Origin of the sequence: Sphingomonas sp. TF3 (assembly GCF_003985085.1) — a bacterium.
Lineage (GTDB): Bacteria > Pseudomonadota > Alphaproteobacteria > Sphingomonadales > Sphingomonadaceae > Sphingomonas.
Genome location: NZ_RWKS01000024.1, coordinates 1 through 49,670, shown reverse-complemented (window position 1 = coordinate 49,670; position 49,670 = coordinate 1). Strand labels below are relative to the sequence as shown.

General features: G+C 64.8%; 43 protein-coding genes. 12 read left to right on the top strand and 31 right to left on the bottom strand.

From position 1 onward, the window contains the following. The 3 genes from EJC47_RS17565 to EJC47_RS17555 all read right to left on the bottom strand — a co-directional run. The coding region (locus EJC47_RS17565; RefSeq protein WP_185867711.1) for a TonB-dependent receptor plug domain-containing protein at positions 1-2,017 on the bottom strand (2,017 nt) is incomplete at its 3' end. Positions 2,018-2,204: 187 nt separating this feature from the next. Further along, positions 2,205-3,377, bottom strand: a complete 1,173-nt coding sequence (locus EJC47_RS17560) for an acetyl-CoA C-acetyltransferase (RefSeq protein ID WP_033966471.1) — start codon at positions 3,375-3,377, stop codon at positions 2,205-2,207. 28 nt (positions 3,378-3,405) lie between these two features. Beyond that, a complete protein-coding gene (locus EJC47_RS17555) occupies positions 3,406-4,506 on the bottom strand; it encodes an alpha/beta fold hydrolase (RefSeq protein WP_126849107.1) in 1,101 nt (366 codons plus the stop codon). Here EJC47_RS17555 and phaR point away from each other — a divergent pair. Together phaR and EJC47_RS17545 are read left to right on the top strand one after the other, a co-directional pair. Next, positions 4,505-5,062: a polyhydroxyalkanoate synthesis repressor PhaR gene (phaR, locus tag EJC47_RS17550; protein WP_126849106.1), complete on the top strand. Its 558-nt coding sequence runs from the start codon at positions 4,505-4,507 to the stop codon at positions 5,060-5,062. The genes EJC47_RS17555 and phaR overlap by 2 nt on opposite strands. Before the next feature lie 8 nt (positions 5,063-5,070). Next, positions 5,071-5,250, top strand: coding sequence for a hypothetical protein (locus tag EJC47_RS17545; protein ID WP_033966473.1), 180 nt, complete (start codon positions 5,071-5,073; stop codon positions 5,248-5,250). A gap of 19 nt (positions 5,251-5,269) precedes the next feature. On the opposite strand, the gene EJC47_RS17540 is transcribed toward EJC47_RS17545, so the two are convergent. The 8 genes from EJC47_RS17540 to EJC47_RS17505 form a co-directional block, all read right to left on the bottom strand. Then, positions 5,270-6,421 carry an aspartyl protease family protein gene (locus tag EJC47_RS17540; RefSeq protein WP_185867710.1) on the bottom strand — a complete coding sequence of 384 codons (1,152 nt, stop codon included), beginning with the start codon at positions 6,419-6,421 and terminating at the stop codon, positions 5,270-5,272. Positions 6,422-6,461: 40 nt separating this feature from the next. After that, positions 6,462-7,991 carry a CpaF family protein gene (locus EJC47_RS17535; RefSeq protein ID WP_126849104.1) on the bottom strand — a complete coding sequence of 510 codons (1,530 nt, stop codon included), beginning with the start codon at positions 7,989-7,991 and terminating at the stop codon, positions 6,462-6,464. Positions 7,992-8,073: 82 nt separating this feature from the next. Continuing rightward, positions 8,074-9,597, bottom strand: coding sequence for a glycosyltransferase family 39 protein (locus tag EJC47_RS17530; RefSeq protein WP_126849103.1), 1,524 nt, complete (start codon positions 9,595-9,597; stop codon positions 8,074-8,076). 56 nt (positions 9,598-9,653) lie between these two features. Further along, entirely contained in the window at positions 9,654-9,905 is a 252-nt protein-coding gene (locus EJC47_RS17525) for an ATP synthase F1 subunit epsilon (RefSeq protein WP_010404117.1), read from the bottom strand. 132 nt (positions 9,906-10,037) lie between these two features. After that, on the bottom strand, positions 10,038-11,510 hold the full coding sequence (gene atpD, locus EJC47_RS17520) for a F0F1 ATP synthase subunit beta (RefSeq protein WP_126849102.1): 1,473 nt from the start codon (positions 11,508-11,510) through the stop codon (positions 10,038-10,040). Positions 11,511-11,529: 19 nt separating this feature from the next. Then, complete coding sequence (locus EJC47_RS17515; RefSeq protein ID WP_126849101.1) at positions 11,530-12,411, bottom strand: F0F1 ATP synthase subunit gamma; 882 nt, start codon at positions 12,409-12,411, stop codon at positions 11,530-11,532. Between the two features lie 140 nt (positions 12,412-12,551). Beyond that, positions 12,552-14,081, bottom strand: coding sequence for a F0F1 ATP synthase subunit alpha (atpA, locus tag EJC47_RS17510; RefSeq protein WP_126849100.1), 1,530 nt, complete (start codon positions 14,079-14,081; stop codon positions 12,552-12,554). A gap of 3 nt (positions 14,082-14,084) precedes the next feature. Next, positions 14,085-14,639 carry a F0F1 ATP synthase subunit delta gene (locus EJC47_RS17505; protein WP_126849099.1) on the bottom strand — a complete coding sequence of 185 codons (555 nt, stop codon included), beginning with the start codon at positions 14,637-14,639 and terminating at the stop codon, positions 14,085-14,087. Positions 14,640-14,882: 243 nt separating this feature from the next. On the opposite strand from EJC47_RS17505, the gene EJC47_RS17500 reads away from it, so the two are divergent. The 4 genes from EJC47_RS17500 (at position 14,883) to EJC47_RS17485 (ending at position 18,989) form a co-directional block, all read left to right on the top strand. Then, entirely contained in the window at positions 14,883-16,664 is a 1,782-nt protein-coding gene (locus tag EJC47_RS17500; RefSeq protein ID WP_126849098.1) for a methyl-accepting chemotaxis protein, read from the top strand. A gap of 70 nt (positions 16,665-16,734) precedes the next feature. Beyond that, on the top strand, positions 16,735-17,412 hold the full coding sequence (locus EJC47_RS17495) for a dienelactone hydrolase family protein (protein ID WP_126849097.1): 678 nt from the start codon (positions 16,735-16,737) through the stop codon (positions 17,410-17,412). A gap of 63 nt (positions 17,413-17,475) precedes the next feature. Continuing rightward, the gene (ada, locus tag EJC47_RS17490; RefSeq protein WP_126849096.1) at positions 17,476-18,513 is read left to right on the top strand and encodes a bifunctional DNA-binding transcriptional regulator/O6-methylguanine-DNA methyltransferase Ada; all 1,038 of its coding nucleotides are present in this window, start codon (positions 17,476-17,478) and stop codon (positions 18,511-18,513) included. Further along, the gene (locus EJC47_RS17485) at positions 18,510-18,989 is read left to right on the top strand and encodes a DUF1203 domain-containing protein (RefSeq protein ID WP_126849095.1); all 480 of its coding nucleotides are present in this window, start codon (positions 18,510-18,512) and stop codon (positions 18,987-18,989) included. The genes ada and EJC47_RS17485 overlap by 4 nt, the downstream gene beginning before the upstream one ends. On the opposite strand, the gene EJC47_RS17480 is transcribed toward EJC47_RS17485, so the two are convergent. The 4 genes from EJC47_RS17480 to EJC47_RS17465 form a co-directional block, all read right to left on the bottom strand. Beyond that, the gene (locus EJC47_RS17480) at positions 18,978-20,573 is read right to left on the bottom strand and encodes a S1C family serine protease (protein WP_260591643.1); all 1,596 of its coding nucleotides are present in this window, start codon (positions 20,571-20,573) and stop codon (positions 18,978-18,980) included. The genes EJC47_RS17485 and EJC47_RS17480 overlap by 12 nt on opposite strands. A 141-nt stretch (positions 20,574-20,714) precedes the next feature. Further along, on the bottom strand, positions 20,715-22,019 hold the full coding sequence (locus tag EJC47_RS17475; RefSeq protein WP_033966359.1) for an OmpP1/FadL family transporter: 1,305 nt from the start codon (positions 22,017-22,019) through the stop codon (positions 20,715-20,717). Positions 22,020-22,063: 44 nt separating this feature from the next. After that, positions 22,064-22,474: a DUF2147 domain-containing protein gene (locus EJC47_RS17470; protein ID WP_126849094.1), complete on the bottom strand. Its 411-nt coding sequence runs from the start codon at positions 22,472-22,474 to the stop codon at positions 22,064-22,066. A gap of 252 nt (positions 22,475-22,726) precedes the next feature. Beyond that, positions 22,727-24,895, bottom strand: a complete 2,169-nt coding sequence (locus tag EJC47_RS17465) for a primosomal protein N' (protein WP_126849111.1) — start codon at positions 24,893-24,895, stop codon at positions 22,727-22,729. A gap of 87 nt (positions 24,896-24,982) precedes the next feature. Between EJC47_RS17465 and EJC47_RS17460 the strand changes: the two genes are divergently transcribed. After that, entirely contained in the window at positions 24,983-25,888 is a 906-nt protein-coding gene (locus EJC47_RS17460) for a tyrosine recombinase XerC (protein WP_260591642.1), read from the top strand. On the opposite strand, the gene EJC47_RS17455 is transcribed toward EJC47_RS17460, so the two are convergent. The 4 genes from EJC47_RS17455 to rsmI all read right to left on the bottom strand — a co-directional run bounded on the left by EJC47_RS17455 (position 25,885) and on the right by rsmI (position 28,909). Beyond that, a complete protein-coding gene (locus tag EJC47_RS17455) occupies positions 25,885-26,484 on the bottom strand; it encodes a DedA family protein (protein ID WP_126849092.1) in 600 nt (199 codons plus the stop codon). The two genes, EJC47_RS17460 and EJC47_RS17455, sit on opposite strands and share 4 nt — an antisense overlap. 107 nt (positions 26,485-26,591) lie before the next feature. After that, positions 26,592-27,542, bottom strand: a complete 951-nt coding sequence (gene gshB, locus EJC47_RS17450; RefSeq protein ID WP_126849091.1) for a glutathione synthase — start codon at positions 27,540-27,542, stop codon at positions 26,592-26,594. A 78-nt stretch (positions 27,543-27,620) separates the two neighbouring features. Next, a complete protein-coding gene (locus tag EJC47_RS17445; protein ID WP_126849110.1) occupies positions 27,621-27,971 on the bottom strand; it encodes a YraN family protein in 351 nt (116 codons plus the stop codon). 104 nt (positions 27,972-28,075) lie between these two features. Continuing rightward, positions 28,076-28,909, bottom strand: a complete 834-nt coding sequence (gene rsmI / locus EJC47_RS17440) for a 16S rRNA (cytidine(1402)-2'-O)-methyltransferase (protein WP_126849090.1) — start codon at positions 28,907-28,909, stop codon at positions 28,076-28,078. Positions 28,910-28,920: 11 nt separating this feature from the next. On the opposite strand from rsmI, the gene EJC47_RS17435 reads away from it, so the two are divergent. Both EJC47_RS17435 and EJC47_RS17430 read left to right on the top strand, forming a co-directional pair. Further along, on the top strand, positions 28,921-30,129 hold the full coding sequence (locus tag EJC47_RS17435) for a penicillin-binding protein activator (protein ID WP_185867709.1): 1,209 nt from the start codon (positions 28,921-28,923) through the stop codon (positions 30,127-30,129). A 67-nt stretch (positions 30,130-30,196) separates the two neighbouring features. Further along, on the top strand, positions 30,197-32,131 hold the full coding sequence (locus EJC47_RS17430) for an AsmA family protein (protein WP_126849089.1): 1,935 nt from the start codon (positions 30,197-30,199) through the stop codon (positions 32,129-32,131). 63 nt (positions 32,132-32,194) lie between these two features. On the opposite strand, the gene EJC47_RS17425 is transcribed toward EJC47_RS17430, so the two are convergent. From EJC47_RS17425 to rplK, 3 genes are all read right to left on the bottom strand, one after another. After that, positions 32,195-32,401: a cold-shock protein gene (locus EJC47_RS17425; RefSeq protein WP_010404074.1), complete on the bottom strand. Its 207-nt coding sequence runs from the start codon at positions 32,399-32,401 to the stop codon at positions 32,195-32,197. Between the two features lie 337 nt (positions 32,402-32,738). Continuing rightward, positions 32,739-33,431, bottom strand: coding sequence for a 50S ribosomal protein L1 (gene rplA, locus EJC47_RS17420; RefSeq protein ID WP_010404067.1), 693 nt, complete (start codon positions 33,429-33,431; stop codon positions 32,739-32,741). A 4-nt stretch (positions 33,432-33,435) separates the two neighbouring features. Continuing rightward, positions 33,436-33,867, bottom strand: a complete 432-nt coding sequence (gene rplK / locus EJC47_RS17415) for a 50S ribosomal protein L11 (RefSeq protein ID WP_033966441.1) — start codon at positions 33,865-33,867, stop codon at positions 33,436-33,438. Between the two features lie 260 nt (positions 33,868-34,127). Here rplK and EJC47_RS17410 point away from each other — a divergent pair, with 260 nt between their 5' ends. After that, positions 34,128-35,909: a sensor domain-containing phosphodiesterase gene (locus EJC47_RS17410; RefSeq protein WP_126849088.1), complete on the top strand. Its 1,782-nt coding sequence runs from the start codon at positions 34,128-34,130 to the stop codon at positions 35,907-35,909. 31 nt (positions 35,910-35,940) lie between these two features. Here EJC47_RS17410 and EJC47_RS17405 read toward each other — a convergent pair whose 3' ends face one another. Both EJC47_RS17405 and EJC47_RS17400 read right to left on the bottom strand, forming a co-directional pair. Then, the gene (locus EJC47_RS17405) at positions 35,941-38,505 is read right to left on the bottom strand and encodes a TonB-dependent receptor (protein ID WP_126849087.1); all 2,565 of its coding nucleotides are present in this window, start codon (positions 38,503-38,505) and stop codon (positions 35,941-35,943) included. Positions 38,506-38,605: 100 nt separating this feature from the next. After that, positions 38,606-40,201 carry a tetratricopeptide repeat-containing sulfotransferase family protein gene (locus tag EJC47_RS17400; RefSeq protein ID WP_171010522.1) on the bottom strand — a complete coding sequence of 532 codons (1,596 nt, stop codon included), beginning with the start codon at positions 40,199-40,201 and terminating at the stop codon, positions 38,606-38,608. Positions 40,202-40,329: 128 nt separating this feature from the next. Here EJC47_RS17400 and EJC47_RS17395 point away from each other — a divergent pair, with 128 nt between their 5' ends. Beyond that, the gene (locus EJC47_RS17395; protein ID WP_126849086.1) at positions 40,330-41,604 is read left to right on the top strand and encodes an APC family permease; all 1,275 of its coding nucleotides are present in this window, start codon (positions 40,330-40,332) and stop codon (positions 41,602-41,604) included. 118 nt (positions 41,605-41,722) lie between these two features. Here EJC47_RS17395 and EJC47_RS17390 read toward each other — a convergent pair whose 3' ends face one another. Then, complete coding sequence (locus tag EJC47_RS17390; RefSeq protein ID WP_126849085.1) at positions 41,723-43,318, bottom strand: phytoene desaturase family protein; 1,596 nt, start codon at positions 43,316-43,318, stop codon at positions 41,723-41,725. Beyond that, positions 43,315-44,568, bottom strand: coding sequence for an aromatic ring-hydroxylating oxygenase subunit alpha (locus EJC47_RS17385; protein WP_126849084.1), 1,254 nt, complete (start codon positions 44,566-44,568; stop codon positions 43,315-43,317). Before EJC47_RS17385 ends, EJC47_RS17390 begins: the two co-directional genes overlap by 4 nt. Positions 44,569-44,635: 67 nt before the next feature. On the opposite strand from EJC47_RS17385, the gene EJC47_RS17380 reads away from it, so the two are divergent. Further along, on the top strand, positions 44,636-45,247 hold the full coding sequence (locus tag EJC47_RS17380; RefSeq protein ID WP_126849083.1) for a TetR family transcriptional regulator C-terminal domain-containing protein: 612 nt from the start codon (positions 44,636-44,638) through the stop codon (positions 45,245-45,247). Here EJC47_RS17380 and EJC47_RS17375 read toward each other — a convergent pair. The 5 genes from EJC47_RS17375 to EJC47_RS17355 form a co-directional block, all read right to left on the bottom strand. Continuing rightward, positions 45,214-46,590 carry a M20/M25/M40 family metallo-hydrolase gene (locus EJC47_RS17375; protein WP_126849082.1) on the bottom strand — a complete coding sequence of 459 codons (1,377 nt, stop codon included), beginning with the start codon at positions 46,588-46,590 and terminating at the stop codon, positions 45,214-45,216. The two genes, EJC47_RS17380 and EJC47_RS17375, sit on opposite strands and share 34 nt — an antisense overlap. Positions 46,591-46,801: 211 nt before the next feature. After that, positions 46,802-48,103, bottom strand: a complete 1,302-nt coding sequence (locus tag EJC47_RS17370; protein ID WP_033966827.1) for a dicarboxylate/amino acid:cation symporter — start codon at positions 48,101-48,103, stop codon at positions 46,802-46,804. A 126-nt stretch (positions 48,104-48,229) separates the two neighbouring features. Next, positions 48,230-48,766, bottom strand: coding sequence for a transcription termination/antitermination protein NusG (nusG, locus tag EJC47_RS17365; protein WP_033966826.1), 537 nt, complete (start codon positions 48,764-48,766; stop codon positions 48,230-48,232). 17 nt (positions 48,767-48,783) lie between these two features. Next, positions 48,784-48,981, bottom strand: a complete 198-nt coding sequence (secE, locus tag EJC47_RS17360; RefSeq protein WP_185867712.1) for a preprotein translocase subunit SecE — start codon at positions 48,979-48,981, stop codon at positions 48,784-48,786. A 194-nt stretch (positions 48,982-49,175) separates the two neighbouring features. Continuing rightward, on the bottom strand, positions 49,176-49,670 hold a 495-nt coding region (locus EJC47_RS17355; protein ID WP_221885182.1), incomplete at its 5' end, for a glycoside hydrolase family 25 protein.

Sequence of the window (49,670 nt, the reverse complement as noted above, 5' to 3'; positions counted from 1 at the left end):
GCGCGTTGGTATAGCCTGCGGGATCGGATGCGAACGGATCCTGCACATAAAGCGCCTTCTCCGAACGATATTCGCCACCGAGCGAGAACTGTATTGGTCCGCCTGGAAGACGGAAGAATTTGCCCGTGTTGCCGGAAATGAAGCCGCTCACGTCGAACTGCGTAATTCTCGCGTGGTCGACGGCGTTGTAGCTAAAATACTTGGATGCCGCACTATTATCTGCCGCACCGAACGGATTGTACGGAACGCACGCCGCGATGTCGCTCGCCAGGCGAGCGACGTTGGTGGTGGTATTCGGATAGGGGAGAGCAGCGGCCGAATCGAACTGCGCACGGCACTGGATTTGGCCGGTAACCGGGTTCCGACCGGCGTCATACGACAGCAGAAAACGCTGCTTGTCGACATAGCCATAGGTCGTCGTGCGTTGCGTGAACTTTCCGTAGTTTCCGGAAATTTCATAGTTCCAGTCGTCGTTGAAGGTCCCACGCAGACCGCCGACAATGCGGAAGGTCTCACGGCGGAACGCTTCATCGCGGATGCCCGAGTCAGCGAACTGACGTGCGTCGACGAACCGATAACTGCCATTTGAAATGGCGGCGATATCGGCGGCGTTCAGTTTACCGCCGGCAACACCATTGGCTGAGGTGGAAAAGGAGCGTGCGCTGTCGCAGGTTACCGTCAAACTGGTGTTGCAGCCTGCGGCGAGAATCGCATTGGCGATCGTCGTACGGTCGGCGGCGTTGAGGAACGGATTGTCCAGGCGCGTCCGTTCGCGATAGTCGAATTGCGAGTAGGTTCCCTGGCTGAAGGAGGGGCCGGCGTTGGAACCGAGCGTGTCGATGCGAACATACTTCGCCTCGACAAACGCTTCCAATGCTGGGGCGAATTCATAATGGCCCAGCAGGTTGAAATTGTAGCGCTGCTGATACGGGTACACAGACAGCAACTTGTCTTCGCGCCCGGTTTGCCCGTTTCCACCGAGGATGCCGCTATTCGGACCGCTGCTGTAGCGCGTCCCCGTTTGCGGGGTTAGCCGACCGTCGGCACCAAAGATGTACGTGCACGAATAGGGAACCCCGCCAACCGTTGAAGGCGCGCCGTTCGTCGACGCAATGCCGGTCCCGCAAAGCGGATTTGCCGACGGTTGGTTGATCGGCACTAGACCATAGCGGTTGATGGTGGTTGAGCGGATGTCTTGCAGGTAAACGCGGTCGGGGTAGCCATCGCTGCCGTTCTTCAAACCCGACGGATCGATGTCGACCACGCCGAAACCGTCAGCCGATTGATACCACGGGATGTCGGAGCCGAACACGCGTTCCTGGCGGGCATATTCTGCGTGGACGGTAATATTGCCCTTGCCCTCGGCGAAATTATGGCCCGCCAAAATCGAGGCATATTGGTTGGCACCAAAACCGGCACCGCTAATACCCGCATTGGCGCGTACTTGGACCCCGGAATAATCCTTCTTCAAAACAAAGTTTACGACGCCCGCGATCGCGTCTGAGCCATAAACGGCGGAGTTGCCGCCGGTGATCAGGTCAACGCGATCAATCAGGTCGTTGGGAATGGTATTGATGTCGACCGAACTTGCATTGTTAAGGATGTCTGATGGGACATGGCGACGCCCGTTGACGAGCACCAGCGTACGAACGGTTCCAAGACTGCGCAAATCTAAAAGGTTGAGGCCGGCAATACCAACACCCAGCCCCGGGTTTTGTTGTGCAAAAGTGCTGCGGAGCTGCGGCAGATCGTTTAGGATGTCGCCGATATTGTTGCGACCCTGTTGAAAAAACTGGTCTCCACTGATGGAGGTGATTGGAACAATCGAAGAGTTGTTCGGCCTCGCGATACGAGATCCGGTGACCACGATCTCCTTGGGTGTGGTGGAGTCTTCGTCATCGGTTGGGGCGCTTTTCTGCGCGCCCCCGTCGGTTTGGGTTTGCGCCAACGCGATCGACGGGTTTGCCGCCAATACCCCAACGAGCGCGGTGGCACCCATAAGCAACTTTACATTCATGTACTGCCCCCTGTTCGAGCGGAGTGCTCTCCAGAGGGGTATTCAAACTTTTTTGGAAATCGGTGGCAAGGCTACATGAACGTTAGATGACAATATCGTTCATTAATCGTTCATATGTTGCAATCTTGCAACATGCGGTAACATTTGAACCTTGCCAGGAAATGCTTGCGGAGGTGCGACCGCAGGCTCACCGCTCCACACACAGCGCAATCCCCATCCCGCCGCCGATACACAACGTTGCCAAGCCCTTGGTCACATCGCGCTTGGCCATCTCGTACAGCAACGTCGTCAGAACGCGCGCGCCCGAAGCACCGATCGGGTGGCCGATGGCGATCGCGCCGCCGTTCACGTTGACGCGCTCGGCATCCCATTCGAGTTCCTTGCCGACCGACAGCGCCTGTGCCGCAAACGCCTCGTTCGCCTCGATCAAGTCGAGGTCACCGATGCTCCATCCGGCTTTTTGTAGCGCGCGCCGAGTCGCGGGGACGGGGCCGATCCCCATGATCGAAGGGTCGACACCGGCCGATGCCCAGCTCGCGATGCGCGCCAGGATCGGTGATCCGCGGCGTTCGGCTTCGGCGCGGCTCATCAGCACCAGCGCAGCCGCTCCGTCGTTGAGGCCAGAGGCATTGGCGGCGGTCACCGTGCCATCCTTTTTGAAAGCGGGGCGCAGGCCGGACACGCTTTCCAACGTAACACCAGCGCGGATATATTCGTCGTCGGCGACGATCGTGTCGCCCTTGCGGCCCTTGATGGTGACGGGCGCGATCTCGTCGCGAAAGCGGCCCGAGGAGCGGGCGGCGTCGGCAAGATTTTGCGATCGCACCGCAAAGTCGTCCTGCGCGGCGCGGGTGATCTGATATTGCTCCGCCAGATTCTCGGCGGTGATGCCCATGTGATAGCTGTTGAAGGCATCGGTCAGCCCATCCTTGACCATCGTGTCGATCAAGCTGAGGTCGCCCATTTTCTGCCCGGCGCGCAGCAATTGCGCGTGCGCGCTCATCGACATCGATTCCTGCCCACCTGCTACGACGATCGTCGAATCGCCCGTAGCGATCGCCTGTGCGGCCAGCGCCACCGCGCGCAGGCCCGAGCCGCACACCTGATTGACGCCCCAGGCCGGAATTTCCTTGGGTACGCCCGCCGCCATCGACGCTTGCCGCGCCGGGTTCTGGCCCTGCGCCGCGGTCAGCACCTGGCCCAGGATGACTTCGGACACATCTGCGCCCGCTACGCCAGCCTGCGCGAGGGCTGCCTCGATCGCGATCCGTCCGAGTTCGTGCGCAGGCGTTGCGGCAAACGCTCCCAGGAAGCTGCCGACGGGGGTCCGCTTGGCGGCGGTGATGACGATGTCCTGCATGGGGTCTCTCCGGGATCTGTGTCGTGGCCTATTTAGGCGGCGGCAGCGCCTTTAGCCAGTCCGACAATGGCTCCCACAATTGCGTGCGCGCGCCGCGCCCGACGATCATGCCGACATGGCCTGCGCCGAGATCGCGCCGGTCGCGCAAGTTGGCCGCGCTTGCGGCCGGGACGATACGGTCGTTGAGCGACACGAACTCGATGGCCGGGCAGGACAGGGCGGCAGGAGCGATCGTCACCCCGCCGATCTGCCACGCACCGGTGCCAGGCGTATCCGCCGCGATGAAATTCTCGAAGATTTGCACGCCGGTTGCAAAGGGCAGGGGCGCACCGCCATTAGCCCAATCCTCCAGCGCGATAAAGCTGCGCGCGGCTTCGCTATCCGGCTCCAACGCGGCAAAGGCTTCATATTTCGCGATCGTGCGGGCTGGGTCGAGTCGCCAGAAACCCGCTTGCAGCACCTCCATCGGCACCAGGCCGAGCGTGTCGCAGGCCGGCTTGGCCGAATCCCACAAGGCGGCGATCTCTGCACGCGCGGCGGAGCCGTAACCGGTAAAATGCCATGGCGAAGCGATCAGCGCGAGCCCGGCAACCTCGGTCAGGCAGGACGCGGCCAGGGCCATCGTGCCGCCAAGGCAATAGCCGATCAGGATTGGCGGCACCGAAAATTTGGCAATCAGCGGGAGCAACACGCGAGTAATATGTGCGTCTACGTCCAAATCGCGCGCTTTGGGGCCCTGGGTTCCCCAGTCGAGCAGGAACGGCCGATGGCCCTGGCTGGCGAGCCAGCGCAACAGCGAGCTTTCGGGCCGCAAATCGAGGATATGCGGCGGGTTGATGAGCGACGGGATGACGATGACCGCCCGCCCGGTCGCGCCCTTGGCCCCATAGTCCCGTAGCCGCGCCTGTCCTTTTCGAAAACGGGCAGGCATGGCTTTGCGCGGTTTCGCGCGCGCCGCATCCTGATAGGCGCGCAGGCCCGCCAGCGCCGCTGCGCTTCGTTCCGGCGAACCCGCTGTCTGATCACGCAAAATGTCGAGGAACAAAGGTAATGGGCGCGGGCCGTGTTGCGATGCGGCAATAAATGATGATAGGACTTGCGCAACCACAGGCGGGGAGCCTTTCTTCATGAAGAAGACCATTCCGGGCGATGGCCCGGTGATCATTAAAAAATACGCGAACCGCCGCCTCTATAATACCGAGACATCCTCTTACATCACGCTCGAGCACCTCGCTGCGATGACCCGTGACGGGCGGGATTTCAAGGTGGTGGATGCAAAGTCCGAAGAGGACATCACGCACAACATCCTGACCCAGATCATCATGGAAGAGGAACAGCGCGGGCAGACGATGCTGCCGGTGCCATTCCTGCGCCAGTTGATCGCGATGTACGGCGATTCGATGCAGGCGATGGTGCCGGGCTATCTCGAAGCGTCGATGGACAGCTTCCGCCGCAACCAGCAGCAGTTCAAATCGGCGGTCGAGGGCGCGTTCGCCAATTCGCCTTTCGCCGAATTGGCCAAGCAGAATATGGCGATGTTCGAGGCGGCGACTGCGGCGTTCAAGCCAGGGGTGGCGGCTGGTCTGGCACCGGCCGCAAGCGCCGCGAGCAAGGACGACGAGATTGCTGCTCTGAAGGCAGAACTCGGTCGGCTGCACGAAAAGATCGAAAAGCTCGGCGACTGAGCGACGCAGTGCTTTGGTGGGTGGCGGCGGCGGGCGCGATGGTCGTCGCGGCGCTCGCCGGGTTGGGCGACTGGCGACACCGGACGCGGCGCGACCTCGACAAGGTTGGATGGATCAACTGGCCAAGCCTGCAAATGGCAGCGGTCATTGCGGCGGTCGTGTGTGCGATCATGGCGGCGCATCGATGACGAACGCGCGCAGGCTCGCTCAATAGAAGGCGCGTAACGTCAGCGTACGCGTCATGCCATTGCAAGTTGCCAGCTTCACGCTGCGCCCGGCGGCATCGACCGGCCAATGCAAGCTCGCTTCGGCGCTGACGGGAAGCCCGTCGACAGCGCAAATCTGTTCGCCCGCTTGCCAACCGTCCGCCTCGGCCGGGCCGCCCCGCATGACGTGTAGCACCGTCAGCCGATCGTCGTCGCGGCGCAGAATAAGGCCGCTGGTCGAACGCAGCGGCGGCGTGTCCGCCGATGAGTCGGGGAGCAACACCATCCGCCCGGCATGGGGATCGAGCAGGACGCGATAGTGGCGCAGGAAGCCCGACCCGATCCGCCCGTTCATGCCGATCGTGGCGGTGTAGCCGCCCGAAGGCTCGATCCGCATTTCGACGGTGCGGGCGGGCGCTGTCCCGCTGCGCACTCCGGGCACGATCGCAAGATCGACAATCGCTGCCCCGCCCACGCCGTAGCTGATGGTCGAACTGGTCGGACGGTGTTTCTCGGCCAGTGCGGACCATGCTGGCTGGGTAACGGTGATGGCGCTGCCGTCTCCGGTGTCGACCGCCATGCGTGACAGGTGGTGGTTGCCGACGAGAATATCGGTCACATAGGTCGACCATTCCCCGCCAATCCGGAGCGGCGCGATGCTCCCGGCGAAGGGGAGGTTGCCCGAGGGGAGCAAGCGAAAACGCTGCGCCGCATAATCGATGTCGAGCGCGTAGCCCCCGATGATGTCGCTGCCGACCAACAGGTCTATCGCCGCTTGTCCCGTCGTTGCGGGCGGCAGAGGGGCGGTCATCAAGCGGGGACTGTGCACGGTACGTTCCGCCACAGTGACGCTCGATGGATCGACCCAGCCAGTGGCGACCGTGCCGCCAATTGCGAGGGCAGCATGTCCGCCGCGCACCCGCATCCGGGCCGCATCAACGAATCGGCGCGATAGCAGCGAGGTGCTCACCCCCGTATCGAGAATCGCCGTCACGGGGTGGCCATCGACCACGGCCTGAAAGCAAATCTGCTCGGCCGGGGTCAGCGTGAAGGCAACCCAGGGGGCGTCGGCCTCAAGGGCAGGGGTCGCGGTTGCACGCGGGATGGGCGGCGCATCGGAGGCGGCGGCGCAAAGCAAAAAAAACAGAAACACGAGGCAACGCATCGGTCGCCACTGATACCCGATTTAGCGGTCAGAGGCACGCCTCAAGATACGCCTGGTCGAAGCCGAAGGTGCGGGCCTTTTCCAGCGTATAGGGGCGCAGGCCCATCGAGCGATATTCGCCGATGATCTTGCCGTCCGCAGACTCGTCCAAATATTCGAACTTGAACAGTTCCTGCGTGACGATCACCGGGCCCTCCATGCCGATCACCTCGGTCACGTTGGTGACGCGGCGCGAACCGTCGCGCAGGCGTTTCACCTGGATGATCATCTCGACCGAATCGGCGATCTGGCGGCTGATCGCTTCCTTCGGCACCTTGATGTCGGACATCATCACCATGTTCTCCATACGCGCGAGCGCCTCGCGCGGGGAGTTGGCGTGGAGCGTGCACATCGAGCCGTCGTGACCGGTGTTCATCGCGGCGAGCATGTCGAAACACTCGGACCCACGGATTTCGCCGAGGATGATGCGATCCGGGCGCATACGCAGCGCGTTCTTGACGAGATCGCGGATGCTGATTTCGCCCTGGCCTTCGAGGTTGGCGGGCCGCGTTTCGAGCGGCAACCAGTGCGGCTGCTGCAAGCGCAATTCGGCGGCATCCTCGATCGTCAGCACGCGCTCGCCCGGGTCGATCATTTTCGACAGCGCGTTGAGCATCGTCGTCTTGCCCGAACCCGTACCGCCCGAGATGACGACGTTGAAGCGGCACGCGCCCGCGATCTTCAGCGCGGTCGCCATTTTCGGGCTCATCGAGCCGAAGCCTGCCATCATGTCGAGCGTGATCGGCTTGGCCGAGAATTTACGAATCGAGATCGCGGTGCCGCGCAAGGAGAGCGGCGGCACGATCACGTTGACGCGGCTGCCATCCTTGAGGCGGGCGTCGGCGAGCGGCGTGGTCTGGTCGACGCGGCGACCGACCGAGTTGCAGATGCGCTGCGCGATCTGGAAGAGATGCTCCTCGTCGCGGAACTGGATCTGCGCGAGCTCGAGCTTGCCCTTGCGCTCGACATAGGTCTGCTCGGGGCCATTGACCATGATGTCGGTGATGTTCGGGTCGGCGAGCAATTCCTCGAGCGGGCCGAGGCCGAGCAGTTCGTCGACCAGCACCTTTTCCAGCGCGAACTGTTCGCGGCGGTTGAGCGTCAGCTTCAACTCGGCGAGTACTTCGCCGATAATCGGGCGGAATTCCTCGGCCAACTCGTCCTTGTCGAGCGTCGCCGCTGCCTCGGGATCGACGCGTTCGAGCAGGCGCGGGAGCACCTGCTCCTTGATCTTGTGGATCGAGCTTTCGAAACCCTCAACCTTGGAATTGCCGGCATCGCCCGAAGACGCTTGCCGGTCGGCGAGGCGCTGCATCGCGTCCATTTGCAGGCCAGGCATGTTGCCGCTCGGCTCGGTTTCGCCCGGAAGCGACGGCAGGGGGAGCGGCGGGAACTGATCGCTGGCGGTCTCCGCCTCGGTGGCGGGGCGGACGCCCGCGCCGTGCATCGGCCGCGCGACGCCGAAGGCTGGCCGGGTGCCCGGTCCGGCTGATCCAGGTCTGCGCCCAAATGCACTCATGCCACTCAGTTCCTTGTCGTTCGCCCGGACGCTAGCGTCCAAGCTTTTACAATTGCCTAACCACGGTCGCCGGGTTTCGGCTTTAGCGTCCGGCGTTGCGCCGCCAGATCACGAGTTGGTCGCGCCCGCCGGTATAGACCCGGTGGGGCAGGCCAGCCGTAGGATGGTAATCGCGGGCCAGCGTGGCGCTCAGGAGTCGTTCCATCGCTGGGTTGCGGTCGGTCCAGATCGAGTGCGCGATGGTGATGATCGTGCCAGGCCGCCGCGCCAGCGCGTCGCGCAGTGCCTGCGCCTGGTCGACGCCCAGCGCACTGGCCTCGCGCGTCGAACTGAGATGCGCGGTGAAGGCGAAGCGCGTCACCCGGCACGCGTTGCTGAGCTGATAATAAGCAACCGGCCCCTCGTAGATGAACAGGCAGCGCGTCGTCACATCGCTTGGCAGTGCGGCCGCGACATTGGCGGCATAGACGCGCTCTATCGCGCCGATCTTGGGCGCGACGACGACCGCGTAAAATAGCGGCCACGCCATCACGGTGGCGAAGAGCGCCTTGCCGAAGCGAGGAATCGCGAAGGCATGCGCGATCAACGGGCAGCACGCCAGCACCAGCGGAATCGCGTAATGCGGGAAATATCCGCCAATCGCGCCGAAATCGACCAGTCCGAACGCGATCCAGCCGAGGATGAAGAGCGTCTCTTGCCCCCACACCTGGAAGCGCTCGGTGCGGGCCCATAGGCCGAGGAGCGCGACCACCAGGGCGGGCAAAGTGAGGATGACGGAGGTCGCGAGATTGTCGATCGCCGCAGGGTCGGTTGGCCTGCCCTTGGCGATGACTGACAGCACATTGGCTTGCCACCAGGCATCGAAATGGCCGAGCGCGGCGTAGGACAGCATTGCCGCCAGAGTGGGCAGCGCGGCGGCGAGCACCATCGGCACGGCCAGGCGCGCAATCAGGGCCAGATTGCGGGTTTCGCGCCACACCGACCAGATTAGCCAGGCCCCGAAGAACCCGCCTTGGAAGATGGCATTGGTCTTGATCTGGATGGCGAGGCCGATCAGCGCCATCGCGGCGACGCCGTTACCGGTGCGCACACGCTCATTGGCTGTGTCGCTGGCGCGCAAGGTTAGCATCGCCGCTGCCATCACCAGCAGGTCATAAAACACCGGCGTTTGTGTGGTGTCGCCCCACAGAATGTTGAGCTGCGCGAGATAGAACATCCCGGCCATCGTCGCTGGCACCCAGCCGACGCGTCGGTGCATGAACAGCGCGATCAGGAAGGCGGTGGCGGCGGCAAAGGCCGTGGCGACCATTTGCGCGGCAAGGAATCCGTCGCCCGGCAAGAGCCGGATCGCGGCAAACAGGACAAACAGACCGAGCGGCTTACGGTCCCAAATGTCGACATAGGGGAGTTCCCCATGCCACATCCTGTCGCCAACCAGCAGATAGAGCTGCTCGTCCAGCCCCGCGATCGGATTGCCGAACAGACCGAAGCGTAGCAGCACCGCAGCGACAATGGTGGCAGCAAGCGCGATCCAGGCCGCACGCACCGACACCGCGCTTACGCTATGAGGCAGGGGACGGGAGAGTTGGCCAAGGAGCATATCCATGGCCAGCTGTGTCGCAGGGTGTAGTTAATGCCCGGTAAAGGGCGGGGCCGCTCGGCTCAGGCGGCGCGTTCGGCCAGCACGGTCAGGCCGTTTGCATTCACTTCGGCGAAACCGCCTTCGATCGCGATCAATTCGGGTTCGCCCTTTTCGGTGCGATAGACCGACAGCGCGCCGTCGCGGATCGTCGACATGACCGGGGCATGGCCCTCCAGTACGCCGAAATCGCCTTCCGATCCGGGGACGACGACCATGTACACGTCCTCCGAGCGGACGAGCTTTTCAGGCGTGACGAGTTCGAAGTGGAGCATTCTTGTGTCCTTCTCCCTCTCCCCTTCAGGGGAGAGGGTCGGGGAGAGGGGCAGTGTGGGGACTATAGGCCAGCCTGTGTGACTGCCCCTCTCCCCAACCCTCTCCCCGCAAGCGGGGAGAGGGAGTTTGGATTACGCTTCCTGCGCCATCTTTTCGGCCTTGGCGATCGCTTCGTCGATGCCGCCGACCATGTAGAATGCGCTCTCCGGCAGGTGATCGTATTCGCCATCGACGACCGCCTTGAACGACTTTACGGTGTCTTCGACCTGCACGAACTTGCCCGGAATGCCGGTGAACACTTCGGCGACGTGGAACGGCTGCGACAAGAAGCGCTGGATCTTGCGGGCGCGCGACACGATCGACTTATCTTCTTCCGACAGCTCGTCCATGCCCAGGATGGCGATGATGTCCTGCAGCGACTTGTAGCGCTGCAGCGTCTCCTGGACGCGGCGGGCGGTGTCGTAATGCTCCTGGCCGACGATCGCGGGCGTCAGCACGCGCGAGGTCGAGTCGAGCGGATCGACCGCCGGGTAAATGCCCAGCTCCGAAATCGCGCGGTTGAGGTTGGTCGTCGCGTCCAAATGCGCGAACGAGGTGGCCGGCGCCGGATCGGTAAGATCGTCTGCCGGAACGTAGATCGCCTGCACCGAGGTGATCGAGCCCTTGTTGGTCGAGGTGATGCGCTCCTGCAGCGCGCCCATGTCGGTCGACAGCGTCGGCTGATAGCCCACGGCCGAAGGAATACGCCCGAGCAGGGCCGACACTTCCGAACCTGCCTGGGTGAAGCGGAAGATGTTGTCGACGAAGAACAGCACGTCCTGGCCTTCGACGTCGCGGAAATATTCGGCGATCGTCAGGCCCGACAGCGCGACGCGGGCACGCGCGCCTGGCGGCTCGTTCATCTGGCCGAACACGAGCGCGACCTTCGAGCCCTCGGGCGTCGGGTTGCCATCGGCGTCCTTGGCGATGACGCCCGCGTCGAGGAATTCGTGATACAGATCGTTACCCTCGCGGGTGCGCTCGCCGACGCCGGCGAACACCGAGGTGCCGCCATGGCCCTTGGCGATGTTGTTGATCAGTTCCTGAATGAGCACGGTCTTGCCGACGCCGGCACCGCCGAACAGGCCGATCTTGCCGCCCTTTGCGTACGGCGCGAGCAGATCGATGACCTTGATGCCGGTGACCAGAATCGCGCTCTCGGTCGACTGATCGACGAACAGCGGGGCAGGCGCGTGGATCGGCATCGTGTCGGTGTGGCCAACTGGCCCACGCTCGTCGATCGGCTCGCCGATCACGTTGAGGATGCGCCCCAGCGTCTGCGGGCCAACCGGAACGCGGATCTGCGAGCCGGTGTCGGTGACTTCCTGGCCGCGGGTGAGGCCCTCGGTCGAGTCCATCGCGATCGTGCGGACGGTGTTCTCGCCGAGATGCTGCGCAACTTCGAGCACCAGGCGGTTGCCGTTGTTCGAGGTTTCCAGCGCGTTCAAAATCGCGGGCAGGCGGTCCTGCTCAAAGGTTACGTCGACGACGGCGCCGATGACCTGAGAGATGCGGCCGACGCTGTTGGTGGTCACCGGGGCGAGTGTGTCTGGGGCGGTTGCCATGATGCTTTCCTCGTATCGACTACTTGAGCGCTTCGGCGCCGGAGATGATTTCCACCAACTCGGTGGTGATCGCGGCCTGGCGGCTGCGGTTATACTGGATCGTCAGGCGATTGATCATGTCGCCGGCGTTGCGCGTCGCATTGTCCATCGCGGTCATGCGGCTGCCTTGCTCCGACGCTGCGTTTTCGAGCAGCGCGCGGAAAATCTGGATCGCGACGTTGCGCGGCAGCAAATCGGCGAGGATCGTTTCCTCATCGGGCTCATACTCGACCGCAGCACCGCCATCCACCACGGGAGCGGCGGTGGTGTCGATTGCGACCGGGATGATCTGGCGACCGACCGGTTCTTGCACCAAAGCCGACTGGAACTTGGCGTAGAACAGGTGCGCGATGTCGAATTCGCCCGCCTCGAACCGGGCGATGACATCGTCTGCAATCGCGCGCGCATCGGCGAAGGCGACGGTCTTGATGTGGCTCATCTCATGGTCGGCGGCGATCTGCGTGGGGAAGAAGCGCTTGATCACGCGGCCCTTCTTGCCCGCCACATAGAATTTCACGGTCTTGCCAGCAGCTTCCAGCTCTTCGGCCTTGCGGCGTGCGGCGCGGACGATGTTCGAGTTGAACGCACCGGCGAGACCACGCTCGGACGTCGCAACGATCAACAGGTGGACCTGGTCCTTGCCGGTTCCCGCCAGCAGCTTGGGGCTCGATTCGCTGACCGAAACCTTGGCGGCAAGGCTCGCCATGACCTTTTCGAGCTGCTCGGCATAGGGACGGCCAGCGACTGCGGCCTCCTGCGCACGGCGCAGTTTCGCGGCGGCGACCATCTTCATCGCCTTGGTGATCTTCTGCGTCGACTTCACCGAGCCGATGCGGATCTTGAGGGCCTTGAGGCTTGCCATTCTAGTCCTTCTTCTCCCTCTCCCCTCCGGGGAGAGGGTCGGGGAGAGGGGCCGTCCCACAAACTTCCGTCCGCGTTACGGCCCCTCTCCCGACTTCGCTTCGCTCGTCTGCCCTCTCCCCGGTGGGGAGAGGGAGGGTTTTACGCAAACGTCTTCGAAAACGCACCCAGTGCGGTCTTCAACGCTTCCGTCGTCTCCTTCGACAGGTCGCGCTTGTCGCGAATGTCCTTCAGGAGATCGGCGTGATCGCTGCGCATCGCGGCCAGCATCGCCTGTTCATAGCGGACGACGGCGTTGACCGGAACGGTATCGAGGAAGCCTTGCGTACCCGCGAAGATCGACACGGTCTGCTCTTCGAACGGCATTGGCGAGAACTGCGCCTGCTTCAACAGCTCGGTCAGGCGTGCGCCGCGGTTAAGCAGCTTCTGCGTCGACGCGTCGAGGTCCGAACCGAACTGCGCGAACGCCGCCATTTCGCGATACTGGGCGAGCTCGAGCTTGATTGAGCCCGACACCTTCTTCATCGCCTTGGTCTGTGCGGCCGAGCCGACGCGCGACACCGACAGACCGACGTTGATCGCCGGACGGATGCCCGCGAAGAACAAGTCGGTTTCGAGGAAGATCTGGCCGTCGGTGATCGAGATCACGTTGGTCGGGATATAGGCCGACACGTCGCCTGCCTGGGTTTCGATGATCGGCAGTGCCGTCAGCGAGCCCCCCCCGTTCGCGTCGTTCATCTTCGCCGCGCGCTCGAGGAGACGCGAGTGGAGATAGAAGACGTCGCCGGGATAGGCTTCGCGGCCCGGCGGGCGACGCAGCAGCAGCGACATCTGGCGGTAGGCGACGGCCTGCTTCGACAGATCGTCATAGACGATGACGGCATGCATGCCGTTGTCGCGGAAATATTCGCCCATCGCGCAGCCGGTGTACGGCGCGAGGAACTGCAGCGGCGCCGGGTCCGACGCGGTTGCGGCGACGACGATCGAATAGTCCATCGCGCCGTTCTCGGTCAGCGTGCGGACGAGCTGCGCAACGGTCGAGCGCTTCTGGCCGACAGCGACGTAGATGCAATAGAGCTTCTTGCTCTCGTCATCGCCCTGGTGCGCGGCCTTCTGGTTGATGAAGGTGTCGATCGCGACCGCCGACTTGCCGGTCTGGCGATCGCCGATGATCAGCTCGCGCTGGCCACGACCGACGGGGACGAGCGCGTCGATCGCCTTGAGGCCGGTCTGCACCGGCTCGTTGACGCCCTGGCGCGGGATGATGCCCGGTGCCTTGACTTCGACGCGGCTGCGCTGGTCGGAAACGATCGGGCCCTTGCCGTCGATCGGGTTGCCGAGACCATCGACGACGCGACCCAACAGACCCTTGCCGACGGGAACGTCGACGATCGTGCCGGTGCGCTTGACGACGTCGCCTTCTTTGATCTGGCTGTCCGAGCCGAAGATCACGACGCCGACATTGTCGGCTTCGAGGTTGAGCGCCATGCCCTGCACGCCGTTCGAGAACTCGACCATTTCGCCCGCCTGGACGTTGTCGAGCCCGAAGATGCGGGCGATGCCGTCACCGACGCTCAGCACCTGGCCGGTTTCCGAAACCTGCGCTTCGGTGCCGAAGTTGGCGATCTGGTCCTTGATGACCTTCGAGATTTCTGCGGCGCGGATATCCATGACTTAACCTTTCATCGCGTGCGCGAGAGTATTGAGACGGGTGCGGATCGACGAGTCAATCCGTTGCGAACCGATCTGGACAACCAGACCGCCGAGGAGAGTGGGGTCGACCGCGAGCTCGACCGAGACATCGGTGCCGATGCGGGTGCGCAGCTGCCGCTTCAGCGCGTCGACCTGCTCTTCGGTCAGCGGATGCGCGGAGGTCACCTCAGCGGTCGTTTCGCCACGATGGCGCGCGGCGAGATCGCGGAAGGCGCGGATGATCGCGGGCAATTGCGACAAGCGCCGGTTCTCGGCGAGAACGCCGAGGAACTTGGCGGTGGTGTCGTCCACGTCGATCATCTCGGCTGCCGCTGCGACCGCGCGCGCGGCGTCGGCGCGCGAGACGATCGGGCTGCCGATCAGTTGCGCGAACTCGCTCGATTGCGCGATGGCGGCGCGAACGCGGCCAAGGCTCGCCTCGACCGCGTCAATGGCCTTGCTGTCACGGGCAAGCTCGAAGAGCGCGGTCGCATAGCGTCCGCTTAAGCTTGCTTGAATACCGCCGGATGTCTCCACGCGATTGGGGTCCTCTTGGGCACGAATGGTGGCCCCATGCAAATAGAGGGCGTTGGGGAATGCGCCTTCAGATGGGTTGGCGGGCGGTTAGCATTGGGTAGGGCGCGATGCAAGTCGCGCGGCAGACGTCGAAAGCGCGCGTGTGGAACCCCGATCGCTAAGCCAGCGCTTTTGTTCGTATTTCACACAAGTGTAACATTGGCTTAACCATCTGTTCGCGCCTTGGCGGCCATAGCGTGATTCATGAACCGCATCGCGCTGCCCCGCTCGCTAACCGTCCTTCGGGGCCGACTAAGCCTGTTGTTTTTGCGCTGGCAAACCGGGCGCGGCAACATCCGCGTTCAGTTGCGCCGGATCGTCTGGGTGTTGCTGGGCATGCAGGCCTTGCTTGCGCTCGCCTTGATCGGGACGACGCTCGCGACCAGCCACGGGGTCCGCACGCTGATTACGGACCGTCTCTATCCGATCGGCGAGCTGCAGCGCGTCAATGCCGATTATGCCACGGCCTTGCTGACGGCGCACAAGGTGCGCAGCGGCAATCTGTCGGCTTCGGGCGCAGTGGCGACAATCGAGGCCAATCGCGCCGAGATCGCTTCGAGCTGGGACGCCTTCGTCCATCACAACCTCGACGCGCGCCGTGCCGATGAGGTGGCGCAGGTCGATTCGGCGCGGCATGACGCCGACGCGGCGCTCGACAAGCTGCTGGTCCTGCTGCGGGCCGGGCGCACCGATCAGCTCGACTTTTTCGTCAGTGGCGCGCTGTACGCGGCGATCGATCCGCTGACCGGGACGAGCGCGACGCTGATCGCCGATCTCCGTGCGGATGCTCTGCGTGAACGCAGCGCCCTCGAAACAGGGTTTGGCCAAGTCTATATTCTGGTCGCGCTGGTGACGGTGGCTGCGATCCTCGTCGCTTTCTGGGGGATGCGGATGCTCGCCCGCCAGGTCGAGCAGCCGCTTGCCCTGATTGCCGAGGCGACTCGCAGCATCACCCTTGACCGTGCCGACGTAGCTATCCCGGCGCTCGATCGCAGCGATGAGATTGGCGAAATCGCGCGCGCGCTGGCGTTCGCGCGGCAACGCTCAGCCGATGCGCGGCGTTTGAGCGAAGAGGCGCGCCGCACCGCCGACGCCTTGAGCGCGAACGAACGGCGCGAGGATGCCGCCCGCGCCCGCCGCGCGGCGCATCTGGACGCGCTGTTCCGCGTGTTTGAAGGGGAAGCGGGCGCTTCGGTCAGTCAGTTGGTGTCGGCCGGCCCTGCGCTCCGCGAGACGGCAGCGGCGATGGCGGGCGAGGCGGGAACCACCGAAGAACAAGCGATGGCGACCGCCGCGCTGACCGAACAGAGCGCCACCAACGCCCGCACCATCGCGCATTCGGCGACGGCGTTGGCCGGCGCGATCGACCGCATCAGCCGGGCCGCCAACGAATCGCGCGCAAGCGTGGCAACGGTGCGGGCGCGCACGCTCGAGGGGCGTGACCGCGCCGAATCGCTGGGCGCGTTGGTGGTGGAAATCGCCACCGTGCTCGACATGATCACGGCGGTGGCGGGGCAGACCAATCTGCTTGCGCTCAATGCGACGATCGAGGCGGCGCGGGCGGGCGAGGCGGGGCGGGGCTTTGCCGTGGTGGCCGACGAAGTGAAGGGGCTCGCGCGCCAGACCCAGTCCGCCGCCGGCCGGATCGAGGCACGCCTGGCCGCCGTCCGTACCGCCAGCGACACTGTCCTTGCCACGATCGAATCGGTGGATTCGCTCGTGGCGGATTTGGATCAATCCTCGGCCAATGTTGCGGCGGCGGTCGACCAGCAGCGCGGCATGACGCAGGCGATCGCGCTCGCGATCGCCGAGGTCGAGGATGGCACCGCCGATGCCGCCGCCAACATGCAGACGCTGCGCGACCGTGCGCAACGCTCGCGCTACACCGCCGACCATGTCACCCGCACTGCCGAGGATGTGGCGGGCGGCGTCGAACGGCTCCGCACGCAAATCAACCGCCTGATCGCGGATGTGCGCGCGGCCTGACGCGCCGCTTTCGCGTCCGTCGCAATGTTGGTAGCGATTGCGCCGCAGGGGTGTGAGGCGGAGCGATTCTATGACCGGCCAGATGCAGAAGATGATCATGTCGGACGGTGCCGAGATCGGCGTCTATCACGCCGAGCCGACCGGGCGACGCAAGGGCGGGCTCGTGCTGGTCCAGGAGATTTTCGGCGTCACCGACCATATCCGCGATCTGTGCGAGGAATATGCCGCCGACGGCTATGAAGTGCTGGCCCCCGCGCTGTTCGACCGCGAGCATCCCGGATTCGAGGCCGAATATACCGGCGAGGGGTTCGCCCGCAGCGTAGAGCTGGCGCGCGATCTGCACCCGTTCGACCTGACGCTTGCCGACGTGCAGACCTGTATCGACGCGCTGGCCGGGCGCGGGCCGGTGTTCGTGGTCGGCTATTGCTATGGTGGATCGGTCGCGTGGTTCGCGGCGACGCGCCTGCATAATGTGGCCGCCGCCTCGGCTTATTATGGCAGCTTGATTCCCGCTGCGGCCGACGAGGAACCGAAGGTCCCCGTCATCCTGCATTTCGGCCGCCACGACGACCATATCGCGATGGACGGAGTCGAAAAGGTGATCGCCAAGGCATGGCCCAAGGCGACGGTCTATGTGTACGAGGCGGGCCACGGCTTCAATTCGGATCGCCGCAAGGATTATCACGAATCCAGCGCCGATCTGGCCAAGGAACGCACGCTGGAATTGTTCGAGGCGAATGGCGGGTGATCGCACGGTTTTGATCGCAAGCCACGGGATGTGGGCGCATCGGGACCGTGCGTATATCGCCGCATGACCCAAACCCTTCCCCTTGACCCCGACGCCGCCTGGAAAGCGTTCGAAGCGCGCGACCGGCATTCCGATGGGCGCTTTGTCGGCGCGGTGAAAACAACCGGCATCTATTGCAAGCCAAGCTGTCCGGCGCGGCACCCGAAGCGCGAGAACGTCGTTTTCTACCGCACGCCCGAGGAGGCCCGCGCGGCGGGGTTCCGGGCGTGCCTGCGTTGTGTGCCCGATGCAGTCGGGCGCGACCGGATCGCGGTGGCGCGCGCGGTCGCGCTGATCGAGGGGGCCGACGAAGTGGTGCCGCTTGAGGATCTCGCCGCGCAGGTCGGCTATGCGCCGCATCATTTCCACCGCCTGTTCAAGCGCGCGACCGGGGTGACCCCGGCGGCCTATGCGCGCGGGCTGATGGCGCAGCGCGCGGCGCGCGCGCTGGCGCGTACCGCCAGCGTGACCGAGGCGATTTACGAGGCCGGCTATTCCGCGCCGAGCCGCTTTTACGACGGCGGGGCCAAGCGGCTGGGCATGACACCGAGCGCGTGGAAGCGCGGCGGGGCGGGGGTAACGATCCGCTGGACCGTGGCCGATACCAGTCTCGGCGCAATGCTGGTGGCCGCGACCGACAAGGGGTTGTGCCGCGTCTCGTTTGATGAGGGCGAGGCGGCGTTACGCGCGCGCTTCCCGCATGCCGAAATCGTGCCGGGTGGTGCCGCGCTGGCCGATCTGGCGGCGCAGGTGGTGGCAAGCGTCGAATCGCCCGATCGCGACCGCGACTTGCCGCTCGACGTGCAGGGTACGGCGTTTCAGGAAGCGATCTGGCAGGCGCTGCGCGCGATCCCGCTGGGCGAGACGCGCAGCTATGCCGAACTGGCGACGGCGGTCGGCAACCCCAAAGCGGTGCGCGCGGCGGGAACGGCGTGCGGTGCCAATCCGGTGTCGATCATCGTGCCGTGCCACCGTGCGCAACGCACCGACGGGACGCTCGGCGGCTATGCTTATGGGATTGACCGCAAGGTCGCGCTGCGGACGCGGGAGCGGGTGAAATGAGCGACTTCGTGATTGCGGGCATCGATCCCGCGCCCTTTCGGCACCTTTATGGACAGAGCGATGCGACCCTGGCCGCGCAGGGAGCGATCCGCATGGTGGTGGAAGCTGCGCCCGGTTCGCCGTGTCGTGTGACGCTGGAGGACGCGGCGGTCGGGGAGACGGTGCTGTTGCTCAATTACGAGCATCTGCCGGTCGCCACGCCCTATCGCTCGTGCCACGCGATTTTCGTCCGCGAAGGGGCCGAGACTGCGGCGGTGTTCGTCAACAGCATTCCCGAGCAGCTGGCGATTCGCCTGTTGTCGGTGCGCGCGTTCGATGCGGCCGGTATGATGCTGGACGCTGATGTGATCGACGGCAGCGGGCTCGCCGCCGCGATCGATAGGTTCTTCTCGGATCCGCGCGTCACGTATCTCCACGTCCACAATGCCAAACCCGGCTGTTTTGCCGCCCGGGTGGATCGTGTGTCAGCCGCCTGACGCCGCCGCACCCGACGCGGCGGTGCAGCGGTAGACGATCTTCTCATTGGGCTGGGCGGGTAGTGCGGTGCGAATCGCGGATTGTTGCGTTGCCAGATTGGCGCGGCCCGCCTCATCGGTGGAACAGGCCTTCACCGTCACCTGGCTGCGGATCTTGCGCACGCTGTCCATCTCGGCAGCACCCAGAAAATAGCGCGTCGTAACATAGCTGAGCGTCGCCGGGTCGAACTGCAAGATCGATACGGTCTGTTCCTCGGCGGGAACGAGGATGCGGTCCCACTTGCTGCCGTTTTCGGCATATTGGACGCGCCCGTTCATGCAGCCGGCCTTGCCCCAGTCGAGCGTAAGGTCGGTGGTAGACGAGGAGACGACGCGGCTGCGCTCGGGCACGAAACGGCACTGCAATTTGCCGAGCGGCGTGGTGGAGGACACGGTCGGGGCGAGCGACACGATCGCAGCGGGTGTCGCGGCGGGAAGCGAGACGGTGCCGGTTGGGCGCAGCACGAACACGACCACTGCGCCAACCATCACCAGACCACCGATTGCCCAGGCCCAGATCGCCTTGCGCCGCATCGCTTGCGCGTCGAGCAGGCCCCCTGCGCCAATGGCCATCGCGCCCAGTACCAGCATCAAGGTTGCGATCGCCATGACGTTCTCGCGGTGGCGGTCAGCGGCGTCGCGGGCGGCGGTCAGCGCTGCCTCGCGCGCCAGCACGGCTTTGCCCGCCGCGTCGCGCTTGGCCGTGTCGGCCTCGGCGGAGGCTTGTGCGTCGGCTTCGCGCTCGGCCTTGTCGATCTCGGCGATGCTGGTGCAGGGCATGCCAACCGCCTGGAAGGGTTGCTTGGCCTTGGTGAGGAAGGCGGCAAGTTCGCTGTCGGCGATCGCGAAGCCAAAGCTCGAATCGCCCTCTTCACCCCGCGTAATCGCCGAGTTGACGCCGATCACGCGCCCGCACGGATCCAGCAACGGCCCGCCCGAATTGCCGCGTGCGATGCCCGCTGTGTGCAGCAGCACGTCGGTCCCCGACATCTGCCGGCGTCCGGAAAACACCCCTTCGGTGCGGATCGGCGAGAGTGGATGGATGTAATCGACCGCCGAACGCGCGGTCGCGAGATCGACATTGCCGGGATAGCCGAGCGCGGTGACCATCCCGCCTTCGGACACCGGCCCGGTATACAGCGCCACGGGCGGAAGCGGCGTTCCGGAAAATTCGATCAGCGCGAGATCATGGACCGTGTCGATCGCGATCACTTTGCCCTGATAGCTCTTGCTGCCTTCCGACGGCACGATGCCGATTACGACATTGCCGGGATAGCGCGTCAGCAGCTCAACGACATGGGCGTTGGTGACGATGCGGTTGGGCGCGACCGCGAAGCCGCTGCCATGGCCGAAGCCGACCACTTCGTCATCGACGATCGCGATGGTGACGACGCGCACGACCCCGCGGGCGGTGGCGGAGATATCGTCCGCACGGGCTGGTCCCGCGAGCGAGCACAGCAGCAGCGCCGTGGGGAGGGCGGCCCAAAGGGGCCATGCCCTTTGCCAAAGCGACCGGGAAAGGTGGAACAGGATTGCGGCGACCATGTCCGCGCTCTGTGCCAGCCGAGGCCGCGATAAGACAGAGGAAAGTGACCGGATGACCGCAATCCGCGTCGTCCTTTCGGGCGAAGGCGGTCCTCCGATCCCCCCTCCGCCAGGCAATGCTGGCGGAGGGGGAGGGGTGCGTCAGAAGGTTACGCGGCCACCAAGCGACAGGACGATCGCATGGGCATTGCGCAGCAGGCCGTTGGTAAGGATCGGCGTCTGCGCGGCGGTGCCGGCATAGGCTGCGGTCACGCGGTCGATCGTGGCGTCGTCGAACTTCACGTAATTCGCACCGGCATCGATCGTCATGTGCCGGTTCAGCTGATAGCTGCCGCCCGCCGCATAGGTCCAACGGTCCGAATCGGGCACGCGGGCATCGCGCAGGCCGTCCTGCGTCGGCGTGATCGTGCGCTGAAGCCCGGCGCGCAGCGTCGCTTTGGGGCTGACGGCATAATCAAAGCCGCCCGCCACGCTGAAGCTGTCGCGATAGTTCTCGGGCAGCGCGACATTGAGCGGTGCACCGAGCCGGATCGCGTCGAACTTGCTCCAGTTATAGGCGACTGTCTGAGCATTGAGCGTCAGTGCGTTGGTGGCGCGGAAGCGGCCGGCGACGATCACCTGCCCCGGCGTGTTGAACTGCGCCTGCACGCCCGACAGCGACGTGTTGGACCCGGCGAGCGGACCGACCAACCCCGACACGTTGAGATTTCCCGTCAACGTATGCTTGATGCTCGATTTGTAGCTGATGCCGACGGTGACGACGTCGTTGTGCAACTGCACGCCTGCGGTCCAGCCGAAATCCCAGCCATGACCCTTCAGCGTCTGGCTGCCATCGGGCAGCGACGCGAGCACGTTGGGCAACGCGTTGCTGAGATAAGCATCGGTATATTCAACGTTGAGCGCGCCGCCCACGTTTAGCCAATCGGTCACCTTCACGCCGATCGAAGGCTGGATGTCGATCGTGCGCAGGCGGGTCTTGTCGGCGCTATAGCGTGCCCAGCTGTTCGCATCGTAATCGGTGGTGAAGCTGAACGGCGAGGTTACCGCGACGCCGACCGCGATGCGATCGGTGATCGGATAGGCGAACGCGCCGCTCGGCAGCACGCCGTTGCTGATCGGATCACGCGACACCCCATTGCCGCCCACCGGCACGAACGACTGGCCCGGACGGCGGATGAGCGTGCCATTGTCGATCACGTCGCCCTTGGGCAGGATCGCGGTGGCGCTGATTGCCGCGCTGGGGTCGGTGATGCCGGCGATCGCCGCCGGGTTCCACCACAAGGAGGCCGGGCCACGATCGGCCGCTTCACCCGAAAAGGCGCGACCCGCGCCAATGGCGGACTGCGCCTCCAGGTAAAAGGCATCGGCATGGGCGATGCCCTGGAAGCCGAAAGCGGAGACGAGCGCGGTCGCGCCCAGCAGCGGAGCTTTGATACGAAACGACATTGAAAATTCCTGAGTATCGTTGGGGGTAGAGAACGGGCGTGGCGTTAGCGCACGCGGGTCCAGGTTTGGGTTTTGCACAGCGGGAAGAAGACGCAGCCCCGCAGCTTCAACTGGTCCGTGCCGACAGGGGTGATCTTGCCGCTATAGGTCTTGCCGTCTTCGGCATTATAGACTTGGCCATCGCTCCACACGCCGCCTGCTTCGGGCTTGAAGCCGCTCAACATCAACAGGCCCTGGAGCGGGCGGGAACGCAGCTTTTCGTTGGCGTTCTTCGCGTCTTTCAAGGCGGGATTGCTGCGGATCATATCCGAGGTGAGGATCTTGCCGCAGATCGACTCGCCGCAGCGTGTGATCTCGACGATGGCGTTGTGGGTCTCGGTCTTCCACCGTCCAAGGGCGGTATCGGCGGCGACGGGGGCACCAGCTAACAGCGCACCAAGAATCAATAGCGACATATTTCACTCTCCAACACCCGCGACCAGGCGGAAATTATTATCCAGCGCCGTATTCTTACGGTCGTGAACTGCGTGCCCAGGGTGGCCTGGGGGTCATTCCGCCTCGGTAACATTTACGTAAACGGAAAGCTGGCAGTGCGTCGTGGCATAGATGCGCGGCGTGGCAAGTCAAGCCACGTTGCAGTCCATTGGGTTAAAATCCGTCGAATCGAGGACGATAGCGACGTTACGGGTCAGAAGGGACGCGGGGCGTCATACAAAGCTGTACGGGTCAACATCGACGACGACGCGCACCTTGCTCGGCCAGTCTAGTCCGCCGAGCCAGTCGCGGATGATGTCCTGCACGTCGAGCGCGCGCTTGGCATGGACGAGCAAGCGGAAGCGGTGTCGCCCGCGCAGCATCGCCAGCGGGGCGGGTGCGGGGCCGTAGACTTCCATCGCCTCATGATGCGGCGCGCTGCGGCCGATCAGCCGGGCGGTTTCGAGCGCGGCCTTCTGGTCTTCGCTCGACACGATGATCCCGGCGAAGCGGCCGAAGGGCGGCGCGCCTGCCTCGCGGCGATGCTCGGTCTCGGCGGCGTAAAAGGCCTCGGCATCGCCCGAGACGAGCGCCTGCATCACGCTCGCTTTGGGGCTGTGCGTCTGGATATAGACATGGCCGGGCTTGGCTCCGCGCCCGGCGCGCCCCGCGACCTGGCAGATTTGCTGGAAGGTGCGTTCGGACGCGCGCAGATCGCCGCCGTCGAGCCCAAGATCGGCATCAATCACGCCGACCAGCGTCAGATTGGGGAAGTGATAGCCCTTGGTAACCAATTGTGTACCAACGATAATGTCGATGTCATGCGCCTCCATCCGCGCGACGAATTCGGCGGCCTTGGCGGGCGACCAGATCGTGTCGGAGGTGATGACGGCGGTACGCGCGTCGGGGAAGAGCGCCTTTACTTCATCGGCGATGCGTTCGACGCCGGGGCCGACGGGGACCAGGCTGTCCTCGCTCTGGCACTCTGGGCAGACCTTGGGAACGGGCTCGACATGGCCGCAATGGTGGCAGGCGAGGCGGTGGACGAGGCGATGCTCGACCATCCAGGCGGTGCAATTGGGGCATTGGAAGCGGTGGCCGCAGGTGCGGCACAAGGTCAGCGGGGCATAGCCGCGCCGGTTGAGGAACAACAAAGATTGCTCGTGCCGCGCCAGCGTCTCGCGCATCGCCACCACCAGGCGGGGGGCGATCCAGTGGCCGCGTTCGGGCGGTTCGGCGATCAGGTCGATCGCTTCGATCGCGGGCATTTCGGCGGCACCCCAGCGGCCGGGCAATTTTACCTCGGCATAGCGGCCGAGCGCGACTTGCTGGCGGGTTTCGATCGCGGGGGTGGCGGACGCCAGGATTACCGGGATCTTCTCAAATTTTGCCCGCATTACAGCGACATCGCGGGCGTGATAATGCACGCCTTCTTCCTGCTTGAAGCTCGTTTCATGCGCTTCGTCGATCACGATCAGGCCGAGGTTGGCGTATGGGAGGAACAGCGAGGAGCGCGCGCCGACGGTGACCAGCGCTTGCCCGCTGGAGATGGCGCGCCAGGCGCGGCGGCGTTGCGATTGGCGCAATCCTGAGTGCCAAGCGACGGGCTTCACCCCGAAGCGCGCGGCGAAGCGCGTCAGGAAGGGTTCGGTCAGCGCGATTTCGGGGAGCAGCACGAGCGTCTGCCGCCCCTCGCGGATCGCGGCGGCGACCGCCTCGAAATAGACCTCGGTCTTGCCCGATCCTGTAACGCCGTCGAGCAGCGTCGGCGCGAAGGCCCGCGCGGTGACGCCCGCCACCAGCGTGGCGGCAGCGGTGCGCTGGTCTGGCGACAAAGCGGGCGCGGCGAAATCGGGATCGGGCAGTGCGAACGGGCTGTCGATATCGACCTCGACCGCCTCCAGCGCGCCGACCTTGGCGAGCCCGCGAATGACCGCGTCGGAGACATTGCCGATCGCCGCCAGTTCGCGGATCAGGCCCTGGTGGTTGCCGATCTGTTCGAGCGCCTGCTCGCGCTGCGGGGTCATGCGATCGGGCACCAGCCCGGTCGCGCGATATTCGGTGACGGTCTTCGCGCCCTCCAGCGCCGAACTGGAGGCGAGCGCCATCCGCGCCACGGCGGCGGGGGGCGCGAGATAATAATCGGCGGTCCACTCGATCAGCCGCCGCAGCGGTGCTGCCAGCGGCGCGGCGGGAAACACGCCGATCAGGTTGCGCAAGCGATTGTCGCCGACCTCGGCATCGGACGGCATCCGTTCCGGCTCCCACACCACGCCGATCAACTGGCGCGGGCCGAGCGGGGCGACGACGATCGAGCCTGGCTCGACCTGCATTCCGTGCGGCACGCGGTAATCGAGCGGGCCGAGCGCGGAATTCATGACGAGGACGCGGGCGCGGGACATGGGGAGCATATGGCGGGTTGCGGGCGTGCGGCAAAGGGGTGCCATGCGCCGCTTGGCAGAAGGCGAGGGGCTTACCTGCCCCATTCGATGCGCTACACCGCAGCGATGAGCGACCTCCCCGGCCTTTATGCCGCCCATCTCGCGCGCGACCGGCGGCGCTCGGTGCATACCGTGCGGGCCTATGAGGCGACGGCGGTGCGATTGTGCGCGTTTCTGCAGGCGCATTGGGGGGCGGCGGTGGAGCGCGACATGCTGGCCAAGGTGAGCGCGGCCGATCTGCGCGCCTTCCTTGCCGCGCGCCGGGGCGAGGGCGGCATCGGCAATGCCTCGGCAGCGCGGGAATTGTCGGCGGTGCGCGGGTTTCTGGCGTTTGCGGTGGGCGAGGGGACGACGCCGCGCCTGAAAGGGCCGCGCGTGAAAAAGGGCGTGCCGCGCCCGGTGTCGCCGGATGAGGCGGTCGCTTTGGCCGAAGACGTTGCGGATGACGCCGCCGAGCCGTGGATCGGTGCGCGCGATCTGGCGGTGCTGCTGCTGCTCTATGGCGCTGGGCTGCGCGTGGGCGAAGCATTGGGGCTGACGGGCGCGATCCTGCCGCTGGGGGCGACGCTGAGCGTGACGGGCAAGCGCGACAAGACGCGGATCGTGCCGTTGCTGCCGCAAGTGCGGGCGGCGATCGAATCCTATGTCGCACTCAGCCCCTTTGGCACCGCGCGCGATGCGCCGCTGTTTCGGGGCGCAAAGGGCGGGCCGTTATCGCCGCGTCTGGTGCGCCGCGCGGTTCAGCGCGCGCGGGTGCGGTTGGGATTGCCCGACCGCACCACGCCGCACGCGCTGCGCCACAGCTTCGCCACGCATTTGCTCGGGCGCGGCGCGGATTTGCGGGCACTTCAGGAATTGCTCGGCCATGCCAGCCTCAGTTCCACGCAAATCTATACCCAGGTCGATGCGGCGCATTTGCTGGACGTGTACCGCAACGCGCATCCGCGTGCCTAGCAGCGCGGCTGCCAGCGTAGCAGGCGCCAGACGTAGAACAGCGCGACCGCCCCGATCGTCGCCATCGTCGCGGGGCCGATGAACGCATCCAGCTCGCGGAAGTTGGTGCCGAGATAATAGCCTGCACCCGCCAGAAAGGTGTCCCAGATCGCCGCGCCGCCCGCCGTCCAGGCCAGGAAACGTGCGCGCGGCATCCGCGTCATGCCCGCGGGCAGCGACACCATTGTGCGGAAGGCGGGCATGAAGCGGAACACGAACACCACCCATTGTCCGTGACGCTGAAAAAAACGTTCGAGCTGCAGGACGTGCTCCCAATCGAGCGTGAGCCAGCGGCCATAGCGATCGACGAACGGGCGCAGCCGCTGATAGCCGAGGTGCCAGCCGATCCAGTACCAGAAATAATTGCCGACGACCGTCCCCGCGGTGCCCGCGACGATCAGCGGCACCATCTCCATCTGCCCGCGTGCGACCGCGATACCGCCCAGCCCCATGATCACTTCGGACGGGATGGGCGGGAACACGTTCTCCAGCACCATCAGCAGGAAAATGCCGAAATAGCCGCCCCACGCCGTGAGGTTGATGATGAATTCGGTCACGCATCACTCCGTCATGCCGGGCTCGTCTCGGCATCCACCGTGCCGCGCGCTTCCGGCCGATGGCAGATACCATAGTGGACCCCGGGACAAGCCCGGGGTGACGATGGCTATGCCGCAACTTTCCGCTCGATCGCATCCCAGATCAGGGCGGCGACATCGGTGCCGTCGAAGCGTTCGATCGCGACGATGCCGGTGGGGGAGGTGACGTTGATCTCGGTCAGCCATTCGCCGCCGATCACATCGATGCCGACGAACAGCAGCCCGCGCCGCTTGAGTTCCGGCCCGAGTACCGCGCAGATTTCGCGCTCTTTCTCGGTCAGTTCGGTCTTCACCGCCGATCCGCCGACCGCGAGGTTGGAGCGGATTTCGCCTTCGCCGGGCAGGCGGTTGATTGCGCCCGCGACCTCGCCATCGACCAGCACGATGCGCTTGTCGCCCTTGGCAACGGCGGGGAGGAACGCCTGGATCATGTGCGGTTCCCGCCACATGGTGTTGAACACCTCGATCAGCGCCGACAGGTTCGCGCCATCCTGCCCGACCTTGAAGATCGCCTTGCCGCCATTGCCATGCAGCGGCTTGATGACGATTTCGCCGTGCTGCGCGAGAAAGGCGCGGGCTTCGTCGAGGCTGCGCGTGACCAGCGTCGGCGGCATGAATTGGGGGAAATCGAGCACGAACACCTTTTCGGGTGCGTTGCGCACGCTTGCCGGGTCATTCACCACCAGCGTTTTGTGCGCGATGCGCTCCAGCAGATGCGTCGCGGTGATATAGCCGAGGTCGAAGGGCGGGTCCTGCCGCATCAGCACGACATCGGCTTCCTCGCCCAGATCGAGGTTGATGGGATCGCCGAAGCTGTAATGATTGCCGACGACGCGCTGCACGGTGACCGGATCGGCCTTGGTCCACACCCGGCCATCGGCATAATTCAGGTCTTCGGCATTGTAATGGAACAGCTTGTGCCCGCGCTGCTGGGCTGCGAGCATCAACGCGAAGGTCGAATCCCCGGCAATGTTGATCGCGGCGATCGGGTCCATCTGGACGGCAACGGTGAGCGACATGAGATTCTCCGTCTCGATACCCGATCGCTGGCGACGGGTTTGGATGCGAGCGACCTCTAGGGGCGTCCGCCGCCAAAGTCACCCGATCCAGGCATTCTCGATATGGCGGGGCCGCGTGCCCGGCGCGAGCAGGATGACATCGACGCGAATGTCGTCGCCCGGATCGGCATAGCTTGGCATCAGATATTCGGCCGCCGCCGCGACGCGGGCGAGGCGGCGCTCGTCGATCGCGAAATCGAGCTCGGCGGCGGTGGCGCGCAGCTTGACCTCGACAAAGGCGACGAGGGTACCTTTCTTGGCGATCAGATCGACTTCGCCTGCGGGGGTACGGACGCGGCGGGCGAGGATGCGCCAGCCTTTGAGGCGGAGCCACCAGCCGGCGAGGCGCTCGCCGCGGCGGCCGGAGGCTTCGGCGAGGCGGCGCTTTATATTCCCCTCCCGTTTACGGGAGGGGTTAGGGGAGGGGCTTTCGAAGCGCGGCACGTCACCAAACATGCCCTCCCCCAGCCCCTCCCGCAAGCGGGAGGGGAGTTTTACGCCTTCAACTCCAGCGCCCTTGCATAGAGCGCCTTGCGGTCGAGCCCGAGTTTCTTGGCGACTTCGCTCGCCGCCTGGCCGGTCGACAGCCGCGTCAGTGCTTCGGTGAGCGCTGCATCGGCATCGTCGGCGCTGGCGGCTTCGGGGGCGCCGGGCGGGGCGACGACCACGACGATCTCGCCTTTGGGCGGTGCGTCAGCATAGCGCGCGGCGAGCTGCGACAGCGTGCCGGTTACCGCTTCCTCGAAATGCTTGGTGATTTCGCGGGTTACCGCTGCCTCGCGGTCGCCGAGACCTTCGGCCAGTGCGGCGAGCAGCGCGGCGAGGCGCGGGCCGGATTCGTAGAGCACCAGGGTCGCGCGGATCGCGGCCACTTCGGCGATGGCGGCGGCGCGTGCTTGGGCCTTGGAGGGCAGGAAGCCGAGGAACAGGAAGCGGTCGGTCGGCAGCCCGGCGAGCGTCAGCGCCGCCACCGCCGCACAGGGGCCGGGAATGGTCCACACGGTATGCCCCGCCGCGCGCGCATCGCGCACCAATTTGTAGCCGGGGTCGGAGATCAATGGCGTGCCCGCGTCGGACACCAAGGCGACCGCTTCCACCCCCATGCGCGCGATCAGGCCGGGGCGGACTTCTTCGGCATTATGGTCGTGATAGGGAACCATTTGCCGCTTCACGCCGATATGGTGGAGAAGTTTGGCCGTAACGCGGCTGTCTTCGACGGCAATTATTGCGGCATGCGACAAAATGTGTGCGGCGCGCGGCGAAAGATCGCCGAGATTGCCGATCGGGGTGGCAACGATATAGAGGCCGGGCGAAAGATCAGGGTTCATCAGGAGCGGTCATGGCAGAGCGGGATACGACAGGGCAACGGCCCATCGGTTTTAAACGACTTTTGCGCATGGCGGCGATTGCGGGGGCGGTGGCGCTGGCCGGGTGCCAGACGGTCGTCCCGCGTGGCCCCGCGCCGGTAAAACGCCCCCCGGTCACCCGCCCGGTGCAGCCGCAGCAGCCTGTGGTAGAGCAGGGCATCCCGACCGATACCCAACGCCACCGCGTCGCGCTGCTGGTGCCGCTCAGCGGCCCCAATGCCGGGGTCGGCCAGAGCCTTGCCAATGCCACGCAGATGGCGCTGCTCGATTCCAAGAACGAACGCATCCGCATCACCAGCTATGACACCGCCACCGGTGCTGCGCTGGCCGCGCAAAAGGCGCTGGCGGATGGCAATCAGTTGATCCTCGGGCCGTTGCTGGCGGATGACGTGCGGGCAGTGGCACCGATTGCGCATCGCGCGGGCGTGCCGGTGGTCAGCTTCTCCAACGATGCGACCGCCGCCGGAAACGGTGCCTATCTGATGGGCTATGTGCCCGCCCAGTCGATTGGCCGGGTGGTCGATTATGCGCGCGAACAGGGCGTCACCACCTTTGGTGGACTGGTGCCCAACGGCACCTACGGGCAGCGTGCCTCCACCGCCTTCCTGCGCGCGGTCGAATCGGCTGGCGGACAAGTCGCCTCGCTGCAAACCTATGACCGCGTCCCCGGATCGATCACCAGCGCGATCGTCCGCATGAGCAAGAGCGCGCCCTATCAGGCGATCCTGATCGCCGATGGCGGCAATGCGGCCTCGGCGGCGGTGCCGGTGTTGCGCAAGAACGGCATGGGCGGCGCGCGTGTGCTTGGCACCGAATTGTGGAATTCGGAAAGTTCGATCGCCAGCAAGCCGGCGCTGGAAGGCGCGTGGTTCGCCAGCGTATCGGACGGTCTCTATCGCCAATATGCCGCGCGCTATCGGGCGCGCTTCGGCGCGGCACCGTTCCGCTTGTCGAGCCTTGGCTATGATTCGGTACTGTTGACGATCCGCATCATGCGCGATTGGCCGATGGGCGCGGCCTTCCCGGAGGATCGTTTGAAGGATCGCGGCGGTTTTGCCGGGATCGACGGCGCGTTCCGCTTCGGGCGCGACAATGTCGCCGAACGCGCGCTGGAAGTGCAGGAAATTCGCGGCGGTACCACGGTGACGATCTCGCCTGCACCGAGCGGTTTCGAGCGGTAGTGATCGCTAAGGCGCGGGGAATCGCGGCGCGGGTGCAACAATCGCGGGGCGCTCGGGTTGTAGAGCGGTGATTGCTTCCGAAACCGCCGCTCCCGCCCCGCGCGCTCCGCGCTGGCACAAGGTCCTGCTCGCGACCGTACTCGCCATCGTTGGCGTGGTGGCGCTGTTGCTGCTGGCGCTCGGCGCGTTTCCGGTGGGAATGATGCGCGGGCTGGTCGAGAACCGGTTGTCGGCGGCGCTGGGCAGCCCGGTGCGCGTTGGATCGGTGACGCGCGACAGCGTCTTTTCCTATGCGCCGGTCATCTCGGTTCGGGACGTCAGCGTGGCGCAGCCCGATTGGGTGGGGCCGGGGGATTTCGTCCGCCTGTCCTCGGCCAGCGTGCGTGTGCCGGTCTTTGCCTTGCTGTTCGGGCATTTCCAGCCCGACCGCGTGACGGTCGATGGCGGGCGTATCGCGCTGGTGCGCGATGCCACCGGGCGCGCCAATTGGAAGCGCGAGGGCAAGCCAAGCGACGGGCAGGGCAGCCGCCCGACGCTGTCCGATCTCACCATCACCAACACGCAATTGGTGCTCCGCGACGCCAAGCGTGGCTTGGTCGTAGCGGGGCCGCTTTCGGTCGATGCCAAGAACGGCCTGCGCCTGTCCGCGACCGGCACGTTTCTCGAAACGCCCGTGCGGCTCGATGCGACCGGCGGGCGCATCACTGGGATCGACCCTGCCGCGCCCTATCCGTTCAGCGCCACGCTCGCCTCGCCCGCGCTGCACATGACCGCCAAGGGGCAAATGGCGGGGGTGCTCGACACCCGCCACTTCAGCGCGGCGATCACCGCCCAGGCCCCGACGCTGAAAAATCTCGATCGGGTGATCGAGGCGGGGCTGTTCGGCACGCAGCCGATCAACCTGACCGGGGCGATCCGCCATGACGGGCGGGATTGGTATGTCGATCGCATCGGCGGCAGCGTCGGGCGGTCGCGCTTCACCGGGCTGGCGACGGTGCACAAGGTCGATGGCCGCACCAAGATCGATGCCAGGCTGCGTGCGTCGCAGTTCGATTTCGATGATTTGGCGGATGCGCGCGGTCATGCCGCTTCGGCCGCGCGATCGGCGGCGATCGGCCCGCGGGTGATACCACCAACGCGGATCAACCTTAGCAAGCTGGGCAAGACCGACGGTACGATTGCATTCCGCGTAGACCGTATTCTGGCGGGCAAGGGCACGGTGTTTCGCACGCTGTCGGGTACGCTGACGCTCGACCATCGTCTGTTGACGGTCAGCGACGTCGTGGCGACCCTCGCCTCCGGGCGCATGGTCGGCACGCTGAAAGTCGATCACCGGAGTGGGCGGCCCAAGCTGTCGATCGATCTTCGACTGGCGGGGCTGACGCTCGATTCGCTGATTGGAGAGCCGGATATGGTATCTGGACGCGTGCGGGGGCGCATCGTGTTGGCCGGGCAGGGCGACACGGTGCGCGAGGCGCTGTCGCGCGCCAACGGCAAGGCAGCAATGGTCGCGACCGATGGCGAGGTGCGCCGCATGGTCGCGGATGTGCTCGGCCAGAATTTGAGCGGGGCGGTGGTCCACGCAATCGGTTCGCCCAGCCGGATGGTGCCGCTGCGCTGCCTCGTCGCGGATTTCCGTGCGACCGATGGCGTGCTCGTGCCGCGTCCGCTGGGCATCGATACCGGCAGTTCGGTGGGGCGAGGGGCGGGCCGGATCGTGATGGATGGCGAACGGATCGCCCTCACGCTGGCGGGCACGAGCAAGAGCCGCGCGCTGTTGAAGATCGCCGATCCGATCCAGATTGGCGGCACGCTGAGCAAGCCGACGGTGACCGTGGCGGGCCTGGGCACCGCAGACAAACCGAGTAACAGCAATTTGCTGAAGGTGTTCGGGCGCTCGCTCGGCCGGGCACTCGGGCTCGAAAAGACGCCGCCCGCCGTCGTTATTCCACCGCCCGCCCATTTCGACTGCGAGTCGGCGGTGGCGGCTGCGCTGCGGTGAACGCATAGAAAAAGGGCCCGGCGATCGCTCGCCGGGCCCTTGGTCATTCGCTTGCGCGGGCGATTAGGCCTGCTGCAGGTTCACGGCGCTCATCTTGCCGCGCTTGTCCTGCTCCAGCTCGTACTGGACGCGCTGGTCCTTATCGAGCGTGCCCATGCCGGCGCGCTCAACGGCCGTGATGTGCACGAACGCGTCTTCGCCGCCGCCTTCCGGCGCGATGAAGCCATAGCCCTTGTCTGCGTTGAAGAATTTTACGGTGCCGATGGTCATGATGGTCGTCCTTCTTGTTGGGTGACGCGAGAGTCGCGCCAACCCGTGCCTAGATCAGCAGTGAAAGAAGGAAGATGGGGCCGCAAAGCACCAGAGACCGTCGATTTGCGACTGTAGCAAGCACTCGCCTAGGCGCATTTGCGGGGAATAGCAAATGGCGGGTGTTTATCGTCACCCCGGGCTCGTCCCGGGGTCTGCCGCTCGCCAGATCTATCGTCCGGAATTGTGCGACACGGTGGACCCCGGGACAGGCCCGGGGTGACGGCGTAGAGGCGTGCGCATGAAAAAAGGGCCGGGGTTTCCCCCGGCCCTCCATTCCGTAGCAAATCGCGGAGGCTTACGCCGCCGAAACCTCAGCCACGTCGACCTTGATGCCGACGCCCATGGTCGAGCTGACCGCGACCTTGCGGACATACTTGCCCTTGGCGCCCGACGGCTTGGCCTTGACCACGGCGTCGACCAGCGCGTCGAAGTTCGCGCGCAGGTCTTCTGCCGGGAACGACGCCTTGCCGATGCCCGAGTGGATGATGCCGGCCTTTTCGACGCGATATTCGATCTGGCCGCCCTTGGCTGCCTTGACCGCTTCAGCGACGTTCATGGTGACGGTGCCGAGCTTCGGGTTCGGCATCAGGCCCTTCGGACCCAGCACCTTACCGAGGCGACCGACGATGCCCATCATGTCCGGGGTCGCGATGCAGCGATCGAAATCGATCGTGCCACCCTGGATGATTTCCATCAGGTCTTCCGCACCGACCACGTCTGCACCAGCGGCGCGGGCTTCATCGGCCTTCGCACCCTTGGCGAACACGCCGACGCGCACGGTCTTGCCGGTGCCCTTGGGCAGCGTGACGACGCCGCGGACCATCTGGTCGGCGTGACGCGGATCGACGCCGAGGTTCAGCGCGACTTCGATCGTCTCGTCGAACTTCGAGGTTGCGCCGGCCTTGGCGAGCGCGATGGCTTCGTCCACGCCGTGCAGCTTCTGACGGTCGATGGTGACGGCTTTTTGCTTCTTGCTGACAAATGCCATGATCTTAGCCCTCCACCACTTCGAGGCCCATCGCGCGGGCAGAACCCTCGATGATGCGCGTTGCCGACTCGAGGTCGTTGGCGTTCAGATCCTTCATCTTCGCGGTCGCGATGTCGGCGAGCTGCGAACGCTTGATCTTTCCGGCGGAAACCTTGCCCGGCTCCTTCGAGCCCGACTTCAGGTTGGCGGCCTTCTTGATCAGATACGATGCCGGCGGCGTCTTCGTTTCGAACGAGAACGAACGGTCGGCATAGACGGTGATCACGGTGGGGAGCGGCGTGCCGACTTCCTGGTCACCGGTCGAGGCGTTGAACGCCTTGCAGAATTCCATGATGTTGACGCCGCGCTGACCCAGCGCCGGGCCGATCGGGGGCGACGGGTTGGCCTTGCCGGCCGGCACCTGCAGCTTGATATAGCCTGTAATCTTTTTTGCCATGTGTACTCACTCTGTAAGGGGCGGCGAGGGGAACCCACGACGCCCGGTTCAAGTTTAGCGGTTCAAGCGGGTGCCGAGGCACCCTCCCGCATATTCCGACAGCTGTGTGCAGGAAGCTGGCGCGCATAGCGCAAACGGCAATCGGGTGCAATCGCCGTTATATCTTGCGACAATTTCGGCTCGCAAGCCCGATCCACCTGAAAACGAATCCTATATTGTAAGGTGGCGCAGTGCTGCGTCTTACGAAGGAGAGTTCGTCAATGTGTCCCGAGCAAGCCCGCCTCGACGCATTGCGGCAGCTCAATTTGCTCGACACGCCGCCGAGCGACAGCTTCGATCGGATCACGCGGATGGCAGCGATGCTTTTCGGGCTGCCGATCGCCGCAGTGTCGCTGACCGATCGCGACCGGCAATGGTTCAAGTCGCGCGTCGGGGTAGAGCACACTTTCATCCCGCGCGAGCAAGCGCCCTGCGCGCAGGTCGCGGAATCCACCGGATTTGTGGTCATCTCGGATCTGCTGTCGGATCCTGCCTATAGCGACTGTCCCCTCGCACGCGACGGCATTCGCTTCTACGCCGGTGCTCCGCTTACGACGAGGAACGGTTTTGGGCTGGGCGCGCTGTGTGTCCTTGGTCACGAGCCGCGCACCGTTTCCGAGGCAGAGATGGCGGCTTTGACCGATCTTGCCGACATGGTGATGTCGCAAATCGAGCTGCAGCACGCGATCGGTCGTGTCGATCCGGTTTCGGGACTGCTCAACCGAAACCAATTGCTGGAAGATCTGGAGGATTTGGGCCGCAATACCCCGGGGGAGCGCCGCCTTCTGGCTTTGGTGGATCTGGCACCCAGCGAACAGCTCAGTCAAGGCATGAGCGTCATGGGCCCGACGTTCATCGACCAGATCGTCCAGGCAGCAGCGGAGGGTTTACGCGCGGGACTCGGTCCAGGCCGCATCGCCTATCATGTCGCAGCGACGCAGTTCGCCTTTCTTGCCTTGCCGGAGATGGAAGACGCGGCGTTTGTGGCGCGCCTGAAAATCGCATTGAACGATGCCCGCAGACGGGGGGCACACGAGCGGTTCGTGTTAACCAATACGATCGGCGTCGCGCCCTTTGTCGCGGGTCAAACTCCGGGCAGCGACGTCTTGCGGATGGCTTATAGCGCGGCGCAGGACGCGCGCCTCGCCGGGGGGCAAATCAGCCTGTACTCATCGACCAGTGACGGGAAACAAGCGCGCCGTTTCAGCCTTTTGAAAGACTTTTGCGACGCCTTCGATTTGCCGGGCGAGTTGCGTCTTGTCTACCAACCGCGAATCGATTTCGCATCGGGCCAATGCAGTGGGGCGGAGGCGCTGCTACGCTGGACGCATCCGAAACTGGGCGACGTCTCGCCGAACGAGTTTATCCCGATCGTCGAGCAGACCGCGCTGATGCGGCCGGTGACCACCTGGGTCTTGGACAAAGCGCTGGAGCAACTCGCCGTGTGGCACGCGAGCGGGATTGACCTGCAATTGTCGATCAATGTGTCAGCGGCAAATCTGGATGAGACGGATTTCGTCGAGCGGGTGCAGTTATACCTGTTGAAGCACCGCGTACGGCCCGAATTTCTGGAGTTGGAAGTTACCGAAAGTGCGATGATGTGCGATCCGGTGGTTGCACTCGCCAGGCTGCGGGCGCTGGCGGACCTCGGTATCCGGATCGCGCTGGATGATTTCGGTACGGGCCATAGCAGCCTGGCCCATTTGCAACGTTTCCCGATCAGCGTCGTGAAGATCGACCGGTCCTTCGTACAATCGCTCGATCGTGAGGTGGACCAGGCCGGCATCCTGGTGCGGACCATGATCCAATTGTCGCATGGCCTTGGCCATCGCGTCGTCGCGGAGGGCGTCGAAACGCCCCGAACTGCGGAAATTCTCGATGCACTGGGATGCGACGAGGCGCAGGGCTATCATTATGCGCGCCCGCTGGAACAACAGGATTTCGAGTGGTGGTTTCGTCAAAGGCAAGGCGCGGCGGGTAACGGATCGGCCTGCGCCGCCTGACGAAGGGCCAGGCGGCGCTACTCGTATCGCGCTAAAAGTCCGTATGCAGTCGTACGCCGATCGTCTGGGGTGTGACGGGCACGATATAGGGCCGCTGACCGCAACTGCCGCATTCCTGGAAGCGTGAGAGCTGCCCGCGGGTATCGAAGGCATTCTGGATGAAGAGTTCGAAGCTGTAGCGCTGGAACTGCACACCGACCGCGAAATCGGCGGTGGTGAAGGCCGATAATGGCCCGAGCTGTGCGGCCGGGTTGAAGATGATGCCGCCCGGTCCAAAGGTCGCCGATCGAATGTCGGACGCGGCGGAGCCCTGGTACGACACGACCGCCTGGCCATAAGCTTTGGCTGCTCCGACCGGCACCGTGTAGCGCGCCGATCCGCTCGCCTTGAACTTGGGCGTGATCGGCAGACGGGTTCCAGCCTTTGCCGACAGGAGATTGCCCGCGCCGGTGCAGGTGAAGGTCGGGTCGTCGATCAGGCAAAGATTCTTGCGCGTCTTGGCATCGGTATAGGAGCCCGAAGCGCTCACCGACAGTGCACCGACATTGAGATTGGCGATGATCTCCGCGCCGCGAATGCGCGCATTGGGCCCGTTGTGGATTTCAGTGAAGCTGTTCGCCCCCAGGAAGGAGAATTGGAACTTGTCCCAATCCTGCTGGTAGATTGCGCCGTTCAACCGCAATGCGCCGCCCAGTAGCGTCGTTTTGGCCCCCAATTCATAGTTGGTCAGGTAATCGGCGGCATAGGCTGCGACGTCGGCGCGGCGGTTGATGCCGCCCGGGCGGAACCCGCGCGAGGCGGTGCCGTAGAGCAGAACGCCCTCAACCGGTTTCCAGCTCAAATTGAAGCGATACGTTACGCCTTGCCCGGATGCCTGCACGGGTACGACACCTTCTCCGACGCGATAGACGCCAAGATTGGTGCAGGGGCCACCCGCCACCGCAGCCGGAAGCAACGTGGTCGATCCGCCCGCTGCCACCGCATCGCGCAGGCGCGTGCCGTTGGTGGTGAAGCACCCGGCGACGCCGGTGCGCGAGCTGCCTGCCGCATTGTATGGCGTGGTGCTGTAGCCATTGGCCGGATCGCGACCGAAGCCGAAAAAGCCGATCAGCGAATTGTCATAGATGAAGGCGCGCCCGCCGACGGTCGCGGTCAGCCGCGGCGTGATGTCGTAGCTGGCCTCGCCGAACATCGCATAATCCTTGTCGACGCGATGCTGTTGCGTCAGCCACAGGGTGCCGGGGTGGCCGTTAACCGAGAGCGTGTCGGCCAGACCGGGCACCTGATAATCCTGATGGATGTCATTGCTCTGGCGTTGGTAAAAGGCACCGGCGACCACGCGGAACCGCTCGCTAGACGGGCTGGCGACGCGGAATTCCTGGCTCATTTTCTTGAAATGGTCGCTGCCGATCACGCGTTGACGCGGGTCGATCGTTTTGCCGGCATTGTCCTTGAAGTAGAAATACCCCGCGATGCCGCCAACCGACGCATAGAGATTGTCATAGGCCTCGGCGTAATCGGTATAGTCGCTAGACGAGAAATCCTTGCGGTCGAGATAGGCCCCGGCATAGGTCACGTCCCAATTGCCGATCTTGCCCGCGATTGTCAGCCCGGCCTGGATGAAGCGGTCGCGGCGATATTCGGGGTAGAAATGCTGCACCTGCAGGTCGCCGACCTTGGGATCATAGCCATAGGCACCGTGGCTGCGCGTATCCTGGTACATGACGGTCGGGGTGACCGTCCAATTGCTGTCGAGATCGACCTTCAGCGCCGCGCGACCGCCCGCGATTTCGGTGTCGTTATAGTCCTTTTTCACGAAGGCGTTGTTGTTGACGGTCAGGCCGTCCTTCACGCAATTGCCATTGGCATCAAAGTTGGTGCCACCGCAGAAGCGCCGCGTGCCCGGCACATTATCGATATAGCCCGCATCGCGCTGGTAGAAACCAACGACGCGCAGCGCCATTGAGGGCGACAGCGGGATGTTGACCATCCCCTCGGCCTTGCCGCCAAAGCCGCCCTTGCTGACCTTATTGCCCTCAAGATCGGCGCGGCCATAGAAATGCGAGAGATCGGGCTGATTGGTGATGATGCGGATCGTGCCCGCTTCCGACGAAGCGCCGTACAGCGTGCCTTGCGGGCCCGACAGGCTTTCGATTCGGGCGATGTCGTAGATGTGGACGTCGAGATTGCCGCCGATCGTGGTGACGGGCTGCTCGTCGAGATAGACGCCGACCGAGGGGAGCGAACCCGAATGGTTGCCGTCCCCGCCCGAGGCGACGCCGCGCATATAGATGACGTTGGTACCGGGCGTCCCGCCCAGCGCCTGGAACGACACCGAAGGCAATTGCTGCGCATATTGCGAGAAGTTCGAGATATTGAGTTCGTCGAGCTTCTTGGTGGTCAGCGCCTGGACGCTGATCGGCACATTCTGCAAGGTTTCGGAGCGTTTGGTCGCGGTGACGATAATGTCGCCGCCATCGGTCGGTGCGGTGGCCGGGGCCGGTTCGGGCGGGGCGCTCTGCGCGAACGCGGGGGCTCCGAAGGCGGTCGACGACAAGAGTGCGAGAATGGCGGCACGATACCCGAACGACGACATCAGATTCCCCCTGTATTGTTTCAACAAGGTGTTCGCGACCGCAGCATCCGTCAAGCACGGTGCCGCAGGTGTGTAACAATCTTACGCGGGCGTGGCGAAATTACAACGTTGTGACGGTGGCGGAAGGATAACGGTCGAGCACGTCGCCCAGCGCGTGTCGCAGCGGGGAAAGCCACGGCTCGAACGGCTTCCACGCTTCGGTGCCCTCGCGAAAGATCGGTTGGCGGACCTGCTCTGAACTGGCGGTGCGCACGGCGCGCGCGGTTTCGTGAAAGGCGAGGCAGGCGGGCTCGAACGGCAGGCCGCAGGCGGCGAGCAAGGCGCGCACGGTTGCCTCGGTATCCTCGACCATATCCTCATACAGCACGCGGTGGACTCGGCCCGGCAGGACGGTGTCGACATGCTCCATCAGCCGCACATAATCGCGATAATAGCGGCCCATATCATCGAGCGCGTAGCTGAAGCCCTGGCCGCGCGCGAAATGCTGTTTGAAGTTGGAGAAGCAGCAGCCGAGCGGATGCCGCCGCGCATCGATGATCCGCGCGTTCGGCAAGATCAGGTGGATGAAGGGGACATGCGCCCAATTGTTGGGGAGCTTGTCGATGAAGAAGGGGCGGTCGGTGCGGCGCTGGATGCGGGTGCGCTGGAGATACTCTTCGCCGGTTTCGCGCAGCCGTTCGGCGGACCAGGTCGCCAGCCCCTCGGGATAGGCCGCATCCCGCCTGGCGAGCGCCGGGATATCGGGCAGTTCGCTCGTTCCCTCGACCTGGCTGTGGCTGGAGAGGATCTGCTCTATCAACGTCGATCCCGCGCGCGGCATCCCGAGGATGAAGATCGGGTCGGGCGCGGCGAAGCCCTGGCCCGCGCGTTCGGCGAAAAATCCCCTCGTGAACAGCGCAATGCTGCGGTCGACAAGGGCTTCGGTCTCGTCGGCGCTGTAGCGGATGTGCTTGCGGCGGAGCGTGTTGCCCGCCGCATAATGCGCGAAGGCGCGTTCGGCGTGGCGGCGATCCTCGAACGCCTTGCCCAGCGCGAAATCGAGATGGAAGCGGTCTTCGTCGGAAATGCCGGGCTGCTCCAGCGCAGCCTGCATCGCGGCAATGTCGTCCTCGGTGAAGGTTACCGTCTTCAAATTGGCGAGGCTCCACCACGCTTCGCCCAGCGTCGGCAGCAGCGTGATCGCGCGGCGATAGGCGGCGATGCCATCGGCCTGCCGCCCGACCGTCTTGAGCATATGGCCATAGCTCATCCACACGCGCGGTTGCTCCGGCGCGTCGCCCAGCACGCGCTCGTACAGCGCGATCGCTTCGTCGAACTGGCCGATGCGCCCGAAAGCGGCGGCCTGGAGATTGGCATGGCCGGGATTGTCGGGGTCTTCGGCGGCGACCACGTTGAGTTCCGCAATCGCCTCGGCAGGGCGGTTGAGCCGGTACAGCACCAACGCCAGATTGGCGCGCGCAGCGGTGAAGGCGGGGGACAGCTCGACCGCGCGGCGCAGCAGCGTTTCGGCATCGCGGTAGCGCCCGATCCGCCCGGCGAGCTCGGCCAGCATACGGATCGCCGCGACATCGAACGGATCGTCCTTCAGATGCGCTTTGAGCAAGGGCTCGGCCTCGCCCAGGCGATTGTCGTGCAGCGCCAGCGCCGCCGCGATCAGGCGCGGGGGATAGCGACCGCTCGCCGCCATCCAGTCCATGTCCGTCGCGCTTGCCGTCTGTGTCATGGGACGGTGGTAGCGCAGAGTTGCCGAAAAGGAACTATGGCGTTGGCGCGCCGGGCGTGCTGCATTCGTGACCGGGGTCCGCCCGATCCCGGGAGACATGCATGGAGTCGGCACCGCGCCCCTTTGGCTTTTGGACCGCGACCGCCCTGGTGATGGGCGGGATGATCGGATCGGGCATCTTCGTGCTGCCCGCGCAACTGGCACCCTATGGCTGGACGAGCGTCGCGGCGTGGATTGCGGGGGTAGGGGGCGCGTTGCTGATCGCCTGGGTGCTCGCGCGTCTGACCGCGGCAATGCCCGAGGCGACCGGCGTGGTGGCGATCTGCGGTGCGGGGTTGGGGCCGTTGCCGGGGGTGCTGGTCGGCTGGAGCTATTGGGTCAGCGTGTGGTCGGCCAATGCGGTGATCGCGCTGACCGCGATCCGTTATCTCGCGCAATTCGTGCCCGTGCTCGGCGCGACATCATTGGCGCAGGCGCTGTCGGCGACGGTGCTGCTGTGGTTGCTGACCTTGCTCAATCTCGGCGGCGCGCGGCTGGCCGGGGCGTTTCAGGTGGTGACGACCTTGCTCAAACTGCTGCCGCTCGCCGCGATCGTGCTGATTCTCGCGGGCGTCGCGTTGAGCGGCGGGGGCGCATTCCATGCCGAGGCGCATCCGCCCTTTGCCTGGTCGCAACTGACCCCGGCGCTGACCTTGGCCTTCTTTGCGATCGTCGGGTTCGAGGCGGCAAGCGTCGCCGCCGAGCGCGTGCGCGATCCGGCGCGCAATGTCGTGCGCGCGACGCTGTTCGGGCTGGGGCTGACGGGGCTGCTGTACATAGCGGTGTGCAGCGGGATTATCTTCGCACTGCCGACCGCCGAGGTCGCCAATGCCCAAGCGCCGTTCGCCTTGTTCGTCGAACGCTTCTGGGGACATCAGGCGGGGCTTGCCACCGCTGCCTTTGCCGCGATCGCGGCGATCGGCGCGCTGAATGGCTGGACGCTGCTGCAAGGCGAGGTGCCGCTGGGGATGGCGCGCGCCGGGCTGCTGCCGCGCTGGGTCGGGCGCACCAGCGCGCGCGACGTGCCGATCCCGATGCTGTTGCTGGCGACCACCCTGGCGAGCGTGCTGGTGCTATCCAATGCGACGCGCTCGCTCGGCGGGTTGCTCGATTTCATGCTGCGGCTGACGGCGGCGGCGGCGATCTGGCTGTATATCGGGGCGTGCCTGACCGCCTTGGTCAAGCGCATCGCGCCGGTGGCGGCGGTGGCGGGGCTGGTGTTTGCGCTCTGGGCGCTGTTGGGGGCGGGGCTGGAGGCGGCGGGGGCGAGCGTCGTGCTGATGCTGACGGCGCTGCCGCTGTATTGGTTGCGGTTTGGGGGCGGTGACCTGACCTGACCGCAACCGTCACCCCGGGCTTGTCCCGGGGTCCACGGTGCCGCACTTTCTTACGCCGTAGAATGCAAACCCCCGGTGGACCCCGGGACAAGCCCGGGGTGACGGAGGCGGCGGCCCCCTACCCGAACAGCCGCCCCACCAAGCTCCGATCCCGCAAAATCTCGTGCGCCGCATTGTGGCCCGGCGCGCCGGTCACGCCGCCGCCGGGGTGGGTGCCCGATCCGCACATGTACAACCCCTTGATCGGCCCGCGATAATCGCCGTGGCCGAGCATTGGGCGCGCCGCCCATAATTGGTCGAGCCCCATGGTGCCGTGGAAGATGTCGCCGCCGATCAGCCCGAACTTGCGTTCGAGATCGAGCGGAGAATGGATTTGCCGTGCGATCACCGAGGCTTTGAAATTGGGGGCATGGTCGGTGACGGTATCGACGATCAGATCGGCTACCTCCTCGCGGTGCGTGTCCCAATCGACCTTGGGGTCGAATTGCTGGCAGAACAGGCTGGCAATGTGCATTCCCGGCGGGGCGAGGCTGTCATCGACCGTGGTCGGCAGCTTCATCTCGACGATCGGCTTTTTCGACCAGCCATGCTGCTGCGCGTCGATGAACGCCTGGTCCATATAGTCCATCCCCGGCGCAATGATGATCCCGGCGGTGTGGTGCTCGGCCTTGTCCTTGCCCGGGAACACCGTGAAATCGGGCAGTTCGCACAGAGCGACGTTCATGCGGAAGGTGCCGCTGCCGGTTTTGAACCCATCGATCCGGCGCTTGAAATCGGCGGGCATGTCGGCGGAATCGACCATCTGGCGATAGAGCAGGGCCGGGCCGACATTGGCGGCGACCGTGGTGGCGGCGATTTCCTCGCCTGATTCGAGCCGCACGCCCGCGACCTTGCCGCCTTCGGTCAGCAGCCTGGCGACGGGGGCCTCGAGGCTGATCTCGACGCCTGCATCCTCGCACGCGCGCGCCATTGCCTGGGTGATCGCGCCCATGCCGCCGACCGAATGGCCCCACGCACCATATTTGCCGTTCACTTCGCCAAAGACGTGGTGGAGCAGGACATAGGCGCTGCCCGGTGTCGATACGCCGGCATAATTGCCGACCACGGCATCGAAGGCGAAGGCCGATTTGACGTGATCGTCCTCGAACCAGCCATCGAGGAAATCGCGCGCGGATTTGGTGAACACGTCGAGCAGGTCGCGCTGCGCTTCGATCTCCATCTTGGCGATCGGCCAGCCTTGCGTCGCGCCCGAGAGAAGCGCGCGGAGGCCGCCGCCGACATTGGGTGGGGTCTTGAGTGCCAGATCGCGCAACACTTGCGCGACCTTTTCCAGCGCGGCGTCATACGCTGGATAGGCGTCGGCGTCCTTCTGGCTGAAGCGCGCGAATTGCTGTTGGGTGCGGGCGGTGCCGCCGCCTAGGGTCAGATAGGTATCGGGGAAGGGGAAGAAATTGCTGATCGTCCGCTCGATGATGCGAAAGCCGCGATCGTGCAGCTTCATGTCGGCGATCACCTTGGGGCGCAGCAAGCTGACGGTGTAGCTGGCGGTCGAATTGCGGAAGCCGGGGTGGAATTCCTCGGTCACCGCCGCGCCGCCGACGACGTGGCGGCGTTCGAGCACGCGCACTTTCAGCCCCGCGCTCGCCAGGTAGAAGGCGCAGACGAGACCGTTATGGCCACCGCCGATGATGAGCGCGTCGTAGCGTTTCGTCATTGTTGCTCCCCTCCCGCTTGCGGGAGGGGTTGGGGGAGGGGTTTTATATCCCCCGCGCCCGCATTCCGTCCCTCCCCTAGCCCCTCCCGCAAGCGGGAAGGGAATTTTGACCACCCCGCCGCCGGCGCGCGGTGCAGCCTTGCTTCGGGAATCCGCTCGCGGATCTTCCGCGCGAAGCTGCGCAGGCAGACCTCGCTCGCGCCGATTGGCCCGGCGGTGTAGCTGTGCGAGGCCATGCCTTGCTGGACACGCTCGATCAGCCAGGTGTCCTCGGCATTGACGATGCGGTTGATGCGCCAATTGGCGTAGCGCACCAGCTTCATCTCGCGCCGGTCGTCGGGCAAGGCGAACGCCATTTCGCGCAGCACGCACGTCGTCGGTGAGGTCGGCAGCCACTGCATGAAATCGATCTGATCGGCATAGAGATCGAACGCCATGTTGGGCCACAGCTTGAAATAGAGCCATAGCCGCTGGTTCGCCTCGGGCAGATGCGGGACGGGCGGCAGATGCGTCTGGTAGAAGCGCTCCCATGGGTTGTCGGAGGGGCGGTCGACGAGGCGACCCGACATCTTGTCGACCCAGGGCTCGGCCTCGATCGCATAGCTCTTGCCGAACAGTCGGGTGAGGCCGTCATGCGCGACGGGAATGTGGAGGTTGTCGGAATAATTATCGCCGACATTCTTCCAATTGACCGCGCGGTCGCGCAGCCGGACTGGGCTGAGCGTCTGCATCTCCTCGAAGCGATAGGGGGCGATCTGCGCGTCATACAGGGCCATCATCTCGGCGACCGAGGGGCCGTCGCCCTCCAGCCGGACGAACACGAAGCCGCGCCAGATCTCCAGATCGACGCGCGCGAGGCCGTTTTCGGCCAGGTCGAGCGCGGGGTAATCGCGTCGCATCGGCACGCCGGTCAGCCGCCCGTCGGTTTCATAGGTCCAGGCGTGATAGGGGCAGACGAGCTTCTTGGCGCAGCCGCTTGGCCCCTCGACCAGCCGCATCGCGCGGTGGCGGCAGACATTGGCGAAGGCGCGGATCTCATGATCGTCGCCGCGCACCGCGATGATGCTCTCGCCCAAATAATCGAGCGTGTGGAACGCGCCGGGTTCGGCCAGATCGTTCTGGTGGCAGACGATCTGCCAGGACGGGCGGATCACCCGCGCCATCTCGACCGCATAATATTCGGGGTCGGTGTAGAGCCAGCCGGGCAAGCTCCAGTCGGCGTCGGGATCGTGATCGGCCGAGGGGGGCATGCGTGGCTCCGGTTGCTTGTTGTACGATCGTATAATAAGAATTGGCGGACTGCAATAAGGCCTTCGCATGAGCAAACCCGCTTTCTCCCGCGCCGAACCCGATGCGCGCCGCCAGTCGCTGATCGAGGCGACCGCGCGCGTGCTGGCGCGCGACGGCGCTACGGGCGCATCGGTGCGCGCGATCGCGCTGGAGGCGGGAGTGTCGCCGGGGCTGGTCGGGCATTATTTCGCCGGGATCGATGGCCTTGTCGCCGAAACCTATGCGGCGGTCGGGCAGCAGGTGCATGTCGCGCTGGCGGCGGCGGTCGCGGCGGCGGGCGATGATTCGCGCGCGCGGGTGGCGGCCTATGTCACCGCCAGTTTCGCGCCGCCGATCGCCGATCGCGCGCTGTTCGCGACCTGGATCGCGTTCTGGAGCCTGTCGGCCAAGCCGATCATCGCCGCGCGGCATGATGCACTGTACCAATCGTATCGCGACGATCTCGAAGCGTTGCTCGCCGCCTGCGGTCTGCCCGCCGCCGATCGTCGGCTGGCGGCGATCGCGATCACTGCGTTGGTCGATGGGCTATGGCTGGAACTGTGCCTGTCGCCGGGCAATTTCACCCCCGGCGAGGCGCGTGTCCTCGCCGAGCGGCAGCTGGAAAGCTATTTCGACAGATCGGCGAAAAGCAGCCGGTAATACCGGATCCCCGGTTCGATCGTCGAAATCGGGGTGCGTTCGTTCAGGCCGTGGCTGAAATCCTCGGACGGCTTGATGAAGGTCGGGCTCGCGCCATAGCTCGGCACATGGTGATAGCGGAACCACATGCTGTCGCTCGCGCCCGAAGCCATCGCCGGGAACACCGGCACGCCCGGATAGACCTTGCCCATGGCGCGATCGATCGCGGCGATGAAATCGGGGCGCATCGGCGAGGCATCGTTGGGGACCGAGCCTTCGCTGACATCCTCCAGCTTGACGCCCGGATCATCGATCACGCGGCCCAGCTCCGCCATGATGTCGGCGGGTTTGTGGCCGGGGAAGATGCGGCAGTTGATATTGGCGGTGGCGCGCTGCGGCAGCGCGTTTTCGGCATGGCCGCCGCTGACTAACGTCGGCACGCACGTCGTGCCGATCTTGCCGACCGTCGCCGGGTTGGCGGTTAGCGTTGCGATCGCGGTCTTGTCGGTCGGGTTGGCGACGAAGGCCTTCAGCGCGGCACCGATTTCGGGTTCCTCGAACGGCGCGGCCTTGGCCAGCGCCTCGCGCGTCAGTGGGCTCAGTTCGGGCGTGAAGTGATAGGCACCGACCTTTTCGAGCGCCTTGGCCAGTTCGACAATCGCATTGACCGGGCGCGGCATCGACGAATGGCCGCCGGGGTTGGTGACGGTCACCCGGAAATCGGCATAGGTTTTCTCAGCCCCGTTCCAGGTCCAATATTTGGGCTTGCCGGTGGTCTCATCGAGCACGCCGCCGCCGCCATCGATGTTGAGCACGAGTTCGGCGTTCTTCAGCCGCTCGGCGATCAGCGCCGAGGTCTTCATCGCGGTTTCCTCGTCGCCCGAAAACTCGATGATGATCGTGCGCTTGGGCTTGTAGCCGGTGCGGCGCAGGTCATTCAGCGCGGCGATGGCGATCGTGCCGTCGAGCTTCATGTCGGTCGCACCGCGCCCGTAGAGATAGCCATTTTCGACCACGGCGGTGAACGGGTCGCGCTGCCAATCGGCGGGCTTGGCCTCGACCACGTCCATATGGCCGGAAATGACCAGCGGCTTGAGCTTGGGGTCGCTGCCCGGCCAGGTGCCGATGAGATAGGCGGTGTCGTCGACCGGCACGATCTCGACGTCCTTGTCGGCAAAGCCGCCCGCGACCAGCGCCGCCTTGTACAGAGCGGCGACCTGCGGAGTCTGATTGCCGGGGCCTTTGACCGAACGCAGCGCGATCGCCTTCTTCGCCAGATCGAGCGCTTCGTCCGCCGCTGGAGTGGCCGCTTGCGCAGCGCTGGTCAGGAGGGTGCCGGCAAGCAGAAGGGCGAAGATGCGCATACTGGAAGGTCCTCGGGGGGCGGGTAAAGCGCGAGCGTAGCGTTTGGGGGGATTGGCGCAAGCGGGGGCGGTTCGGGCGTAGATCGAGCGCATGCATACCTCCCGTTCGCCCTGAGCTTGTCGAAGGGCTGCTTTCCCCTTGCGAGCGCCCCGCAGTGGGAGGGCAGGGCTTCGACAAGCTCAGCCCGAACGGGAGGGGGTGCGGTCTATTTCAGCCGAAACGGTGCGCCCCGCCCGACAACACCTCCTCCAATTTGGCACGGTCGAGCTTGCCCTCCCAGCGCGCGACGACGATCGCCGCGACCGCATTGCCGATGAAGTTGGTCAGGCTGCGGCATTCGCTCATGAAGCGATCGACGCCCAGGATCAGCGCCATGCCCGCGACCGGCACCGACGGCACGATCGACAGCGTGGCGGCCAGCGTGATGAAGCCCGCCCCGGTCACCCCGGCCGCGCCCTTCGAACTCAGCATCGCCACGCCGACCAGCAGCAACTGGTCGCCGATCGACAAAGGCACGTTGCAGGCCTGCGCGATGAACAAGGCGGCCAGCGTCATGTAGATATTGGTGCCGTCGAGATTGAACGAATAGCCGGTTGGCACGACCAGCCCGACCACGCCCTTGTCGCACCCCGCCGCCTCCAGCTTGGTGATGAGGTTGGGCAGGGCCGCCTCGGACGAAGAGGTGCCGAGCACCAGCAGCAACTCGGCCTTCAAATAGGCGAGCAAGCGCAGGATCGAGAAACCGTGTAGCCGCGCCACTGCGCCGAGAATGACCAGCACGAATACGATCGAGGTGAAATAGAAGGTCGCGACCAGCCCGCCGAGATTGATCAGGCTGCTCGCGCCATATTTGCCGACGGTGAAGGCGATCGCGCCGAACGCGCCGACCGGGGCCGCGCGCATCAGGATGCCGACGATGCGGAACACGATCAGGGCGAGCCGCTCGATCAGATCGAGCACCGGCTCGGCCGCTTCGCCGACCAAAGTCAGCGCGATGCCGAACAGCACCGCGACGAACAGCGTCTGCAGGATCGATCCTTCGGTCAGCGCCGAGACCATCGTGTTGGGGATGATCGACATCAGGAAGCCGACAAAGGTCGTTTCATGCGCCTGATGCGCATAACCGGCCACCGAGCCTGCATCGAGCGTTGACGGATTGATGTTCATGCCCGCGCCCGGGTGGACGACATTGGCGACCACCAGACCAAGGATTAGCGCCAGCGTCGAGAAAAACAGGAAATAACCGAACGCCTTGAGCGCGACGCGCCCCACCGACTTCAACTCGCGCATGCCGGCGATGCCGCTGACCAGGCTCAGGAAGATCACCGGCGCGATCACCATCTTGACCAGCTTGATGAAGCCGTCGCCCAGCGGTTTCAGCGCTTCGCCCGTCGTTGGCCAGAAATGCCCCACCAGCGCGCCGAGCACGATCGCGGTGAGCACCTGAAAATAGAGATGGTAGTAAAAGGGGCTGGGGCCGTGCGCGGGCGTGGGGGCGGGGTGGATCGACATGGTCCCTCTCGGTCAGCCGCCGTAATCGGCGGGCGTGAAGGACGGTCCTAAAGCGTGGCGCATGGCGCGCCAGCTTTTTGTAAAATGCGGGCGCGGCGGTTGCGACGCCGCGCCCGGCAAAAACGCTTATTTGCTGCGTTCGACCTGTTCGAATTCCAGCTCGACCGGGGTGGCGCGACCGAAGATCGACACCGACACCTTGACGCGGCTGCGGTCGAAATCGAGTTCCTCGACAATGCCGTTGAAGCTCGCGAACGGGCCGTCGAGCACCTTGACCGAATCGCCGATTTCGAAATCGACCTTGATCTTCTGCTTGGGCGCAGCGGCGGCTTCTTCCTTGGTGTTGAGCATCCGCGCGGCTTCCGCCTCGGGGATCGCCTGCGGTTTGCCGTTCGGGCCAAGGAAGCCGGTCACCTTGGGGGTGTTCTTGACGAGGTGATAGACGTCGTCGTTCATGTTGAGCTTGGCGAGCACATAGCCCGGCATGAACTTGCGCTCGACCGAGATCTTCTTGCCGCGGCGCGCCTCGGTGACGGTTTCGGTCGGAACCTCGATCTGCTCGACCAGTTGCTCGAGCCCCATGCGGGTCGCTTCGGCCATGATCGAATCGCGGACCTTGCCCTCGAAACCCGAATAAGCGTGAATGATGTACCAGCGTGCCATGTGTTCGTTTACCTAGATTATTTGGCGAGGCTGAGCAGCAGCTTGACGATCGCCTCGAAGCCGGTGTCCACGATGAAGAAGAACAGGCCGAGCAGCGTCGTCATGATGACGACCATCACGCCGGTCATGATCGTCTCGCGCCGGGTCGGCCATACGACCTTCTTGGTCTCGGCCTGAACCTGTCGGATGAATTCGAGGGGGGTCGTCTTCGCCACGGGCTGTGCACTCATGTTTTCTTGGCCAAGATCAGGACATGGGCCCGCCGTCCGGGCCTGCCAAGGCCCGATGACGAGAATTCCCGATTTCGGAATAGACAAGCATTAGCGCGGGCGGCGGGTGAAATCAACTCGCCTCACGATAGGGCGGCGATGGCCAAAGGATCGGAACCGCCATCGCCGCAGGATTCGCGTTAAATCACGAACGAGTCGAGGAGCGCGGGCGGCCCGTTCAGATAATCGAGATCGCAACTGCCGGGGACACCCGCGAGGTGACCCTGCTCGGAATATTGCCACAACGTGTAGCCGGTCCACGGTTTTGGCACCGGCGGCGTCGGCGGATGGTTATAATTGGCGAGCCATAGCGGAAACGCTGCAAATTCCGGTGGATTGCCGAGGAAATCGGCAATGTCCTTGCGGATATACAGAAACGGCTGATGACCCGTCGCCGTCACCAGGATTTTGCCGAATTCGACGATCTGCGCAACCAGTTGCGCGCGCGTTTTGGTTCCCGATTGAATGGCGTGGACATATTCATCTTCCACATCCAGCGTCGGCAGAAGATCACCCTTGCTGGGGTGATAGACGCTCAGAAACAGATCGGCCATTTCCTGCGCGGTGAAATCCGGCATGCAATAATGATAGGCTCCGCGTTTCAGCCCATGTTGTTTCAGCGCCGCCCAATTTTC

Coding starts and splice junctions, on each gene's coding strand:
- EJC47_RS17560 (WP_033966471.1), bottom strand. CDS start 3,377: ATGCAGGACATCGTCATCACCGCCGCCAAGCGGACCCCCGTCGGCAGC.
- phaR (WP_126849106.1), top strand. CDS start 4,505: ATGAAGAAGACCATTCCGGGCGATGGCCCGGTGATCATTAAAAAATAC.
- EJC47_RS17555 (WP_126849107.1), bottom strand. CDS start 4,506: ATGAAGAAAGGCTCCCCGCCTGTGGTTGCGCAAGTCCTATCATCATTT.
- EJC47_RS17535 (WP_126849104.1), bottom strand. CDS start 7,991: ATGAGTGCATTTGGGCGCAGACCTGGATCAGCCGGACCGGGCACCCGG.
- EJC47_RS17530 (WP_126849103.1), bottom strand. CDS start 9,597: ATGGATATGCTCCTTGGCCAACTCTCCCGTCCCCTGCCTCATAGCGTA.
- EJC47_RS17525 (WP_010404117.1), bottom strand. CDS start 9,905: ATGCTCCACTTCGAACTCGTCACGCCTGAAAAGCTCGTCCGCTCGGAG.
- atpD (WP_126849102.1), bottom strand. CDS start 11,510: ATGGCAACCGCCCCAGACACACTCGCCCCGGTGACCACCAACAGCGTC.
- EJC47_RS17515 (WP_126849101.1), bottom strand. CDS start 12,411: ATGGCAAGCCTCAAGGCCCTCAAGATCCGCATCGGCTCGGTGAAGTCG.
- atpA (WP_126849100.1), bottom strand. CDS start 14,081: ATGGATATCCGCGCCGCAGAAATCTCGAAGGTCATCAAGGACCAGATC.
- EJC47_RS17500 (WP_126849098.1), top strand. CDS start 14,883: ATGAACCGCATCGCGCTGCCCCGCTCGCTAACCGTCCTTCGGGGCCGA.
- EJC47_RS17495 (WP_126849097.1), top strand. CDS start 16,735: ATGACCGGCCAGATGCAGAAGATGATCATGTCGGACGGTGCCGAGATC.
- ada (WP_126849096.1), top strand. CDS start 17,476: ATGACCCAAACCCTTCCCCTTGACCCCGACGCCGCCTGGAAAGCGTTC.
- EJC47_RS17485 (WP_126849095.1), top strand. CDS start 18,510: ATGAGCGACTTCGTGATTGCGGGCATCGATCCCGCGCCCTTTCGGCAC.
- EJC47_RS17480 (WP_260591643.1), bottom strand. CDS start 20,573: ATGGTCGCCGCAATCCTGTTCCACCTTTCCCGGTCGCTTTGGCAAAGG.
- EJC47_RS17475 (WP_033966359.1), bottom strand. CDS start 22,019: ATGTCGTTTCGTATCAAAGCTCCGCTGCTGGGCGCGACCGCGCTCGTC.
- EJC47_RS17470 (WP_126849094.1), bottom strand. CDS start 22,474: ATGTCGCTATTGATTCTTGGTGCGCTGTTAGCTGGTGCCCCCGTCGCC.
- EJC47_RS17465 (WP_126849111.1), bottom strand. CDS start 24,895: ATGTCCCGCGCCCGCGTCCTCGTCATGAATTCCGCGCTCGGCCCGCTC.
- EJC47_RS17460 (WP_260591642.1), top strand. CDS start 24,983: ATGCGCTACACCGCAGCGATGAGCGACCTCCCCGGCCTTTATGCCGCC.
- gshB (WP_126849091.1), bottom strand. CDS start 27,542: ATGTCGCTCACCGTTGCCGTCCAGATGGACCCGATCGCCGCGATCAAC.
- rsmI (WP_126849090.1), bottom strand. CDS start 28,909: ATGAACCCTGATCTTTCGCCCGGCCTCTATATCGTTGCCACCCCGATC.
- EJC47_RS17435 (WP_185867709.1), top strand. CDS start 28,921: ATGGCAGAGCGGGATACGACAGGGCAACGGCCCATCGGTTTTAAACGA.
- EJC47_RS17425 (WP_010404074.1), bottom strand. CDS start 32,401: ATGACCATCGGCACCGTAAAATTCTTCAACGCAGACAAGGGCTATGGC.
- rplA (WP_010404067.1), bottom strand. CDS start 33,431: ATGGCATTTGTCAGCAAGAAGCAAAAAGCCGTCACCATCGACCGTCAG.
- rplK (WP_033966441.1), bottom strand. CDS start 33,867: ATGGCAAAAAAGATTACAGGCTATATCAAGCTGCAGGTGCCGGCCGGC.
- EJC47_RS17410 (WP_126849088.1), top strand. CDS start 34,128: ATGTGTCCCGAGCAAGCCCGCCTCGACGCATTGCGGCAGCTCAATTTG.
- EJC47_RS17405 (WP_126849087.1), bottom strand. CDS start 38,505: ATGTCGTCGTTCGGGTATCGTGCCGCCATTCTCGCACTCTTGTCGTCG.
- EJC47_RS17400 (WP_171010522.1), bottom strand. CDS start 40,201: ATGGACTGGATGGCGGCGAGCGGTCGCTATCCCCCGCGCCTGATCGCG.
- EJC47_RS17395 (WP_126849086.1), top strand. CDS start 40,330: ATGGAGTCGGCACCGCGCCCCTTTGGCTTTTGGACCGCGACCGCCCTG.
- EJC47_RS17390 (WP_126849085.1), bottom strand. CDS start 43,318: ATGACGAAACGCTACGACGCGCTCATCATCGGCGGTGGCCATAACGGT.
- EJC47_RS17385 (WP_126849084.1), bottom strand. CDS start 44,568: ATGCCCCCCTCGGCCGATCACGATCCCGACGCCGACTGGAGCTTGCCC.
- EJC47_RS17380 (WP_126849083.1), top strand. CDS start 44,636: ATGAGCAAACCCGCTTTCTCCCGCGCCGAACCCGATGCGCGCCGCCAG.
- EJC47_RS17375 (WP_126849082.1), bottom strand. CDS start 46,590: ATGCGCATCTTCGCCCTTCTGCTTGCCGGCACCCTCCTGACCAGCGCT.
- EJC47_RS17370 (WP_033966827.1), bottom strand. CDS start 48,103: ATGTCGATCCACCCCGCCCCCACGCCCGCGCACGGCCCCAGCCCCTTT.
- nusG (WP_033966826.1), bottom strand. CDS start 48,766: ATGGCACGCTGGTACATCATTCACGCTTATTCGGGTTTCGAGGGCAAG.